Raw genomic sequence first — 57671 nt, 5'->3', positions numbered from 1 at the left:
CACCCATGGGCGCCGTCCAACTTCAAAAATAGCGGGATTGCCCCGCACACAGTTGCCGCTGTGGGTGCAGATCTCTTTGTTGTAATAAATATCGATCGCTTCGCCACGATACTTCCGATATCCTGCAGCAATCAACCCTGCTTCTGTTTCCTTGCCTAGTGGCTGTTCGTCCATGTTGAACACCCTCCTCTTATTGATTGTCAGAAGCAAACTGCCTGCCTCCTCTTTCATCATACGACTTCTCGAGAAAAAAATAAATCATTTGTTCAAAAATAACCTCTCAGTTGCCGATCATTAGCCAAAAGCTTGCGGCAGCACAATAAAGCGTCCCGTCAAAACATGCTGCTTTGACGGGACGCTGATTTTCATTCGTGAGGCTCTTTTGCAACAAAATGAAACCGCTGCGTGGCGTAATCCCCTGCTAAATGAGGATCGATATACAACCCGAGCTGCATCAATTCATCGCCACCGAAGGTCTCTCCCCCACTTTGATAGGTAAGGTCAGGATCTAAGCCAGCCAGTTTTAAAGTAACCAATGGTGCAGAGGCTTCGGCTAAGACTCGGAAGTAAAAGACGATCGCTTCTTTTTTATCTGGGGAAACATACAGCCAGGCGGTGTCATTGCCTTCATAAGGGCTGAGCAGTCGAACAAAGCGACCCAACTGCAGCAGGCGCCGATGTTTTTTATAAAAAGCGATTTGTTCTTTGATCTGCGCTTTTTCTTCTTGTGTCAGCTGTGTCAAGTCAAGCTCATAGCCCAGTAAGCCAGACATCGCAGCATTGCCACGAATCGCTAGATCCGTTGCCCGTTGGGTCTGATGGTTCGGGATCGCTGAGACATGGGCACCCATGGTGGATGGCGGATAGACCAGACTGGTTCCGTATTGGATCTTCAGGCGGGCGATGGCATCGGTGTTGTCGCTGGTCCAAATCTGCGGCATATAATACAAGAAGCCAGCATCAAAGCGCCCACCGCCACCAGAACAGCCTTCAAACAGGATCGTTGGATAGGCAGTGGTCAGTTTTTCCAGAAATTCATACAAGCCCAGCAGATAGCGATGTGCAACCTCCCCTTGCTGGGCAGGATCGAGGAGCAAGGAATAGACATCCGACAGACTGCGGTTCATGTCCCATTTGATATAGTCGATGGCAACCGTATCAAACAGTTGGGTTAACTGGTGATAGAGATGGTCTCTGACATCTTGCCGAGAAAAGTCCAACACATACTGACTACGGCTAAGCGCTGGCTTGCGATTGGGTACTTGTAACAGCCAATCAGGGTGCTGTCGGTTTAGTTCACTGTCACCAGAAATCATTTCTGGTTCCAGCCAAAGCCCGAATTGCAGCCCTTTGTCATGGACTTTTTGGGCAAATCCTGCCAAGCCAGAAGCCAGCTTGCCTTCGTTTTCAAACCAATCGCCTAATGAGGTTTGGTCATCTTCTCGCTGACCAAACCAGCCGTCATCCAAAACAAACAGTTCGATTCCCAGCTCCTTGGCTTCATCAACGAGGGCATCTAGCTTTTCTTCATTGAAATCAAAGTACGTTGCTTCCCAGTTATTGATCAGGATCGGCCGTTCTTGCTTTTTGTATTTGCCCCGAATCAAATGCTCGTCATAAAAATCATGATAGGTGGCTGACAGCTGATTCAAGCCAGCCTCACTATAAGCGATCACGGCTTCTGGGGCTTGAAAGCTTTCAGTTGGCGGCAATTGCCAGGCAAATTGATGGCTGTTGATCCCCATGATCACACGGGTCTGTTGGTAAGGATCTTTTTCGATGATGGTTTCATGATTGCCGCTATATAGCAAGCTAAAACCAAAACACTCCCCAGCAAACTCCGTAGCATTAGGTTCCAGCAAGACGGCAAAGGGATTTTGCTGATGGCTGCTGGAACCCCGCTTGCTGTCTAAACGCTTGATGCCGCGATGGATGGGTTCTCGGGTCACTTGACGTTCCTTCGCCCACGCCCCTGGCAAGTGGATCAAATCAAAGGGACGGTTAGGAAAATCCAGGGATTGACTCGCCAGCTGTTCGATGGTAACAGGCTGGTTTCCATGGTTGATTATTTTACTTGAGCGGACGATCACTGCCGCCTCCTCAAAAATCGTGTAAAACAGCTGCAGTTCGAGTCCCGCCACGTCATCTTTTAAGGACAGAATCAGTGTTTCGATGCCGTCGTCGACCCCATGGGTCTGAGGCAATCCTGCTAAGGCTGGTTTGCCTTGTTGAATCTGGTAATCACTAAAGACAAAATGGCTGACTCGGCTGCCGTCAGACTGGCGAATCGTATAGGCAGCTTCTCGAAAGTCCCCGAAGACATTACCAGGAAACTCCAGCATCAAGGTGTCTAATGAGAAAAGCCGATCGCTACTGTCTGGGGGATTAGGTGAAAAGGACCGATCAAGGCGTGGGTAGCGATAGCCACCAGAATAATGGGCGATTTTCTTCCCAAAATAAAGGTGCGCCACATTGCCCCCTTCCTCTATCTGTAAGAGATAGCTGATTTGATCGTTGCTTAAATGAAAGACGTTTAGTTGTTTGTCAAAAAGAATCATATCGTACCCTCTACTTTGTATTTGTTTGCTGATGTCCCGCTTATTTCACGGATCCCAGCATCCCTTGGACAAATTGTTTTTGTAAAACGAAGAAAATGATGGCCGTCGGCAGCGTGGCGATCACGATGCCGCACATCATCATGCCATAGTCAGGTGTATAAGAAGCACCCATTGCTGAAAGAACCAGTGGAACGGTCCGTTTGTCTGGTGATTGCAGGGCAACTAATGGCCATAAATAATTGTTCCAGCTGCCCATAAACGTAATGATCGCGGCAGCTGCGTAGGTATTTTTAGCCGTAGGCATGTAGACTCTAAAGAAAATACTCAGTTCATTCAAGCCATCGATCCGAGCAGCTTCGACTAATTCTCTAGGGAATGCCTTGATGTTTTGGCGGAAAAAGAAAATCAAAAAGGCGGTACAGACTGAGGGCAAAATCACAACAGCGAAGGTATTGATTCCGATCGGTGTGCCGCTAAGTTTGCTGAACATCCGATAGAGCGGGATCATTAGCGCGGCAAAAGGCACCATCATCGACAGCAGGAGAATATTAAAGATGCGGTCTTTGGTTTTCGTCCGATAGATCTCAAAGCCATACCCTGCCATGGAGGAGAACAACAGCGCAAAGACGGTCGTAATCACGGCAATCACTGCGGAATTGCCTAATGCCCGAGTAAAATTCAAATCAGAAGAAAAGAGATTTTGGAAGTTGATCACCAATTGATCGCCAATCATGATTTTTCCAGCAACGATATCAAAGGTTTGATTGGTCATCCCTAGGATCATCCAGACAAATGGAAAAATAGAGATGAAAGCCAAAATCGCCAGAAAGACGTATTTTAAAGTGAGTGAGATTGTTTTCAATTTTCTTTTCCTCCTATTTTCGTTTGGATGATCGATAAGATCACGATCGCAATCACGATAACAAAGGACACCGCAGCGGCATACCCAAAGTTTGGCGTGAATTTGTAACTCAAATTGTAGATATATTGTGACAAGGTCGTCGTGGCATTGGCTGGTCCACCGCCAGTGATATTTTGAACTTCATCGAATAATTGCAGCGTACCGATCGTTGAGGTGATCGTGGTAAATAAGATGATTGGACGCAAGTTGGGAATCGTGATTTTGAAGAATTGATCCCATTTCGTGGCACCATCGATCTCTGCCGCTTCGTAAATACTTGGATCGATATTTTGCATGCCTGAGATGAAAAAGATCATATTGTAGCCAGTCCAACGCCACGTGATGGCAAAAATGATCAATACTTTTGCCCAGAAGGGATCCGTCAACCATTGGATCGGTGCATCAATCAGATGTAGCTGCGTCAAAAAGTTATTGACTAACCCATTTGCCGAAAAGAGACTTTTCATAATCAAGGAATAAGAAACCAAGGATGTGATACAGGGTAAAAACAAGGCGGTGCGGAATAGCCCTTTAAATTTCAATTTTTTGTCATTCAATATGTTCGATACGATCAGCGCCAAAAAGAGCATGATCGGAACTTGGACTAATAAGTATAAAAACGTATTTCCAAAGGCTTTTTTAAAGGTTGAGTCGCTCAACATCCGCTGATAGTTGCCAAGACCGTTAAAGGTCATCGCTGTCGGTGGTCCTGATTGGAATGACGTGAACAATGCCGAGACCATCGGAATAAAGACCAGCATCGTGATCAAAATGACGGGTAAGGTAATAAAGGCATTGCCGTTTGCAAACCAATTTTTTGTTTTGTTTTTCATTGTAATTCCCCCTTAACACAGAAACTCGCGATCGCTCACGAGTTTCTGCAAAGTTGTTCGATTAGTTTGCAATTTGTGCTTCCACTTGTGATTGTGCTTCTTCTAATACTTTATCAATGTCTTCGCCGTTGATCACTCGTTGCAAGCTTTCAGTCAAGACAGATTCAATGGCATAGGTGTGATTGCCGTAGTTCACGGCTGGAATTTCTTGTGACCATTGAGAGAAATCTTGGAAGACTTTTTGACCGCCATAGAAATCAAGCCCCGACGTATATTCTTCCGTTTCTTCTGCAGCATTCATGGTTGAAACCAAACCGATCTCGGTAGCTAATGTACCCATCAATTCTTTATTTGAAGCAAAGGTATTGGCTAAAAAGTCTTTGGCATTTTCTTCGCCGTCAACCCCTTTGATCACGTACCAGCCTGCTCCGCCGATGCTAGAAGCATTGACTGAATTGCTGTTGCCAGCGATAGATGGGATTGGAGCGATCGCCCATTTGCCGCTTTGGTCTTCCGCGCCTTGAATCGTGCTGGAATACCACGCACCAGTTGGCGCAGAAGCGACATTCCCCGATTGAACGGCATTGACCCCGCCATCCCAATCAGAAACTTGTTCAACTAAGCCTTCATTCAACAATGTTGCTAAGACAGTTAGACCAGCTTTGAAGGATTCATTGTCTTTGATGGTTACGGTGGAGCCATCTTCACCGGTATACCATTCGCCTGCCGATTGCATAATGATTCGTGCCAAGCCAAGATCGCTTGGGTCTAACGACATCATAGCGTGACCCGTTTTTTCTTTGACGTCTTTGGCGATGCTGATAAAATCATCCCAAGTAATATCTTGGAGATCAGCTTGCTCATAGCCTGCATCGGTCAAATAATCTGTGCGGTAAAATAGTCCTGCGACGCCACTGTCAAATGGCACCCCATAAATGACATCGTCGACTTTATTGACCGCAAATTTATAGCTGGAGAAATCCTCCTCATTCACGATATCCGTTAGATCACTAAACGCATCTGGATAAGAAGAAAGGTATCCTTGGATGCGGTAGTCTTCGATCAAAACGATATTTGGTAGTCCGTCCGTATTTCCAGATGCCAGACTCGTATTTAATTTTTGAACGATATCATCTTGTGACATCGTCACGACTTCCACATCGACATCTTGATTTTCATATACTTTTTTGGCTTCATTGACTGCCTTGATGTTGAAGGTCTCATCCCATGCCCAGACCGTGACTTTGTTTGAGGACTCGCCAGAATCCCCAGAGCTTGTGTTGCTGTTTCCGCAAGCCGCCAAAGTCAGCACTGCAGCCGCCGTTACCATCGATGCAAGTAGTTTTTTCATTTTTATCCCTCTTTCCTTTTATTTACATGGCTAACTATACACTGATTTTGTAACCGTATTCAATGATTATGAAAGAGCTTACTAAATTTGTCCAAAAATAGAAAAAAGTTACAATACCTTTCTTTTTTGAAAGCGTTTATAATAAAGAAGAGATATAGGGGGGATACCATGACTATTTTACGCACGGTCTTAGTCGTTGATGATGAGGCAACGATCCGAGATGGATTGAAACATATGATACGTTGGGAGCAAGAAGGGTTTCGTCTCTTAGGCGATGCAGCGAACGGGCAAGAAGCTTTGGCGCTGATCCATGAACTGAATCCCGACATCGTGATCACGGATTTGAAAATGCCACAAATGGACGGTCTTCAACTCACAACGATCATTCAACAACAATATCCAGAAGTCCATTTTTTGGTCTTGAGCAGCTACGATGATTTCCAATACGTCAGTCAGTCTTTTAGAAATGGTGCCGTAGATTATCTTTTAAAACCGACACTGACACCGACACTCTTGTTGAAGACGCTGCACAACATCTCACAAAAGCTGTCACATACAAAAGGCTCCGTGACTGAGGAGACGCAGCTGCAAGAATCGTTGAATCGCTATTTAGCAGGGTATGAAGAACCGTTGGCTCCTTTGGCGGACTACCTTGCATTAGATCAGTCGCAACAGCAAGCCCAAATTTTGACCACCAATTTTAGCGGCTTTCGTGCCAATGATCAGCTACTGCATGCATTAACGGAATTTACTCAATCACAACCGCAGGTAAAGACGCTCTTTTTTCAAACCAGTAACAAAGATGCCGGCTTAGTGATCAGTTATCCAGAAGGAATGGATGTTTATTCCTCTTTGAAAGAAACGTTGGAACAATTGCGTTTTACCGAGCCAGACGCCTTCTTTACTCTCAGTGTGCCCTTTCAAAAGATTGAACAGTTGCGGGACCATTTTGTGACGCTAAAAGCCAAAAGCCAAGGACAATCGTTTTTTTATAAACGACAACGGTTGGTGCCAGAACAAGAACTCTTTTTGTACATCGAAAGTGATCGCTTTGATACGAAGAAGTTCTTACGGGCTTTGTTAGACAACAACTTTTTATTAGGAATCACCAGAATTGAGGAATATTTTAATGACATGATCTTATCCAATGTCGATCCGACATTCTTAAAACAGCAGGCCAGCAGTATTTTTTACACGTTACTGTCCCGCTTGGAAGAAGAATTTCCCACTGCTCCACGCTTTAGCCGCTTAAAAGCCGAATTTTTGCATGCCATCGGTCACGTGCAGTATTTGGAAGATTTTTCTGATTTGTTGTTGGCGACCATTGATGATATTCGTCAACAGCTGACGACCTTATCACCGCTGGATGAAGATGATCTACTCGTTGCGATCCAGCGCTTCATTCAAGACAACTACACCAAAAGTCTGTCTTTGTCTGAACTAGCTGAAACCTTTCATTTTAGTTACACCTATCTTTCGGCTTTTCTTTCTGCGAAACTGAAAATGAGCTTTTCTGAGTATGTAAAGAAAACCCGCTTGGATAAAGCCAAAGAACTACTGACACAATCTGATCTGAATCTATCTGAAATCAGTGAAGCGGTCGGGTATTCGGATATCAGCTATTTTTCTCGCATCTTTAAGAAAGAATGCCAAGTCACCCCATCGAAGTATCGGCGGTTGAATCAATTATGAAAATCAACCAATGGATTCAGAAAAATGAATTATTCAGTCGGATCTTCCTCTTTGTTGTCGTCGGGGTCATTAGTGTTTGTCTGCTAACCGTCGTCGTGATCTATGGTCGCTCAAAAGATGCCTATGTTGCTTCGTACCAGAGTTCCAATCAGCTGCTACTGGAAAAAATCCAAGAAGATTATGAGCGTCTGAACGAGAATATCCATCGGATTTTTGACATCGTCGATGAAAGCAAAGCCGTTGAAACATACTTAGAAGGCGACATGAATCAAGGCCGTACGATTTTAGAATTAAACGAGCAATTAAAAGACACCCGCTCTTTGTTTCAAGACATCCCCTCGAATTTAGTGTTGATTGGGGTCAACGGGGGCACTTTCTTTCAAAACGATGCGGTTCGCAATCAATCAGTAGATGATTTTCTCGCCAGTGCCTTTATCCAGCAGATCAATGACAATGACGCCATCAGTCAGTATTATTTCTTAGATCAAGGCTTGAGCACCTCCACCAGCGACTCCCCTGGCTTGATGTACGTGCGCAAATTAATGAAAGAAGAAACGATTTTCGGCTATGCCCTGATTTTCTTAAAAGAATCCGATTTTTCTTCGATCTATCGTCAACTCTTAGATACCAGTCTTCACTCGATCTATATCGTCAATGAGCAAAATCAAATACTCTCCACTTCTGATCCGAGCCTTTTAGGCAAGCCGTTTGAAAATCGTCTTGTCACGGTCAAAAGAGATACTAGCATCAATCAGCTGCCCCTTTATTCGTATCATTTTACTTTTTACGATGTTTTGGATGAATCGCATCTAGTACGCAATATGAATCTGATCAAGCCAGCTCTTTTAATTTCTGTCGTCAGTATTTTACTCTTTAGTCTGCTGGCATTTTGGATCATCCGCAACATCACCCAACCGATTTATCAGCTGATCGCCAAGCTGCCTGCGGTCACACAAGGCGATTTCAGCGACAAGGTTACCATCAACGGGACGTACGAAACGCGAGAATTGGGGCGTGCGTATAACTTGATGCTAGAGGACTTAGAATCTTATGTCGATCATTTAATGGTTACAGAAGCCGAAAAACGTAAGTTCGAGATCCGCTCGTTGCAAATGCAGATCCAACCGCATTTTGTCTACAACACATTGACTGCCATCAAGTTTTTGATCTGGCAAAACGAACAAGAAGCCGCCACCCAAGCGATTGAAAGCTTTGTCCAATTGTTGCGGCACACCTTTAACCGCAAAGAGATCGTCCCTTTAAAGGATGAGCTAGCGATCGTGGAAGAATACCTCGTGTTAATGAACGTACGTTACGGCAATCGCATCCAATCAACGATTTTTTCAGAAGATGGCTGCGAAGATATTCTCGTACCGAAGATGATTTTGCAACCGATTATCGAAAATGCCTACCTGCATGCCTTTCCCGAAGAGGATTCAGGTTTGATCCAGATTTTTTCTCGCGTCAGTAAGGAAGGCCTGAAAATTGAGATCATCGATACGGGCATCGGGTTCAATGAAGAGCAGCCAACCAGCACCGCTAACCACTTTGAACACTATTCGGGTATTGGCTTGGACAATATTGATCAGCGTATCAAGCTGCTCTATGGGGAGAAATATGGATTGACTGTAGAATCACGCCTCAACGAAGGAACCACCGTTCGCTTGCTGCTGCCGATCCAGCGGGAGGAACAAAACTGAGCCAAAGAACTAGGTCTGCACTTTGCCGTTAGTTCTTCAATGCTTCGTTCACTACAAAAAACCTACCGTCCTTGATAGATACCCATCAAGAACGGTAGGTTTTGTTTCCCTATTCAAAGACGGTCATTTCTTGTCCGTCCATAGTGATCAAGCTGCCAAATGGATGTCGTTGGGCATTTGCAAAGCTTCGATTGCGAAACAGCACCTGAACCTTTCCCAACCCTTCCATACAAATTCGATAACCGCTTCCTTCTGGTTCAATAGAAATTGTTCCAGCTAGCATGCCCTGCTGATCACAGACTTCAGCAGAAACTGCTTCCGTTATTTCAAAGGCATGAACGATCAGGTTTTTGGTGTAGTCATAGGCGGCGGTCTGTTCAACGCTTCCTTCAACGATCAGTGAATTCGGTCGTACCATCAACGGTAGATGGAAATAGTCATAGCGTTCTTCCCACCATTTTTGGCCTTCATAGCGTTTGTTGTCTAAATAATTTGTCCAAGTTCCAGCTGGCAGATAGAACGGAACCCTTCCTTGCTCATTAAAAATCGGCGCAACTAGTAAGCGATCCCCCAGCATATACTGCTTATCAATGGCATAAACCGTCTGATCCTCTGGGAACTCTAGCATCAATGGACGCATCAGGGGAATGCCCGTTTTTGCAGTGGCTGCTGCTTGACGATAAATATAAGGCATTAGGCGGTTTTTCAATTTTGAAAAAGATTGACTGACATTTGCTGCTTCTTCTCCAAAATTCCATGGTACCCGATATTCAACATTGCCATGGTAACGACTGTGGGTCGACAATAAACCAAATTGCGTCCAACGTTTATACAGGTCGGGGGGCGCTTGTTCTTCAAACCCGCCGATATCATGGCTCCAAAATCCAAAACCAGATAAGACAAAGGATAAGCCACCACGGAGAGACTCTGCCATCGAAGAATATTCAGATAAATTGTCGCCTCCCCAATGGACAGGAAATTTTTGGGAACCGACAGAAGCAGAACGGGCAAAAAGAACGGCTTGATTTTCCCGCATTTCCGCCAGCAGTTCAAAGACGGTTTCATTGTATAGATAGGCGTAATAATTGTGCATTTTTTTCGGATCTGATCCGTCATAATAGACGGCATCTTCAGGGATCCGCTCACCGAAGTCCGTCTTAAAGGAATCAACACCTAATTCAATCAATTCCTTTAAGCGATCTTTATACCATTGACGAGCCTCTGGATTGGTAAAATCAATGATCCCTTGTCCAGCTTGCCAAAGATCCCACTGCCAGACTTCACCTGCTTGGTTCTTAATAAAGTACCCTTTCTCTTTGCATTCTTGATATACAGAGGCTTTTTGCCCAATGTAAGGGTTGATCCATAAACTGACTTTTAATCCTTTCTCATGGATTTTCTTTAGTAATCCTTTCGGATCAGGAAACAATTCGTCATTCCATTCAAACCCACACCATTCAAATTCCTTCATCCAGAAACAATCAAAATGAAAGACATCAAAAGGAATATCACGAGCTTGCATTTCATCGATAAAGTGCATCACTGTTTCTTCACTATAATCAGTCGTAAATGAAGTGGATAGCCATAAGCCAAAAGACCATGCTGGCGGTAAGGCGGGTTTTCCTGTCATGTCGGTGTACTTTTCTAGAATGGCTTTCATATCTGGTCCATAGATGATGTAATAGTCCAGACGCTGCCCCTCGACACTGAATTGCGTGCGGGAAACGTTCTCAGAAGCCACTTCAAAGGAAACCGCTTCGGGATGATCAACAAAAATACCGTAGCCTTTATTCGTTAAATAAAACGGAATATTTTTGTATGCCTGCTCGCTACCCGTACCACCGTCTTGATTCCAAATATCAACGGTTTGACCGTTCTTGATAAAAGGAGTGAACCGTTCCCCTAATCCGTAAACAAGTTCATAAGGATCTAACGAAAGCTGTTCTCGCATATACTGCTTGCCATCATTTCCCGAAATTTTAGCCTGTGCTTTAGGCATGGAAGAAGTCAACAAGCTACCTTCTCCGAAAAAGTCGATTTTAAAAGCCGCTTGTTTAGGGACTTTCGCTTCCAATGATCCAGATTTGAAGATATACATGTCTTCGTTATCGGTATCGATCTTCACGTCTGCCGGTTGAGTATCTAGTGCAAACGACGGGGCCTGCATCGTCTGGTCATGATGCACTAAGCTGACTTTGATTACATCGTTTTGCGGAGTCGAAAACGTGAGTGTGGTTAAACCAAGGTTTAAGGTATCGCCACGCCGCTGAATCTCTTGATAGGGCAGATAAAGGGTCAATTGCTCCTTTTCTACCTTATGATCATAAGCAATTCGGGGATGCTCAAGTTGGACGCCTTCTTTTGCCAGCCAATAGCCATTTGTAAATTTCATCTTCTTTTCCTCCTACTTTACTGCACCATCTGAGATGCCTTTCACTACATGTTTTTGCAAGGCAATAAACAAGAGAATGATTGGCAGAACAACGATCACCAGAGCGGCTAGCGCTAAATGCCATTGCTTGTTAAATTCGCCGAAGAAATAAAACATCCGCAAGGGAATCGTATACATTCCGGCTTTATTAATACTTAATGAAGGCAATAAATAGTCATTCCAAAACCACAATGTATTCAAAACAATCACCGTTACCGTCGTTGGTTTCAACAAAGGCAATATTACTTTCCAATAAATCTGAAAGGTATTCGCCCCGTCAATGATCGCTGCTTCATCCAGCGATCGTGGAATGCCTCTTAACGCACCATAATACAAAAAAGTCGACATACTGACAGCCAATCCCAAGTACATTATCATTAGACCCGGCTGATTTAACAAATTCATTCGTCCAAAAAGAGAAATCAGTGGAATCATGATCCCTTGAAAAGGGATCAGCAAGCCGATGGCAACAACAAAATAGAGGACTGAACTTAAGCGGCTGGTATTTCTCGATAAAGCGTATGCTGCCATTGAAGAAACAAAAACCACCAAGATCAAAGAACCGACAGTAATCAACAATGAATTCATTAAACTTCTGATGAAATCCAGTTTTTCTAACGCCTCTTGATAATTCTCAAAAGACAATCCGCCAGGCAGCGACAACGTACTCTGAAAGATCTCTGCTTTTGTTTTAAATGAATTGATCACGATCAAGAAAAACGGATAAAACCATAAGCACGCAAGTAAAAGACCACTTACGATCAGCAGACTGTGCTGCAGCTTTTTTTTCTTCTGCCGTCTACTTTTTGTATTCCCCTTTTTAGTAGAGGAGTGACGAGTCTCGATCATGCGCTGATCTCCTTTCTGCGGGTAATTGAGATTTGAATAATGGAAATAATGACAATGATCACCAGAAATATCATCGCTTTTGACTGAGCAAAGCCCATTTTTCTCATTGAAAAAGCTTCATTGTAAATATTCATGGCTGCCATCTGAGTCGAATTGAACGGTCCGCCCTGTGTCAACGCCAAGTTTTGATCATAGATTTTAAAGGCATTTGACAGCGTCAAAAACAATGTTACGGTAAACGCGGGCATCAGCATGGGTAGTTTGATTCGGAAAAAGACTTGTAGCGGATTGGCGCCGTCCATATCTGCTGCTTCTAAAATTTCTTCTGGAATATTATTTAGAAACGAAATATAGATCAACATCATATACCCGCTCATCTGCCAGACGAACAAGATAACCAAACCCCAAAAGCCTGTTTCTGGTGTATTCAACCAGCCATTAAAAAAATTGATCCCAGTCAAATCGGCGATACTCTCGAATGCTTTGTTAAAAATAAATTGCCATATAAATCCTAGTATGATCCCACCAATTAAGTTCGGCATGAAAAAGACGGTCCGAAATAGAGTGGTCCAGCGTCCCAGTTTTTGCGTGACTAAAGTTGCTAACAACAGCGCGATGACATTGATCAAGATCACACTGTAAACAGAAAATTTCGCCGTGAACAACAAGCTGTTAATGAACGCCTGATCTTTAAAAGCGCGCAAGTAGTTTTCCAATCCGATAAAGTCGCTGATCGTATTGCCGTTCCAGTTGGTCAGTGAGTAATATCCCCCTGTAAATAAAGGAATAAACAGAACGACCAATAATGCGACGAATGCCGGTGCTAGCAGCAGCCAAAATGATTTTGAACGATTTGTTAACATACAGCTCCTCCTATGATTTCCTTGATTTTACCTATCCTGCGCGCATCACTGCAGGATAGGCATCACTTTGGTTATTGACGTTCTTGCACCCAGCTGCTTTTCAGCTGATCAGTAAACTCAGTCCATGAGATTTGATCGGCTGCATAAGCCTGGAACTGAACCCCAAAAATATTTTGTCCGTATCCATCTGGATAAGAGTTATGGACCCAAGGAACCGTTTGGCCATTCGTTAAATACGTATAAATGTCATTGGACAACGGATCAGAAATATCGTCACTGGAGAAGTTCGTATAAGCTGGAATAAACTCAAAATCATCGATGATCGCGGTCATCGCCTCTTCATCGGTATACATCCATGTCAAAAATTGTATGGAGGCATCGATCACTTCTTGTTCCTTATCTTTGTTGACACCCCAATACCAAGCTGGTCCGGCTACGATTTTGCTGCCGTCTCCCACTTGCATTGGGACGATCGCTAATTTTTCTTTTGCAAATGTATCATCCAAGCTATTTAATGTAGGAACGATCCAATTGCCTTTATGAATGATGGCAACCTTCTCACTGGCAAATAACTCTTCGACTGACGTGCTGTAATCCATTGATTCTAACGGTTGAGCATTGTATTGGATCGCCAGATCAGCGTAGTCTTTCAGTTGTGCCTCATAAGTTAAATGAAGCTCTTTGGCTTCCAGTGTTTCTTTCAAGCTATCATTAAATTCAGGTGCAAAAAAGTTCGAACTGAATTGACTGGAAACCCATGTTTCACCGCCGCTGAAGCCGAATACACCGTCTAATCCTAACTCTTCTTTCTTACTATCTAACGTTTCTACTGCCTCCTTAAAATCGGCAAATGTTTCAATCGCTTCACTATCGATTCCCACTTGCTGAAACAGCTCTTTATTGATCAGCCAACCGTAGCCTTCGATATTCATCGGCAAGCCGTAAACTGTCTCATTCAGTGTTGCCCCTTCCAACGTTCCCTCAATTGCTTTTTGAGCTAATTCTGTATCCCCAAGGTCATATAACTTGTGTTCCCATGTTTGCGTATCTGCTAGTCCCCCCAGCATAAAAATGTCCGGTTCATCACCAGATGAAAATTTTGATTGGAGAGCCGCTGTGGCGTCCGTTCCTCCACCTACAGTAGTCATATTGATTTTTATGTCCTCATGGCTTTCTTCAAAAGCCGCAACCAATCGATCCATCTGTTCTGCAGTCTCTGTCTTGATGTTAAAAACTTCTAGTGTTACACTACCATCATCTGAGGTACCGCTTCCAGAATTTCCGCAACCAGCAATTCCGATCACACTTAACATAGTAGCAGCCGTCAACAAAATTCTCTTTTTCATCATTGTTCCCTCCTCAATCAATTCGATCACAAATTGATTATATTGATATTTCGGCCCTTCTGTAATCGTTATCTTAACCGAAATACCTTGTAATATTGATGAAAATGGAGGAGACAGATGGTAACCCAACCCTATATTTTTACGCCAAACCCTAGTGAATATGATATTGATACTTCTTTAAAAGAGATCACAGAACATGGTGACAGCTTGTTTCCAGTCAGTGTTTATTTGACAAATCATCCTGCTGATCAAGCAAATATGATCCACACCCATTGGCATCGCGAGCTTGAGATCCTATATATTTTTCGAGGAAAGATGGAAATAAAGGTCGAAGGTGTTTCTTATATCGCTAAAGAAGGCGAGCTTGTATTTATCCCTGCCAATCAGCTACATGAGGCATTAAATTATCAGCAAACAGCTTGTACCTTCTTTGCTATCGTCTTTGACGCGACCTTTATTGAGAGCCGCGTCTCTGATTTGATCCAGCAGTCCTATCTGGACCCGTTGCTCCATTCCGCGGATCAGCAAGCGATTCACATCACAAGTGATTTCGTTTCTCATATGAACATTCAACAGGCATTGACTCATATTATAGATTTATTTGCATTAAAGGAACCATTGTATGAGCTGGCGATCAAAGCGGAACTCTTTTTATTTATTAAATATCTTTGTCAAAATAGCCAATACATTAATCGCAATAAGAAACCTATCGACAGTAAAAGCAAACTCAATACGTACAAATGCAAGAAAATCCTACTTTTTATTGAAGAAAATTATCAACGCCCAGTGACACTTGAGGAAATCAGTCAATATATTGGCTATAGCAAAGAACATTTCTGCCGTTTTTTTAAAAGAAATTTCCAGATGAGCTTTTTTACCTATCTAAATAAGTTCCGCATCAAAAAAGCGGAGTATCTCTTACTCCATACGGATTTAAAAATCATCGAAATCGCATTGGAAACTGGGTTTGATGATCCGAATTACTTTACGACACTTTTCAAAAGGGAGACCGCTTTGACCCCTTCCAACTATCGCAAACGACCGAGCAACACCACGAGTTTATAATTCTGAAAATCAATAAAACAAGGGTATCCGCTAGTTGAAAAAGCGGAACACCCTTGTTTACTTTTTATAAATGAACTAGCTTAAGCCAAATCTTCCCCATTTGAGGCAATCACTTTTTTGTACCAATAAAAGGATTGCTTTTTGCTGCGGGCTAATGTGCCATTGCCTTCATTGTCGCGATCGACATAGATATAGCCATAGCGTTTCTTCATTTCTCCGGTTCCTGCAGAAACCAAATCGATACAGCCCCATGAAGTATAGCCCAACAGTTCAACACCGTCTTGGTCAATGGCTTCTTTCATCGCAGCGATATGCGCACGTAAATAGTCGATGCGATACACATCATTGATTTTTCCATCTTCGTTTGGTGTATCCACCGCTCCTAGACCATTTTCGACGATGAAAAGCGGTTTTTGGTAACGATCATAAAGATCATTCATCGTGATCCGCAAACCAAGCGGATCAATCTGCCAGCCCCATTCCGACGCTTCTAAATACGGGTTTTTAATGGTCGGGAACAAGTTGCCTTCCGTTTTTTCAACACCGGAATCTTCTGAAGCAGCGACCCGAGAGGCATAGTAAGAAAAGGAAATAAAATCGACGGTATGGGCTTTTAATAAAGCCGTATCTTCGGCGGTTTGCTCCAAAGTGATTCCTTTTTCCGCTAGCATCTTCAAACCATAATTTGGATATTCTCCTCGCGATTGCACATCGATAAAGAAATAGTTGCCGCGATCGCTTTTTTTGCTTTCCCAGACATCTTTCGGATTGCAGCTGTAAGGATAATAACTAGCCGCTGCCAGCATACAGCCTACTTTGTTTTCTGGATCGATCTCGTGGGCGATTTTTGTTGCCAACGCACTAGCGACTAACTCATGATGAGCAGCTTGGTATTTGATTTGTTCTTCATTTTCGCCCTCAGCAAAGGTCAGCCCTGCACCGAGAAACGGGGCATGCAAGATCATATTGATTTCATTAAAGGTCAGCCAGTACTTCACCAATCCTTTGTAGCGAGTGAAGATCGCCCGACAAAGGTTTTCGTAAAAGGCAATCATCTTACGGTTGCGCCAACCGCCATATTCTTTGATCAGATGGATCGGACAGTCAAAATGCGTGATCGTCACCAAAGGTTCGATTTGGTATTTGCGACATTCTAAAAACAGTTCTTCATAAAAGCGCAAGCCTTCTTCATTAGGGGTTTCTTCGTCGCCCTTCGGAAAAATTCTTGACCAAGCAATCGATAAACGATAGGTTTTAAAGCCCATCTCCGCAAATAAGGCGATATCTTCTTTGAAATGATGGTACATATCAATCGCTTCTTTTGCTGGATAGAAATACCCTTCTTCAAAGGTAAGCATCTCACGCTTGCCGGTAATGACTGCTCGTCGGTCCTTGCCAGTCGGAATCACATCGACATTGGCAAGTCCACGCCCCCCTTGATCAAAACCGCCTTCACATTGATTGGCGGCTGTAGCGCCGCCCCATAAAAAGTTTTCTGGAAATCCCATGTCTTATTCTCCTTTTTTAGCCGATCACTTTGATGATTTGATCGCCAAACGTAATCGGACCACTGTTTGCCGTCAAAATGTCGCCCACTTCTGCACTGTTGGTGATAACGATCGGCGTGATCACTGGATAACCTTTTTCTTTGATAAACTCGATATCAAACGTAATCAAAGGATCGCCAACTGTCACTTTTTGTCCTTTTTCTACTTGATAGGCATAGCCTTCGCCATTCAATTGCACTGTATCGATCCCCACGTGAATCAGCAGCTCAATGCCTTCCTCACTGGTCAATCCAATGGCATGTTTGGAATCAAAGACTGCTGTGACAGTCCCGTTGACTGGTGCTAGCACTTCTCCAACGGTTGGCTCGATCGCTACCCCTTGTCCAAGAATTTCTTCTGAAAACATGCCGTCATTGACTGCTTGCAGGCTTTTTAGTTCCCCTTTTAAAGGTGCTTTGATCTCCGCGCCGCTGATTTGATGGGTTGGTTCTTGTTCTTTGTCAGCTGGTGTTGCTTCAGGTGCTTCTTCTGTGACAGGGTCTTTGTATAAGAATAATGTCGCAATAAATGTGACCACGATACTGATTGCCGCACCGATACAGGCATTGGTCAAATGACGTAAGGTGTCATCGCCGATATAGCTTGGCAAAGTCAATAGACCTGGGGAGCCGCCTGAGAAATTACGGACACGCATGATTCCCATAAACAGACCCCCAAATCCGCCACCGATCATTGCTGCATACAAAGGTGTTTTAAACCGTAAGTTGACCCCATACAACGCTGGTTCAGTGATGCCGAATAGACCTGTCAGACCTGCAGAAAATGCCAATTGTTTGATCGTAGAATCTTTTGATTTGAAACCAACGCCGATAGCTGCAGCTCCCTGACTGACGTTTGAAGCCAGCATGCCAGGATAGATCACTGTATCATAACCTGTGGTCATTCGGTTGTTGATACCGATAGGAACCAATCCATAGTGGGTACCCGTTGCCACGAACAATGGGGTGAAGGCACCGATCAATAACGGAACGATCCATGGGCTGACCGTTTCTAAGGCTTGGATCCCTGCGGAAATCGCTTCACTGATCATATAGCCTAGAGGACCTAAAACAACTAATGCTACCGTCCCTACGACGAAGATCGTCAGCAACGGTTTGCTAAAGAATTTGATTGCTTTTGGTGAGACCTTATCAGCAATCGGTTCAACGTAAGACATGAACCAGACACTTAAGATGATGGGGATCACCGATGATGAATAGGTGACTGGTGAAATCGGCAAACCGAACAAATGGATACCGCCACCTGACTCATTGACTGCTGTCACCATACCGATGAAGTTGGGATGCAGTAAAATTCCACCCACCATCATCGCCAGATACATGTTGGCTTTGAACTTTTGCGCAGAAGAAGCAGCCAGTAGAATCGGTAAGAAGTAGAACGCAGCATCTGCCATAAAGTTTAGGATTTGGTAACTTTGACTTTCTGCCGTCAAGACATTGAAGACCACCAGCAACGAAAGGACCGCTTTTAACATCCCAGCTGCCGTGATGGCTGGCAAGATCGGGGTGAAGATCCCAGTGATCGTATCGATAATTTTCGCCACACGTCCCCGATCGTCTTCTTCTGTTTCTTGATCACTAGTCAAATTGGTTTGGGCAGTGATTTCGTTGTAGACATTGCCAACATCACTGCCGATGATCACTTGGTACTGTCCGCCTTTGTTGACCACACCCATGATGCCTGGTGTATGTTTTAAGGTACTTTCTTGTGGTTTGCTGTCATCTTTCAAGTTGAAGCGCAAGCGGGTCGCACAATGGGTCAAGCTTTGGATATTTTCTTCCCCACCAACATTGGTGATGATCGTTTTTGCTAACTCTTTGTAATTCATGTCGTTCCTCCTATTTTGGTCCTTCGTTTGCTTTTCGTGTGTCAAAACATAAAAAAATACCTAAACGAACCCCTTGGAGTTCATTTAGGTATAGCCTGCCAATCCAGTAACAATCCTAAGCACTTGTTATTCGTTTGATGTGTATAGTTAAATAGATCAATTCGTCTTCTTCTAACGGTCTACCGAACTCTTTGTTGATGTAGTCGCTGATTTTCAGCGCACACGCATATTCCTTCATATAGCGGTCTTTCAACATAAAAATAAAACTGCCGGTTCCTGCATCATCGAGCTTTGTTCCGCTGAATAAGCGCTGGACAAAAAATTTCAAATGGGTCACAAAGCGTTCGTAGTTCAATGAATACTCATCAAGCTCCATTGAAAAATGATATTTGACGATGTTTAGGATATGCTGAATGATCTTCGCCATTTCCGATACTTGACTGACCTGCGCCATATCCAACTCCGCATTGACGATGTGCAATGCAATGAAGCCGGCTTCATCTTCTGGCAGCTCGATCGCCAAGCGATTTTTGATAATCGATAACGCTTCTTTGCCAATGAGGTATTCATGGTTATAAAACCGCTTGATTTCCCATAGCAAGGCATTTTTGATTTCCATGCCATTTTGATAGCGCTCGATAGCATAATTGATATGATCGGTCAGCGTCAGAAACAATTTTTCGCTCAATTTTTTCCCAAGGGAAACTTTTGCAAAACTGATGATCTCATTCGCTGCTTGAATATGTTCGATAGGGATAGAAGAAAGTAATTGGGTTAGTTTTGTGACATTCCACTCTTGTGTACTGAGATAGACTTTTTCAATCTTGGTATCGTCGATCACATCGCCTGGCTTTTTCTTAAAGCCTAAGCCTTTGCCCATGACGACCAATTCTTGTTTTTCCTCATTCTCAGAAATCACAATGTTGTTATTGATCACTTTTGTTACGTTCATTTTAACGACCCTATTCTTCTTTAGATTTCTTCACACAAAAAAATAGGTATAGCCCGCCTAAAGCGGTAACAATCCTCAGAGCCAGTGTAGCATGAGAAAAATCACTCGTCAATGGGGATTTTTAACCGCTTGTTTAAAAGCAGAAAACAGCGCTGCTGCCATTTGAGTCTTTGGCAGAACGCTGTTCAATGGTTTATGGATCACTAACTCTCTTTGTGAGAGGTGAATTAGATACGATTTTCGTGGTCAGCAGTTTTGACTAAGTTTGCACCCACCATACCACCGATTGACGTAAGAACGAGTCCTAGGACCATTGCCACAAAGCCCCAAATGGATGCTTTGGCTGTTGCATCACTTGCTTCTTCCGCTTTTTGACGAGCGTCTTCCACTGCTTGGTCAATGTCTTGTTTGGCTTGTTCAAGATTTTGTTGTGCATTTTCGATTTGTTTTTGCGCTTCATCAGAAGCATCTTGCAAACCAGTGACAATGTTATTGGTTGCTTCTTCTGCTTCTTGTTGGTTTAAATCAGTATTTTGAGCGACCGCATTTGAAATTGCTTCTTCATCCACTGAATCACCGATCGTTGTAGCACGATCTTGTAATTTGCTTGCTAAATCATCAATGATTTTATCAGCATCATTTGGATTGGTTGCAATGTCTTTGCCGGCATCTTTGATGTCGTTTGTCGCATCAGACAATTGATTTTGCAAGTAGTCTGGTTGCAATTCAGGAACATCGGTATCTTGTAAAACATCATTGACGTTCGCTTGTAATTCATCTGTATTGACGTCTTCCATGTTTCCTGTTATTTCATCGAAGGCTTTTGAAGCGACATCGCCAGCACCAGAGGCCACTGTTTCAACACCACTGCCGACAGCAGAAGCAACGTTTCCTAAAAGTGAACCGACTACAGAAAAAGCACCGATCGTTAAGTAAGAGAGCATAACCATCATCACGATCATACTTGTTGCCCATGTTAAGAAACCATGAACCAATCCGACACGTCGAGCAGCAACACCAGAAACAAAACCAGCACCGAATAATGCCAAGACGAAGGTAATCACTGTCCAAATCAATAATCCTGTCCCGACACCATCTAATGGGTTATTAGAGGTTGGTTCCACCATACCAAAACCGATTGCTGAGCCAATCATTGACAGTGTCATGAACAATGCGATAAATGTTACAACTCCTGCAAAGATAGACCCCCAAGACAAATTATAGCCTGCCTCCCGCTCATCTGAACCTAAATAATTTCTAAATCCTCTTTTCATCATTACATCCCCTTTTTGTTTTTTTAACCTGAATTAAGTCTAACAACTGATTGTTTTTTTATCAATCAACTCGACTTGTGCTATCTTTTTGTAAGAAAAATGAATGATTCTGAATTGTTTGACTATTTATTAAAATAATGCCTCTCAAGGCAATTGTTTTTTATCTGGGGAAAGCTATTTCATCCCCTGCGTTAAGCCTTCCCCAACCTTTTGGAGAAGTAGCCAAGCTGGTTATTGCTACTTATAGTTTCAAAGAACCGGTCATGCCTTTCACAAAGCCTTTTTGCATAAACAAAAACAATACCAACGTTGGGATCGTTGCAATCACGATCGCCAGCATTTGAACGCCATAATTTGGTACGTAACTGGCTGACGATAAATTGGAAATTAGCAATGTCATGGTTTGACGACTTTCCGTTTGCAAAAAGACCAAGGGTAGCAAATAACTGTTCCATGCGTTCATAAAGGCGTAGATGGCAGCGGCAGCATATGTCGAGCGCATCATAGGAAAAACGATTCGGAAAAATATCGTGTACTCTGTTGCCCCCTCGATGCGACTCGCATCTAAAATACCGTCAGGGAAAGACTTGAAGTTCTGGCGAAAAAAGAAAATCAGAAACAGGTTATTGACCAATGGCAAAATGACCGCCACGTGCTGATTGACTAGCTGCATTCCTGCCATCATCTTAAACAAAGGGATCACCAAAGTTGCCAGCGGCACCATCATACATAACAGAAAAACCGCATAAATCCCTTCGCTCGCCCGCGTTCGAAACTTCTCAAATCCAAAGGCAGCCAAAGAAGTGACCAGTAGACTGACGAGGACGGTGATCAATGAAATCTTGATGGAATTCCACATGATCAATGGGATGTCGTAATTGCTGAACAGCACCTGAAAATTGCTTGCTAGCTGATTCCCAAAAGTCAGCTTCCCTTCGGCAACTTGATTGGCGGTATTGGTAGAGCCCACCATCATCCAGTAAAACGGAAAAATCGAAAAAAACGAGACGATCAGTAAAAATCCATATTTTATGCATCCACTTAAAGTAACTTTCATAGCTGCTCCTTTCTATCGCTTTTATTGATTCGTTTTCGCGAGTTTCAACTGGATCACAGATAAAAGAGCGATGATGATCACTAAGACCCACGACAGCGTAGCCGAATACCCAAAATTTGACGTATAGACAAAGGAGTGATTATAGATCAGTTGAGCGACAGTCAACGTCTCATTGGAGGGGCCACCACCTATTAGATTCACCACTTCATCAAAGAGTTGGATCGTCCCAATGGTGGAGGTGATGGTTGTGAAAACGATCACCGGCTTCAGTTGCGGGATCACTACGAAAAAGAACTTTTGAAACCCATTCGCCCCATCGATCGCAGCAGCTTCTAAAGTGTCATCCGAGATATTTTGCAATCCTGCCAAATAAAAAATCATGTTATAGCCTGTCCAACGCCAGCACAGGGCAATAATAACGGTCAGTTTTGCTAGAAGCGGATTATTTAGCCAATCTAGCGGTTGCGTGATCAAGCCAATGTTCAGCAGCCCTTGATTAACGATCCCGCCAATTTGAAACATCATTTTAAATAAAACTGCATAGGAAACCAGCGAGGTTACACAGGGTAGAAACAACGCTAATTTAAAGAAGGAGCGTCCTACAAGCTTCGGCGTGTTCAAAACAAACGCTAGCAGAAGACCCAACAACACCATGATCGGTACTTGAAAGATCAGAAAGATAAAATTATTGAGTAAAGCTTTTTGAAAAATCGTATCCTGCAGCATGCGCAGGTAATTTCCGAAGCCGACAAAAACCGATTGCAGTCCCTGCATCCGATGCAGGGAAAGGTATAAGGAATAGACGATGGGATACAGCAAAAAGACACTACTGAATACTAAAGAAAGGCCAATAAATCCCCAGACTTGTTGGTTTTTGGGGCGCTTTTTTCTGATCGTATTTTGCATATTCATCACTCCTTAAGCAACACAAGTCGGCTATTCGCCGACTTGCATCTTGTAGGTGTTTTCTGCTTCCGTCAACATATCCTCTAAGGACATGGCACCATCAAAATAGCTTTGCATTCCCCCACGCAAGGCATCCACTGCCGCTTGGGTATTTACCCCGTAATCAACGGCGGGGATGTCCGCCATCCAACTAGAGAAATCTTTATAGATTGGGGCGTCATTAAAGAAAGGATCTTCATATTGAAAAGCTTCTCCTTCTTGTGAGGGTAGGTAAGTCCCCACTGCCCCATTTTCTACTAAAATCTCTTGATAGAATTCATCATTCCCAGCAAATTCTTGTTTAAGAAAATCAATGGCCAACGCTTTATTTGGTGAGTCATTGAGCACCAACCAGCTAGAACCACCCAAGTTCGAGTAAGGTGTCGCTCCAGACACTGTCTCTAATTGAGGAAGATTCGTATAGCCCCATTTTCCTTTTTGATCTTCTGCGGAGCGGATCGTCGCTGAAAACCAGATGGCTGAATTGACTGCTGCCACTTCTCCACTCGTCACTGCACCGATCCCTTCTGGCGCAAAATAATCTACTGGTTTTGCCAACTCTTTTTCTTCGATCGTCTTCAGGATCGGCAGCATTTCACGAATAGCAGGATTGTCTTTCAAGAATATGTTTCCGTCTTCATCAAAATACCATAATCCGGCTGACTGCATCGCCATCTGGATATAATGAGTGCCGCGATTTGGAATAAACGCGACGAACCATTTCCCCGTTTTTTCTTTGACTGTCTCACCAATCTCCACAAATTTGGACCAGGTTAGATTGGTGAGTTCACTTTCATCGATCCCCGCTTCACTTAAATAATCTTTGCGGTAGTAGAGTCCAGCAGAACCTGAATCAAAAGGAACCGCATAAACGCCTTCTTGATAGGTCGCATTCGTTACTTTGTAAGGAGCAAATTGGTCAAAGTCAATGTCTTCCGATAATTCTGCAAATTTTCCTTCGTAGTTCAGCAAATAGTTCTGCACGTCATAGTCATCCATCAAAACGATGTCAGGCAAACCTTCGGAGACCCCTGAAGTAAAGGATGAAACCATTTTTTGCTTGGTATCCTCGTTGGACATCTCGACAACATTAAGGTCGATTGCGTCATTGTCCGCATTGTAATATTCCCCGGCTTTTTCCATAATTGGAATATTAAAATTTGTGTCCCAAGCCCAAACAGTTAGCGTATTCTCATCTGTACTGGCAAAATCTTGTGAATCTGCTGGTTCTTGATTTCCTCCACAACCAGCGAACAACACCCCTGTGACAATTACTAGCAAGAACAAGCTACTTTTTTTCATTTTTCTCCTCCAATATGATTCTCTCCTCATCCCCGATAGCATAAAAATAAAGTAAGCGCTTACCATTACACCAATTATAAAGAATGATGGTCATAATTGAAAATAATTGGATCGTTCCTCTCGTTTTACCAAAAAACCACCTTCGCCCAAGGCAAAGGTGGTTGTCTGCTTATTTTTCTTCATTTAGGCGATCTGGCATCATGTTTTCCATAAAACCCCAAACGCCGTTTTGTAATACGAGTTCCTCACGTTCGTAAGGAGAAACCGTGGTGCGGATCAATTCATCTTGACCGTCTAAGACTTTTTGTCCCCAATGAGGATCGATCAACAATGCCCGGCCCACTGCTACAAAGTCTGCATGTTCTAGCAATCCCGCGGCATCTTTCGATGTTCGGACATCCCCTACACCAATCAAAGGAACCCGCTGAGCGATTTTTTCATAGACATACGCCAACATCGATTTTGCTTGGTACGCTTTTGAAATCGATTTGCGGGTATAATCCGCAAGGGAGATGTGCAGATAGTCTAATCCTTTTTCTGCCAGTTGGTCCACTAAGAACAACGTATCTTCAAAGCGAATCCCTGGTTCTTCGAATTCTTCCGGTGAAAAACGATAACCGATGATAAACTCCTTCACACCTGATTGGTCCACTGTTTCCAATACTTCATCGACGAGCTTCTCAATAAAACGATAACGGTTCTCTAGTGAGCCACCCCATTCATCGGCTCGACGATTTGAGTGCGGAGAAAAGAATTGTTGGATCAAATACGTATTGGCTCCGTGGAGTTCTACGCCATCAAACCCCGCCTTGATCGCCCGTTCGGTAGCTTTTTTAAAGTTTTCAATAATCGTTAAAATCTCATCTACTGTGACTTCTCGGGGAACCTGGGCATTTGGTCGTTCGGCAGCAACTGCGCTAGCAGAAATCGGTTGTGTTCCTCGTAGGACCGAGTCATCCGTCATCCGACCGGCATGAAAAATCTGTAAAATAGCTTTGGTCCCATTGGTTTTGATGGTGCTGGCTAATTTACTTAATCCAGGTAAAAAGGCATCGTCGTAAGCGCCTAATTCCCCTTCCCAGCCCTTGCCATCTTCTTGGACATTGGCTGCCGCTGTGATGACTGCTCCGACTTCCCCAGAGCGTAAGCCATAGTAAGCCAACTCATCTTTCGTAATCACCCCATCAAAGAAGGACATCTTGGTCGTCATTGGTGCCATAATGATTCGATTTTTCAACTGCAATCCGCGCTTAAATGTTGCTTTGTCTGTTACATTTCGCATGGGTTTCCCACCTTTTCCATTGGATTCATTTCGCTTTGTGGATCTGACTGGCTTAGTTTTTCAAGGAGATCCTTAAAGCAAATCGGTGCATCTTTTTTCCCTTTATCAAAATATACATGCACATGCATCTATATTACAAAAGAATCAAGGAGAAAACAAGTGAAAAACATCATTAGTCCAGCATTTCCTCCAAGACTTTTTCAAAAACGACTTTTGAACGCTGCAGTTTCTTTTCCCCAGATTGGGTCAAATCAATATAGATCCCCCGCTTATCATCTTGACAAGAATGCCGTTCGATCACACCGCACAGCTTGTCTTCCATGCGCATGATCATACGTGACATCGCACTTTGACTCAGATCAAAATGGGCGATCAAATCATTGAGGCGCATGCTATGATTGGGGGTCTTTTCTAAGTAATAAAGCACGTAATACTCATTCAAAGACAGATTGCTTTCTGCTTTGAGGGCTTGCTCCAAACGAGCTTCGATCGCTTGATGCTGATTCGTAAAGGCTAACCATTGCCCCATCCGTTCTTTTTCCATCCTCTTCACCACCCATTCTTCTATACCAAGGTATTTTAATCTAGATCCCTGCGTTACGCAAGTCGCCAGAAAAGGCTAACACTTTATTATGCAAAATTAGCCAGCTACTGCGGGCGTTCATGAATGTTTTATGATAGAATTGACGAAAAATTCAGCAAAATCTTCCTATTCTTTTTCAGTGTTCTGGACTACAATATCTTTAACACCAAAGAATATTTAAACACTATATCAACATAATTGTGCATTTTCACACAATAATTTGTTTTTTTTAGATGTTTTAGTATTCGTAGGAAAGGATGAAACAAACGATGAAAAAAACAATTTCTTTGATTGGGACACTGACGCTGGTCAGTGTGGGGCTTTTGACAGGCTGTGACAACGAAAAAGATACCGCGCAATCAACCAGCGAGCTAAGCCAAAGTCTTGTATCTACTGAAAGCAAGCAAAGCACGACGATGCAAACGACTGAAAGCAGCTCCTTAGCGTCAACCTCTACTTCAGAAACTTCAACCTCAAGCCAGCAATCGACGGACCACTCTGACGCAACGCAAACGACAGCAAGCTCAGTATCCACCAACGAGTTTCCATATGCCGTTGATCTTTCCCAATATGGCCCTTCACTGACTTTTTATTTCCATGGCGTCAATGTACCAGATGCTGTCACGATTCAAAATACGAGCCCATTGATCATTTCGATCGACGACAGCGCAAGCTATGAAGCACAAGTCGATACGATCGCAACAAAAGAGATTCGCATCTTTTCAGCAAATGACAATGGGATTCGCACCGTAAAAGTGAACACTCAATTGACCTTTGCAAAAGGGATCACTTCCAATGGAAATCCTGATTTTAGCCACAACCTGTACCTATTTACAAATAAGGAGGGTGGTCTATCTTTGATCACGCCGAACTATGCGGGGAATGTCAGCGATGACCAACGAGATGTGATGTTAGAAGTACTTCAATAAACGAAAAACAGGGAAACGAAGCGTGCTTCGTTTCCCTGTTTCGTTACCCGATCATCACGGTTTCATCTGGATATTTGTAGCCAGCTTCTTGTTTGTTGGCTTTTTTCATCAATGAAAAAGCAACGGTCATGATGCCGACTCGACCAATGAACATCAAAAAAATGATCAAAAGTTTGCCAAAAACTGACAAGTAAGGCGTCAACCCCATGGTCAACCCCACCGTTCCAAAAGCGGAAAAAACTTCAAAGGCAATGGTTGGCAACCCAAAGTTTGGGGTTTGCGGCATACTCTCAGTGATCGACAATAAGAAAATGGCTACGAAGCATAACGTCAAGGTAAGGAAGAACAACGTAAAGGCACGCGATACAGCAGATTCTTTGATCGTGCGACCAAAAACTTCCGCTCGACTGCGCCCTTTCAATAAGCTGCGGATCTTGATGATCAAGACCGCAAATGTCGTTGTCTTCAATCCCCCAGCAGTTGATCCAGAGGTGCCGCCGATATACATTAAAATCATCGTCAGCATCAAGCCTGCTTGACTCATTTGTCCGTAATCAATACTGAAAAATCCCGCGGTTCTTGGGGTGACCGCTAAGAAGAGGTATTGGAAAAAACGTTCGATGACCGAATCACCCGTGATCAACTGTGAATTGGCTTCGGTCAAAAAGAACCCTGCCGTTCCAAAAACCACCAAAACGATCATAGCGATCCATGCCAAGCGACTATGCAAGGACCGTTTTTTGGACGCCGTATGCAGGAGATCGAACCAAACGAGAAATCCCAGACCACCTGCGATGATCAAGAAACTGACGACCCCCAGAACAAATGGGTCGTTTTGAAACCCTACCATACTGTTGCCGAACAAATCAAACCCAGCATTACAAAAGGCCGAGATCGCATGAAAAACACTGTACCAAAGGCCTTGCTCCCAACCAAAACGGGGCACGAATGCAAAAGCCAGCAAGATGATCCCACTGACTTGGATCAAAAAGGCGATCCGAATCAGGTACCATGCCAAATGGATTTCTCCAGACATTCGGTCCAGATTCAATGATTCTCGCAAAATCATCCGAGTACTAAGATGGACTCTTTTTCTCGCCAAGATGTAAAAGAAGACGGGAATCGACATGAAGCCGATCCCACCGATCTCAATCAGCATCAGCAAGATCCCTTGGCCCCACAGGTTGTAATGATCGGCTACGGTCAAGGTCGAAAGACCCGTCACGCAAACAGCCGATGTGGCAGTAAACAGCGCATCTAAAAAGTTGGTGCCTTCACCACTTTGGGTGACAGCCGGCAGCATTAGCAAGCCAGTTCCTGCCAATATCAGCAAAACGAAGACCAGTGTGACGATCTGCGGAATCAAAAAGCGTTGCGATGCCAGCTTTTTTTTCAAACGATTTCTTTTTTTCATTTTCATTTCCTTTGACCTTTTGCAAAAACCAATGTCTTAGTAATCCAAGTTTATTGCATTTGTTTTTTCTCTTATCATACCATTTTATTTTGATTTATTCTTCACTTTGATCATTCTTGTTACGTTTGCTCGTTCATTTTCTTCCAGCCGCATTTTGATTCCATAAATGGCTTCTTCCAGCTCGGGAATCGTCAAATATTCTAGGGCATTGACGCGTCGGCGCGTCCGTTCGATTTCCCCTGCCATCAATTGACAGGTCTTTTCGATTTCCGTTAGCTCCAACAGCTTCGGCATAACGTCGGTAAAACGGGCGACAGCATTATCTAACGGAACATTGGAATTCAAAAAGCCGTACTCGATCGGCGCTTGCATCACCGTATCGTCGTAATCAAAATGCATCACTGGCACTTCCACACTCATAATGTTTTTCGTGGATAATTCAAGGGAGACTTCAGTTGCTGGTAAAATAAACATTTCTTCAATGTATTTTTCATTGATCGTAGCATTGGCTAAGCGAAATGCCTTCATGGCACGCTGCAATTGTTCTTCGACTTCTTTACGCAAGCGGTCATTCTTTTTGATCAATTCAATAAATTGACGCATGAGTTCGTCTTGTTTGTCTTTTAATAATTTGTGTCCGCGTTTGGCTGTCGCCAATTGTTTGCTGAGGCGCGACAGCTCCATGCGGGTTGGATTAACGGTTTTTTGCGCCATTGTTCTCCTCTCCCGGTAAGTATTCCGCCAGTAGGGCATCGCTGATCCGCTTCAGCTCGACTTTTGGCAGCATCGCCAATAATTCCCACCCTAATTCCAAAGTTTCGATAATCGAACGGTTGGTGCGATACCCTTGGTTCAAGTATTCATTTTCGAAGCGTTCCGCAAATTTGGCATAGGTTTTATCTACTTCCGACAATGCCGATTCTCCTAAAACGACTGCCAATTCCTTGGCTTGCTTTCCTTGAGCATAGGCAGAAAACAACTGGTTCATCGTTGCGGCATGGTCTTTACGGGTTTTTCCTTCACCGGTCCCTTTATCTTTTAACCGTGACAATGACGGCAAGACATCGATGGGCGGCTGGATGCCGTTTTTATACAAATCACGAGACAAGATGATTTGTCCTTCGGTGATATAGCCGGTCAAATCGGGAATCGGATGTGTTTTGTCATCTTCTGGCATGGTCAAAATCGGCAGCTGGGTCACTGAACCTTTCAAGCCGCGAATCCGTCCCGCACGTTCATATAACGTGGATAGATTGGTATAAAGATACCCAGGATAACCCCGACGTCCTGGCACTTCACGACGAGCAGAGGAGATCTCCCGCAAAGCTTCACAGTAGTTGGTCATATCCGTCATGATCACCAAGACATGCATGCCCTTTTCATAAGCCAAGTATTCGGCTGCCGTCAGTGCCATTCGGGGAGTAGCGATCCGCTCGATCGCTGGGTCATTGGCTAGATTCATAAAGACGACAGAATGGTCGATGGCGCCAGTTTGACGAAAATCTTCCATGAAATATTCTGCTTCTTCAAAGGTGATCCCGATGCCAGCAAACACAACAGCGAAATCGTCTTCCGAGTTCAACACTTGTGCTTGACGCGCAATTTGCGAAGCCAATTCTTTATGAGGCAGACCAGAACCAGAAAAAATCGGCAGTTTTTGTCCCCGAACGAGCGTATTCAAGTGGTCGATCGATGAGATCCCCGTTTGAATAAACTCATCAGGATAATCCCGCGCTGCTGGATTGATCACTTCGCCGTTGATGTCCATAAATTTTTCTGGGACGATCTCTACTCCGCCATCTTTAACCCGACCTAAACCGTCAAAGACTCGCCCGATCATTTGCTCGGAAACGCCTAATTCCAAAGGATGTCCTAAGAAACGCACCGCAGATTCCCGCAAATTGATCCCGCCGGTTCCTTCAAAAATTTGGACCAACGCTTTGTCTTCTTGGATCTCCAGTACTTGTCCTTGCCGCGTTTCGCCGTTTTGCATGCGGACTTCGATCAACTCTTCGTATTTGACACCGGAGACGCGATCGACGGCCATCAATGGTCCGACGACTTCTCCAATCGTTTTATATTCCTTGATCATCGGTGCGGTCTCCTTTCTGTAAAATTTCTTTCATCGTTGCTTTGATCTCTTGATGTAAAGCAGGAATTTTTGCTAATTCCGTTTCAGGCAAGTACTTCATACGTGCCACTTTGTCTCGCAATTCTTCGGTTCCTGCATAGATTTCTGAAAGATACGCACCTAGTGTCAACGCATCTTCCGCTTCTTTGTGGAGCAGCAAGATCGTTTCCAGCATTTTGAACTGCTTTTCACGAGAGGTAAACGTATCGACGTCGTCAAAAGCGTTTTGCTGCAAGAAATCTTCTCTCAATGATTTGGTGGTTTCCAGCAATAACTGATCTTTTTCGGACAAAGCGTCGATGCCGACAAGTCGAACGATCTCTGACAACTCAGATTCTTTTTGCAGCATCCGCATGGCTTCTGTTACTTGTTTGGACCAATCTACTTGCATTTGTTGGTCCAAAAAGGCACCCAATTCGTTTTCGTATAATGAATAGCTCTTCAACCAATCGATCGATGGAAAATGACGCTTTTGCGCTAAAGTGGCATCTAAGCCCCAAAAGACTTTTACGACCCGCAACGTATTTTGGGTAACTGGTTCTGAAATATCGCCGCCTGATGGTGAAACGGCGCTGATGGCAGTGATACTGCCTTCTTGATCAGAACCTAAGCAAATCGCTTTTCCAGAACGCTCATAATACTCTGCCAAGCGGCTGCCTAAGTAAGCTGGATACCCTTCATCCCCAGGCATTTCTTCCAGACGACCAGACATTTCTCGCAGTGCTTCTGCCCAACGTGAGGTGGAATCCGCCATGATCGCCACTGAATACCCCATGTCTCGGAAGTATTCCGCAATCGTGATCCCAGTATAAATCGACGCTTCCCGAGCGGCTACCGGCATATTGGAGGTGTTAGCGATCAACACGGTTCTCGCCATTAAAGATTCACCACTACGAGGGTCGATCAACTCTGGAAACTCGTTCATTACATCGGTCATTTCATTGCCGCGTTCGCCGCAGCCGACATAGACGACCAGATCGACATCCGCCCATTTGGCGATTTGGTGCTGAACAACAGTTTTCCCTGCACCAAAAGGTCCTGGAACGGCTGACGCCCCGCCTTTAGCGATTGGAAAGAAGGTGTCGATCACTCGCTGACCAGTAATCATTGGTTCGACTGGATTCAGTTTTTGCTTTACTGGACGGCTATGACGAACGGGCCATTTTTGCAGCATCGTGAAAGACCGTTCTCCTTTGGGTGTATCTAAAACATAAATCGTTTCATCGATGGTAAATTCCCCCGCATAAACAGCCTTGACTGTTCCTGAAACGCCATGAGGAACCATGATCTTGTGATTGATCAAGGGTGTTTCTTGCACGGTGCCGATGACCATCCCGGTACTGACTACTTCGCCGACTTCGACTGTCGGTACAAAGGGCCACTTTTTCTCATGATCCAACGCAGGCAATTGCACCCCACGCGTCAAGAAGTTGCTTTGGGTGACAGACATGAAGGTTTCTAAGGGACGTTGGATGCCATCAAACATTTGTGACATGATCCCAGGCGCCAATTCGACGGATAGCGGTTCACCGGTGGTTTCGACTGGTTCACCAGGTCCGATCCCAGACGTTTCTTCATAGACTTGGATCGAAGCGACGTCGCCGCGCATTTCGATGATCTCACCGACCACGCCTAAATCTCCTACATAACAGATATCTTCTAAACTTGCATGGCCCATATTTTTGGCTAGCACCAATGGACCAGATACTTTAATAATTGTTCCTTTTTCCACAACATCGGCTCCTCTCTATAGTATGTTTTGTCCAACTGCTTTTTCGACATTTTCTTGAATCATTCGCTTGCCGATTCCTCGGGAACCATCATAATCAGGAATCAAGATGACTGCAGGTGTCATTTTTTGTTGGACTTTTGCTAATTCATCGGGAATCAGCTCGGCACATTTTTCAGTCAGGTAGATGATCGTACTGTTCTTCATTAATTTTGCCAGCGCCTGCTTCACTTCTTTTTCTTCCGAGGCATAGCAAACCTGAAAGCCAAATAATTGAAAAGGAATGACGGATTCTTTCTCGCCGATTACGCCGATTTTATGAGTCATAGTGCCGCATCCTTTCTCTGAGTTGTTCTTCCGTAAAGCCACTGCGTTTGCCTACTAGCAAGATACGCAGATTTTGCAGTTCCAAAACCTTAGCATTCAAAAATGCGAGTAAAGGCAGTGGTCCTAAAGCATCTGTTTGGGCTTGGCCATAGCTTTCTGTGATCAAATTGTCTTGCAAAAGTGCCAAGCCAGCAAAGTCGATCACCTGTTCATGAATCAAAGGCCGCAACACTTCCTGATAATCACTTTCTAATAAGAAGGCTAAAAAGTCACTATAGGACGCATCCGCAAACGCTAAAAATTCTTCTTTCGGGATACTGCCGACACTCACTAAGACTGCCTCCATAAAACTACGCGATCGTTTTTGAAGTACACAACGAGCGGCAATCGTTATATTGGTCAGATCGATCATCTTGATGACAGCTTCTTGTAGCTCAGGGATCTTGATTTCATCTGCCAGTCGCCGTTGTTCATGTAAATACCGGCGATCGTAAATGATATCGATGCCTTGCAGCACGGCGCCGCCTTCTAAGTACTCCCGCACTTCTTGGATCGTAGTCACGATTTTCTCAGGCAATACCTCTGAGGTTCCCGTTTTGATGGCGGTCCGACACTCATCGATCGTGTAAAAACCATCTTCGATCAGTAGATGATCATAATCTTTTCCAGTGACTGACTCTTTGGTCAAGACTTTTAGATTATGGAAAGTAAAAGGCATCATATACAGTCGGAGGATCTCTTGATCAGGAACCAGCTCGGCCAATTCTTTGATCGTCTTTAACAATTCTTCATCGAGATAGGTTTCGAATCGTTCATGAAAATCTGGCTTCAAATAGCGTTGATAATGGGTCTGCTGCAAGACAGCTTCGACTTCAGCAAACCCTTCTGCCGCAATCATTTGTTCGACTTCTTGCGGCTTTAGCAACGTCATCTCTTTCAGCCGAATGATTGGATTCAATTGATGATAGTTCCTCATGGATCAACCTCCTTGTTGTATGATCTGCAACCACCGTTCCCGGGTTTCTTTCTTGTATTCATCAAGCAAAACCTGATAGGTAAAATTGTATTGAATGCCGTTGTCATCCACCAAAAAGCCTGCTTCTGTCAATGGTGCGCCTGCTTTGATTTGATACGGTAGTTTTGATTGACAAGACGTAAGCCAAGCGGCATCTAGATGGTCTGCTTGCTCAGGACCAGCGTGGAAGGTCACCGTCCCGCTGATCGGCAGCTGTTGCAGCACATTTTCAGCAAATGACTGCAGCTCTTCTGGCGTCCAGGCAACCATTTGTTGATACGCTTGCTCAAAAAGTTGTGTCAGGTATTCGTTTTGTTTCACCATTTGCTGCTGCTTAGCGGCACTTGCTTGGCGATTTTGCGCTTGCTGATATTTTTTTTCGGCTTGCTTTTTTGCTTGCTGGGCACGAAGCTGCAAGTCCGACTCTTTTTTCGCCCAGTCACGTGCCATCGTTTCACTGATCCTAGCACGTTCAGCGGCAGCCAAACGTTCCCGTTTTGTCTGCGCTTCTTGGTCTAGTTCAGCAATCATTTTGTCGATTGCATCCATACCTTCGCCCCCTTTAAATCGTTCCTAAAAGTAAGAAAGAAATAACAAAGCCTAAGATGGCATACATCTCAACCATTACTGAGAACATGACCCCTTTAAAGAAATGCTCTGGTTTCTTCGCTAAAATTTGAATCCCAGCTGCAGCGACCTTCCCTTGGGCCATTCCTGAGAATAAGCCAGTAAAGGCAACTGGCAGTGAGGCCATCAAGTACGCCATACCAGTCACTGTCGACATTTCACCACTTAAGCTACCATAGATCATAAACGCAATAACGAATCCGTAAAGTCCTTGCGTTCCGGGAAGCAATTGTAAAATCAAGGCTTGTCCAAACTTCTCCGGCTGATTCGTCGTTAAGGCTGCCGCTGCTTCACCAGTTTGGCCCACCCCTTTGGCTGAACCGATCCCAGAAAAGATCGTAGCGATCCCCATTCCGATAATTGCAAACACCATACCACCATTATTATTAATTAAGTAATCAATCATTTATTGTCTCCTCCATTTTCTTTATCAAAATCAACGTATTTCTCACTTGGCTTAAAGGTTTCAAATTGGCGCCCCCCACCAGTGAAAAATTTTCCGAAAAACTCTACATATTGTAAACGAGCGGCATGCACATACGCACTCAGTAACGATAAAAAGATGTTTAAAGCTTGTAGGACAACCAATAAGAGAATGCCTACAGAAAAACGAGCGGCTGGCGGCAAATAGCCCACCAATAAGTTGAAGGCTGCTGCGATACTCCCACCAGAGATCCCTAATGCCATCAAGCGGCTATAGCTGACAAAGTCGCCGATGTAACTGGTCACACCGTACAAGTCATACAAGCCTAAAAAGAAGCCGCCCACTTTGGTTTTCCCTTTCAGAATCGGTACCACGATGATCAATAAGGCACTAAAGCCTGCTAAAATCAAGCCGACGGTTGTTAGTGCTGGGACATCGATCAAAAGATTGCCTGCGGCTGCCACTAAAAGACCACTCAAAAGTCCTAGCCACGCAAAGCCTTCGTTGACTGCACCTAAAAGATCCTTTTTGCGGATATTTTCTTTGGCTGCTAAATAAAGGCCTGTAAACAGTTGGATCCCACCAAAAATCATGGATAGACCAAAGATCGCCATAAAATCTTCGGAGGGCGATAAAAGTTGGAAGGGCAATGTAGCACCAAAGAAGGAGCCGTAGATTGCGCCCCAAATCATAGTTGGCACAGACAAAATCTGGAACAATTTCAGAAACCGTTTGGTCCCTTTGGGCAAACGCAAGGCGTGTAGCCCAATCGTGGTCGCGACAGCCATTAATGCACCATAACCTAAGTCAGCCACCATCATACCAAAGAAAACATAGTAAAAAGGCGTCATCCATGGGGTTGGATCGATCTCATCGTATTTTGGCAAGCTGTACATTTCCGTCAACATTTCAAAGGGTTGAATAAACGAGGCGTTTTTTAGTTTCGTTGGCACTTGATTGGCAGCGATCTCCTCTGCAGTGGGTTCTTCAAATGAATAGTAAATCTCGTTGGCAAAGGATTCTTGGACCATTTCCGCCACTAACGGCTGATCCTTTTCTGCGATCCAGCCGCGCAAGAGGGCAAAGGTCTGACCAGCTGCTAAGCGCTGTTGCATCATTGCCCGATTCTCACGAGTCAAAAACAGTTCTTCCGCTTGCTGCATCAGGAACAGCCGTTGTTTGTGCTGACTGATTTCTGTAATCAGTTCTTTGCGCTGCTGCGTCAAGGAAGTCAAGGCTTGTTTCGTATTTTGCAAAACCACTTTTGGTGATTCGGATGTCAGGCCAGTTTCTTTCTTCACCCCATATCGGTGAAACAATTGGAACACTTGCTCTTCGATCGCTGTTAAAAACAGGCAGCTGAAATTGACTTTTTTGGGTTCAGAATAGATCACTTCGATATGAACCTCTTCCAATTGACGCAAGGCTTCAGCTAGATCTTCCCAGCGTGGACCTTCGACACTCCCAGCAAAAAAACTTGTATGTGCAGGCGCTTCGATCTCCAAGGGGACGTCAAGATTTTGCCATTGTGTCGCCCATTCTTCCGACTGCGTCGCTGCTTCGATCGCTTCGATCGTCTCTACCCAGCGCTCCTGCAAATTCTCGACTTCAACCAGCTCCGTTAATGCTGCTGCTTCATCGAAGCTTGTTTCAAAGTCCGACAGCCGCAAGGCATCTCGTTGCCATTCCGTGCCTTTTTTCGCATCACCATTTTGACGAATAAAGCGGATCGCTTCTTGCAGTCGACGAATCATTGGTTGATGAGAAGCACCTTCTGGGGTGGCTCCTGCAAAAAATTCCCGCAGCCAAGTTTCGTTCGCTTCCTGCTCAAATACGTTCTCGATTTCAACAAACTGCATCGTTTGCAGCTTCGTCAATAACCTTTCTTGGTAGTGCTTCGGGGTGATCAACGTTAGTTTATTTAGTTTGGTTACTGCCATAAGTCCCGATCACTCCTTCAACGATCTGTTGAACCGCTTGCTCTTGGAAGCTTTGCATATTTTTTTGGTAACGATCTAACACTTGCTGGTTCTCTTTTGCCAGCTGCTGCTTTTGTGCTGCTAGTGACTGTTGCAACTGCTCTTCGATTGTTGCTTGTTCTTGAGCAAGCGCCTCTTCCAAAGCGGCTGATCGCTCTTGCAATGCTTGTTGCTGCTGCGCTTCTTCCGACTGCAATTCTTTTTTCAAAGCGCGCAATTGCTGTTCATTGGCTTCTTCTGCTTCTCGTAAACGAGTCAAAGCTTCTCTCATCGATTCCCCTCCTATAATGATTTGTATTCTCAACTGAAAAATAAACAAAAAAAGCATACCTCGCGAAGAAGTATGCTGATATGAAAAAAGGCCAGCATTCCTCCAAGAATGTTTGCCTCACCCCTTGGCAAACCTGATCCTTGAAGCATAAAAAATGCTCAACCTTTGTCTATTTTATTTTTCAATTCCTGAACTATTATAGCAAAAAACGGCGTTCTATTCAAGTGAAATCATCTTTTGTGAGAAAAAACCGTTTTTCACCTATTACTGATTCACTTACTACCTGCCCAACTTTCCACCTAACATTTGCCAGGGATCGGATTGTTCTTACTAAATTGAAATCGGTCAAAATCAATTTAAGACTTAGAATGGTATGAATGAAGAACGTTGAGATTTTTTGAAAATGCTAGACATCATTTGATTGGTACCCAAAAGGAGATAACAGTTCCAACAACCCATTCGATCCCTGACAAATCTTAAGTGAGAAGTTCGCTTATTTCGCTTCTCTTTTTATCGGTGGCAGCGGTTGGCCCTTTTCTTCACAAATGAAATAACCGCCTCGATAAAGGCATGTGTAAATTTTACCTGGTTCCATTGTTAAAGGAAGCCCATTTTTTAAATACATCGGTTTTCTTTCCATTGTGCTCACCTTGTCTTTCGTGGGAAAATCAGTCAAAATAAAAAACAACAGCTATTTCTAATCTTATCTTCAAGATTACCAAAAAATAAATCATTTTTCTAGTTTTTTAATCAAAATATCGCAACTCTATCGATTATTTTATATAAAGATGGAGATTTAACGAAGTGTGTATGTAAAGAATGAACAGGAGGAAAAAAGGATGTCAGATGAACGTTGGTTTCAAATTAGAAGAAAGCGAAACATCGAATTGGTTCTTTGTTTGCTTGTCGTCCTGCCGATGGTCTATGGCTTATGGTTTCAGCTCGTTTTTTTGATCCACTACATGTCGTTTTTGTTTCTGGTAGCTGTCTTCACTGCAATCTACGAAGGAAGTCGTTGGATCTGGGCTTTCATTAGAAAAAAACGAGCGTGAAAAAGCTTGGCTCTGCTATAATAAATGAAACGAGCTGAGAGGAGTGCTTCTATGAAACGAATCATTATGGCTTGTGACTTACAACATGCCCCCAAAACTTTACAAGAATCCGCCCTTTCTTTTGAGCCTTTTCTCCCGAATTCTCGAAATGTCGCAGAGCTTTTTTATTCCGCCTATCATGAAACGACAGATGACGAAGGGGAATCGCTTGCTGACTGGCAAAGAGAGCTGAGAGAGACCGCTGACGGAAAATACGGTCCCTTGATTCCAGGGCTTTCTTTTCAGTTACAAAAGGATGATCATCCTATCGGTGCCGTAGTAACCAGCACGTTTCAAGAGCTTCCCCTGCTATTATTTGTCGTTATGGGCGCAGCCTTTAAAGGCAACGGCTTATCCAAGTTGCTGATGAAGGAAGTGATCCAACGAGCAAAAGGCATGGGACTCACTCACCTTTACCTGGTAGTAACGGTTGAAAACCAGCCAGCCTACAAGCTGTATGAAGCATGCGGTTTTTCTTTTGCGGGTGAAAGCTGGGCAGATCTTTCCCCTTAGCTATGCTTGCAAGTTATCTAAGTCATTTTCTACTATTTGAAAAGGAGCTTCCAACCAATGAATGAACGACTAGCTGCTGCGATCCAACTTCGGGCTGAAAAAAAACTGCAACAATCAAATGAACAATTGATTCAATTAGCTGCCGAAAATCCCCAAGATGCCTTTGTGCAGTACCAAACGGCTTGGAGTTATGATCTTTTAGGGGAAGAACAACAGGCAATTCCTTATTATGAACAAGCAATCGCGTTAGGGTTATCAGAAAACGACTTGCCAGATGCCTACCTAGGTCTAGGCAGCACCTATCGTGCCCTCGGCAATTATCAAAAAGCCGAAGACGTGTTTTTACAAGCGATGAAGCTATTTCCAAAAAATCATGCTTTGCAAACCTTCTATGCCATGACACTGTTTAATCTCGCCGAGTATGAGCAAGCCACTAAACGATTATTGATCCTGCTTGCCGAAACCTCTAGCGATCCAGACATCCAGTCTTACCGACAGGCACTTTTGTTTTATGCGGATAAACTCAATGAGACATGGGCATAAATATACCCCATGAAGCAGCTCCTCCGCTCCCTTTTCTCGTAAAAGGGAATCTTTCTTTTGGATATCTCGCGATCATCCTTTGCTACCACCGACTGTCCTTTGAACCTTTTCCTCCAAGCAACGCTACCCATCATTATCGAATTTTTCGATAAAAAACCAGTTGACGGCTCTCAATAAATCTGTTAGTTTATCTATGTTTTTTTAATAACAGATTGGAGGAATGACTATGCCCTTTATTGTCTATTTTTTCCTATCCTTATTGATCATTTATATTCCGACACCAACCCTTTTGCTGTTTTTTCAAAAACTCGCCTCGCAGCATGACAATCTGACGGCTTTCAGTAAACTTTTTCTATTATTGATGATCTTGCTGGATTATTACTTAAGCTATTATTGGTTAAAAAACTGCAAAGTCAAAAAAGCGCACTACCTTTATTTAGTCTTTGTCAATGTCTTCGAATGGCTGATCCACTTCTATCTTTATTCACGATTTGAAACGATCAATCTACTAGTCATTTTGTTGTTCCAGACTGTGCTTTTGTGCTGCATGGTTTTCTTCCCTCTGTCGGAGAAGTTCCGCTCATTCCTTTTTACCTAAAAAAGAGCATCTTTGGTTTCCACATATGAAAAATTCCAGCTTCTCAATCATTTCTTTCTAAGAACCAATTTACACGATAGCTCACCTTTGTTACGATTGATAAAAAGGATGTGTTGTGATGTCATTGATCGTCTTGATTGGCGCACAAGCCGCAGGGAAAATGACTGTGGGCAAAGAACTGGAAAAACGATTGGATGCAAAGCTTTTATTCAATCACCAGACCATTGATCTTTTTGCGAACTTTCTTGGCTATAGTCCCGCAGCATTCGCTTTGTCTAATCAAACACGGATCGAACTCTTCAAAGCCTTTGTTCAAAATGAAGCCAATAATACGACAAAATCAATCATTTTTACGGTCTTGATTGATTTCGATCAAGCGGGAGATTTAGCTTTTTTACAAGAGATCGCCCAACTATTTACCGATGCCCAGCAAAAGGTCTATTTTATCGAGCTAGTGGCTGATATTGAGGAACGCTTAAAGCGCAATTGCCATGAGGACCGTTTAGCCGCAAAGCCGTCAAAAAGAGCGCTGGATTTTTCTAGAAACGAGCTTTTGTCTTCGTTTGAAAACTATCGCTTAGAAAGTCTGCCACAGGAATTAGCTACCCTTTTTCCAACGATTCCTTCGCTGAAAATCAACAATACCCACTTATCACCTGATGAAGTGAGTCAAACAATTATTGCCCATTTTTCCTTGACTTAAGTGCCAAAGAAACGCCATTCTCAAGCTTTGCTTCAATACGAAAATTTCTATTGACTTTGACGCTGCGTCAAGCGGTATCCTCTAATTAAGAGGAGGTGTCAAAATGAAAGTATATGTTATGCCAATGTTTTATCAATTGAAGACAAAAGATATTGAACAATCATCAAAATGGTTTGCAAAAATCTTGGGTTTCCAGTCATTGTATCAGTTTCGCAATCAAGAAAATCAAGTGACGATGGACCATCTGCGTCTTGCTGACTACCAAGATTTGATGCTGATTGCCGCAGACTCGTTCACTGTTGGCGATGGGGCAATTTTGAATGTAGCGATGATTGATCTTCAGAATATCGCTCAGAAAATTCCCGAAAAGTGGATCGTAGAACCTTTGATGGAAAAGCCGTGGAATGCCCTTGAAATAACCATCAAAGACCCCAACGGTTATTTGTTTACCCTAACAGAGGCGATAAGAAAAAACGAATCAGACTTTCAAACCTTGATGGACCAAACCAAGGATTACTTACAATAAAAAGGAACCGAGTAAGAAGGATGGCTTTCTTACTCGGTTCCTTTTTTATAAAACTTGATTCTGGCAACAATGACAAAAACGAACGCTCCCTAAATTTTACTAGGAAGCCTTTTCCCCATCAGATATACCAATATACCTTTTTAGTATATTTTTAAATATTGAAGGTAATTATTAACACACTCAACTCAGAACATGCTACACTATTTAAAAAGGAGGAGTTCCTATGGAGAAGAAATCGCAGCTTCCGTGGTACAAGCGCAAAAAGTTCTACCTTCCAGTTGCCGTCGTCCTCGGCGTGATTGGGGTTCTTCCCAGTCTCGTCTCTCTTTTCGGGGTCTCGATCGATGATGAATTCAATCCTGATTACTATTCTGATCCGAATGAACCAATGTTCAAGAAAAAACAAAACTGACTGTTGGGATGCCGTATGCAGGTTTTTTGACCAACAAAAAAAGAGCAATCACTCGCTGTTGTGTTTGCTCCTTTTTTAAAAGGGATTCGGCAGACCTACGCACCTTGACAGGGTAAGCTGTTTGGGGAGAGGGCGTTTGAATGCGCGAATGAACAGTAACTTATTACGTGAAACCACTTATACTTTTTTCCTGTTAAAAAATCAATTGCTAACCAATCACAAAGGATCGATTATTTGAAGAAAGAAAAAACGTTAGCCATTAGTTCTACAACTTCCCAGGGAAAACTAAAAAAATCAAACATCCATTTCTCCTCCTTTAATTGACTTTCTTCAAGTTTACCCGCAAAATAAAGCTGTAACATATTTGGACTATTTTTCCGTCCACTTTTTTTAGGAGGGATTTTTTGAAGGCCAATGACTTGTTAAAAGAGTTACGAACGGAACGAAATATCTCACAGCGAAAATTGGTTGAGAACATTTCAGAACGCAGTACACTGGCAACCTTTGAACAAAAAGGGCACCGCATCGCCTTTGATATTTTGCACCAGTATTTGGACCGCTTAAATGTCACTTTGGAGGAATTTGAGTATCGCTTGGATGACAATCAAGTCAGCGAGAAAAAGCAGCTATCCAAACAGTTGACCACCGCTTACTATGAAAGCAAGTATTCTGAAGTCCTCTCTTTGATTAACAAAGCCCAAGCGCTGTATAAAACCACGAAGGATTTCTTCTATTATGTCCTGTATAGTCAATTCTTTTTGATTTTAGAGAAAAAAGGCGTGGTTACCGACGAGGAAGAACGGTGCATCATCGAAGCGACCATCAAGAAATACTTGGAACGCATCGACACGTGGGGAAAATTTGAAATCTCCTTATTTACCAATCTGCTCTTCCTCTTTTCTGACGAGTACATCTTGTATCAAATGAAACACCTGAATAAAAAAATTTTTTACAGCAATGCGTTAAGTATTAATTATCAAATCTACACAAAATTGCTGACGAATGCGGCTTTCTTGTTTATCGATCGCAAAAAACCTGCCGAGTTGGCGCATGTGCTGACGTATCTAGCCGATCACCTGCCGCCGGACAATGATCGTATCCGCTTGATGATTCGTTATTTCGAAGGCATCTACGCCTTGTTTCAAGGAGATCGTATGCTGGGAATGGCCACGATTGAAAAAGCACTGGATTATCTGCGTTTTATTGGGCAAGAAGCCTTTGCCAAAGAATTAGAGGCACTGGCTCAGAGTATCTAAAAAAAACCTGCTGCTTCCTCTCAGTAAGAGAACGACTCTCTTACACGGAGGAAACAGCAGGTTTATTTTTTTCTTAAAGTAAATGCAATGCTTCTTTCCAGAGCAAGACCCGTTTGACGGAAGCATTCAAATCAGCTTCTAAATAGCGGCCATCTTCAACCGCTTGTACCACAAAAGGAATCTGTTCTTGATAGGTAGAGGAGATCACTAGATCATTTCCCGCCTGCAACGCCTGTAATGCGGCTTCTTTTTGCGGAATGAACTCAGAAAGTCCTGCCATATCCAAGTCATCCGTCATGATGACCCCTTTAAAATGCAATTCATTTCGCAGCAGCTCATGCACGGGTTTTGAAATAGAGGCGGGTACGGTCTTATCGATACTATTGACGATCGTATGGGCGACCAAAATACTGTCGGCACCAGCTTTGATCCCTGCGGCAAAAGGCAGAAAATCCGTTTCCCGCAGTGCAGATAGCGGGCGGTCATCGGTGACGATTTCGACATGCGAGTCACGATTGTTGCCATAGCCAGGAAAATGCTTCAAGGTAGACCCAACGTGGTGTTTCTGTAAAACATGAACCACACGTTCTACAAACGCACTCGTGCCCTGCGCATCCATGCCAATGGTTCGGTCGTAGATAAAGGACTGCGGATCAGTGGAAACATCGGCAACGGGAAACAGCCCAGCATTGATGCCATAAGCTTTTAAAATTTCCGCTTTCTTTGCTGTATCTTCTTCGATCGCTGACCATCCACCTTGGGCATACAGCTGTTGTGGTGAGAGAAAACGCTGATCCGTAAGGTTCGGATTGCGGCTGATGCGAGTCACTGTGCCCCCTTCTTCATCCATACCGATCAACAGCGGAATGGCGCTGGCTGCTTGGTAATCTGAAATTTTCTGTTTCAAGCTCGCCGCCGTCTCATTTTCGGTATCACGGCCGAATAACAGATAGCCACCAAAGTGATACTTTTGAAGCTCTTCGATTTGATTGCTTTCTGGTACACGCACAAAAAACAATTGCCCGACCTTTTCCTCCAAACTCATCGTGGCGATTTTTTCTGCTATTGCCTCTTCTGGCTGTTCTTGCGTGGAAGTTGAAACAGAAGCTGACGTGGAAACTGAGGTGGGTTCCTGACTTTCCCTGCTTTCTTCCTGTGTTTCGTCCCTCAAGCTGCTTTGCTGGATCATGGCTGGCTCTTCGGTTTGCTGTTTTTGCTGTTCTATCATCCACTTCATCCCTCCCATTGCTGCTAAGACCAAGAAAAGAAACAGTCCCATAGCGAGTCCTTTTTTATTCATAGGTTCCCCTTCCCCTCTAAACAAGTTATTGAGAATGATTAAGCCAATCCTTAGAAAGAAAAAAGTGAACCACTGACGAAATATTCGCAGATGATTCACTTCAATGGATGTTATCGTTCTTTTTTACTCGTTAAACGAACCGTCGGATCAGCCGTTTGTATGGTACCGCACGCCCTACGATGTAAATCAACGCAGTTTGTATCGGGAACATGATGACTGCTTTTAGCAAGCGGACCGACCAGATCGCCCAGCTTGTCAAAGGAATATTCAGCATCATAGCTAACCAGATCGGTGTTAAGATCAAGGTTATTAAAAGTGTATTTAACAAGACGACCATCGCCGCTCGTTTTAATGTGACTTCTTTCCGATAAAAGAAGTAGCCATAAATCAGTCCACCAACGAAGGCATTGATGGTAAAGCCGAAAAAGTAGGCTGATTTTGGAAAAATCACCATTCCTGCGATATCGGCTAATGAGGAGCCAACTGCTGTCCAAAACGGACCAAACAGCATACCCATGATCAGCTGTGGTACAAAGGAAAATGTGATTTTGATATAGGAGGTTTCAAACCCCAAGATTTGCGACAAGACGACCATTAAGGCAATCAAAAGTCCCATGACCGCAATCATGTGTGCATCGACTTTTCTTTTCATAGCGAGCATCTCCTTTTAGAGTTGCTACAAATTCATGCAGCGAATGCGAAAATAAAACCGCGAACGAATGATCGTTCTTCGTCCGAAAGGCAACATCCCATCCTTTCAGCACTTAACGCTTTATTTCCTACTCTGATTTTTTTTAGGTATTGCTACCCAGACACACTATAGCATACAAGCGCGGACTGCTACAATTTTTCTTGCTTATTTTCTTGTACAAAATCTGCCAATGTTCGCTTTTCTTTTTTTGTGCATCAAAAAAACGCTTTTCTCATGTGAATCTTTCTACCACCAGTAGGTGAGCAGGAAACATTCTCAAAAAAAAGCGTTCATTCCTGTTTCTTGTTTCCTTTCAAGCCTTATGACAATTTACCCAATCAGATTGTCATTGATCAATACCGATTTGATGTCGCGTAATTGATGATCGATAGCAAGCTGTTCATGGGTCATTGTTGCGGTGACCTCTTTCATGGCATGCATTTCTTCATTCAATTCGTTGATATTCGTTACTAATTTGTTCAATGCTTCAATAATCAATTGATTGTTATCCATGGTGAAACACTCCTTTTTGTAATGGTTGAGGTTAGTCTTCTTCGTTGATTGGCTGCTTCATCGTACCAACGGCGGCAACTGCGCGTTTCGTTTTATAAAACAATTTGTATAAAACAAGAACGACGACTGGGATCAGTCCGCATAAGATGTAGATTTGCGAATAATCAAACAGACCGTGTAAGCTTCCTAGTGCATAGGGACCTACGCCTAAGCCGAGATCCAGCCCGATGAAATAAGTGGAGAGCGCTACACCGACACGGTGAGGATTGACTTCTTTCAGACAGACGGCTTGGCCATTGGACATGAAGGTGCCATAGCCCAAGCCGACAAAGCAACCCGCAAGCAACAACATCCAGCTGTTGCCAGTAATACTCAATAAGAAAAGACCCAGGGTCAAGAATAGAAAGCTGGGATACATGACTGCATCTGCGCCATGGCGGTCAAACAGTTTGCCCGTCATTGGCCGTGTGAAGGTCACAGAAAGTGCATAGACGATGAAGAAAAAGGCACCGGCCGTTTCCAACCCAAGGTCACTGGCGTAGATCGACAAGAAGCCGAGAACGCTGGAATAAGCCAACCCGATCAAAAAGGCAATCCCAGAAATGAAAAAAACTTTTGGTTCGACAAAACTTTTGACGGACCATTTTTGCAGCTGTGCTTTGTGTTCTTCCGTCAATGGGATGTTTTTGACTGGGAACCAGAAACAAGCGATGGCTGTTGCGATCGATAAAATAGTTGCTAACCAAATAATGAAATCAAAGCCGACCGTCGGTAGTAATAGCATACCAATAAAAGGTCCGACCGCCGCTGCTAAACTAGTACTTAATCCATAGTAATTGATCCCTTCGCCATGTTTGGAAGCTGGGATATAAGCGGTGACGATCGCATTAGCCGCAGTCGAGACGGCACCATAAGCAAAGCCATTGAAAAAGCGCACCGCATCTAAAATATAAATGTTGACTGAGACCAAATAAGCAGCGGTGGTAATAACATAAAACACTATCCCCCAGCGCAAAACGGCTTTACGACCAACTAATTCTAAAATTTTCCCAACATACAAGCGAGCGATCAAGGTCCCGATAATGTAGATCCCCGCTGCCAAGCCAGCTTGTGCAGTGGATGCCCCTAACTCCTGCGTGGCAAATTTCGCGGTGATGACGACAAAACAATAATACACGAGAAAGACGATAAAATTGATCAAGGTAATCGTGATAAACCCTTTGTTCCATAGTTTTTCATTTTTAGTTGACGGCAACGAGCTGACGACTCCTTCTTGATTGGTTTCCCTATCTGACATGTTTCTTCCATTCCTCCTGTTTGTGCTGTGATGCGTTTTACTATACCGAAACTTCCTCTGCTTGAAATGCGCTTTTGCTGTTAAAAAAAAGCATTAACAAGAAACATTAACATTTGTTATTGCTTTTTCACCAGAAATGTCTTTTAATGAAGCATGAATAGAGGAAATTTCAGATTTTTTTCAGAAAATGTTGGGTTGGCATGAAGTGAAGGAGTAACGTGGGTGGAGAAACAGATATTACGTGATTATTTAGAAAAACAAGCAATACCGGTCGTTATCCGTAAGAAAAAGAGTTACTTGACATATGAAGGCATCCCGGATCGCTACGTCTATATTTTAAAAAAAGGCATCATCAAAACTAGCGTAGTGACCCATGAAGGGCGCGAATTCAACTTGCGCTATTTGACGGATTTTGAGATCGTCTCTTTGTTTAAAGACGAATCCTCTCAAGAAGTCGAAGCCCCTTTTAATGTGCGGGTTGAATCAGAAGAAGCCGAATTATACAAAATCGTGCGGGATCAATTTTGGGCAGATGTCAATCGTGATCGCCTGCTGCAGGATTATGTCAAAGAGTATTATCGAAGAAACTTGATGGATACGATGAAAAAGATGCAGCAAATGCTGATGAACGGCAAATTTGGTGCTGTCTGTACCCAAATCAATGAGCTGTATGAAACGTTCGGAATCCAGACAACAGATGGTGTCTTGATTGACTTTGAAGTCACCAATGAGGAGATCGCTCGCTTTTGCGGCATTACCTCTGCCAGCAGTGTCAATCGAATGATGCAAAAATTACGAGAATCTGGCGCCCTAAAAAGTGTCGATCGCAAACTATTAGTGACAGATATCGACTTTATTCGGGAGAATATTATTTATTGATCAAAAAAAAAGACTTTGTACGCCTATTGGTTTCAGGCACACAAAGTCTTTTTCGATTAAATAAACGTCACTGTTTCCGTCACTTCGATCGCTGGATCTAATGATTGGATCACGGGGCAATTTGGTGAAACGAGTTTTAGGCAACGGGTCGCTTTGTCATGGTCGGCTTCAGCGATTTTCGCATAAAACTGAATGTGGATAGCACTGACTGGTTGGGCTTTTTTGTTGTCGTCTCGGTCATAGCTGACTTCGATCTTTTCGATTTCTGCTGTGATTTTTGAATTCTCTAGGACGGATGCGTATACATAGCCGCCGCAAGCAGCGACCGCACTCACCAGCATTTGGACTGGCGAATAGCCTTTTTCCCGTGCTAACACCCAATTGCCAGTTGGGGTCGTCATTTCAAGTTTGTCGCTTCCTTGATGGATCGTCAATGTTTCTACTGTCATCGTTTTTCTCTCCTCACAAAATGATCTGGTTCAACTTCGACCCATTCATACAATGGTGTCAAAGTAATCGTGCTTTGAATTTCCGTTTGTTCCATCGCACCTCTTGCTAACACAGGATCAGCGATCGGCGCTGCTGCTAATAATTTCTTCGTGTAAGGATGCAGCGGATTGTCAAACAAACGGTCGGTGGGTGCCAATTCAACTAATTTCCCTTGATACATGACGGCTGTTCGGTCACTGATATGACGAATCACGGACAAGTCATGGGAAATGAACAAATAAGACAATGAAAACTCTTTTTGCAGACGCAGCAGCAATTGGATGATCTGAGCCTGAATGGAGACATCTAATGCCGAAGTCGGTTCATCACACAAGACGAACGCCGGGCGATTGACCACCGCACGAGCGATGCCGATCCGTTGCCGTTGTCCGCCGCTGAAACTGCGGGGCAGTTTATGGACATCATCACCCGTGATCCCGACGATCGCTAAGATTTCTTTGGCTTTCGCTCGGGCAGCATCTTTCGTTTCATGATACAACGGCTCCATCACCAGTTCAAGTGCCGTCATGCGGGGATTCAATGATGAATACGGATCTTGGAAAATGATCTGCATTTGCTGATACGCTGCTTTGCGATCTTCTGCCGTCAATGCTGCTAGCTCTTTGCCTTCAAAGAAAATCTCCCCGCTTGTTAAGGTCTCTAAATTTAAAATACTGCGTCCTAAAGTGGTTTTCCCACTCCCAGATTCCCCTACTAGCCCCAATGTCTCGCCCCGATGGATCGTTAGGCTGACATCTTCGACCGCTCGGACTTCACTGACAGTACCGCGCCAGTTTTTGCTGCGAAAGGTTTTCGTCGCATGTTCTACGCGAATCAGTTCTTTCATTATTCTGTCACCTCCTGATTGCGCCAAACGCGATGGGTCTTAGATAACTGCGTTTCTTGCAACTCATCTGCCAATGTCTCATGATAGTCAAAGACTTTTAATTCGGCATGCTTGTCGCCTAAATGGGCCGCCTGCAATAATTGTTTCGTATAAGGATGCGCAGGTTGATAAAAGATTTCTTCTGTGGTGCCTTCTTCCACGACTCGACCTTGATACATCACTTTAATAAAGTCGCACATTCCTGCAACGACCCCAAAGTCATGGGTCACAAGGACGACGGAAAGCTGGTTCTCTCTTTGCAGGTTTTTGATCAAGGCCAAAATCTGTGCTTGGATCGTCACATCTAAAGCCGTCGTCGGTTCATCTGCGATCAGCAATTTCGGTTGCGCCAATAAAGCCATGGCGATCATCACCCGCTGACGCATTCCCCCTGATAGCTCGTGGGGATATTGTTTCATACGTTGTGCTGGAAAAGGTATGCCGACTTTTTCTAACTCTTTGACGGCGATTTCTTGTGCTGCTTTTTTCGATACGTTTTGTGAGCGGCGAATCACTTCGATCAAATGATAGCCAATCGTACGCAAAGGATTTAGCGAAGTCATCGGGTCTTGAAAAATCATGGCGATCGGTAATGTTCGACGATCGGTCACTGCTGCTCCTTCAAATGTATAACTGGCATAGTGATCGGTCACCTTATCAGGCAAAAGATCCATGACACTTTTCATGGTCATACTTTTGCCACTACCAGATTCGCCGACGATCCCAACCACTTTGCCTTTTGGAATCACTAGATCCAGCTTTTTGACTAACGGTTTCGGACCGGTTTTGCTGTGAAACGTCACATTCAACGCTTCGATCGCTAATAATTCTGTCTTCATCGGTCACACCTCCCTTTGTAAGACATGTTTGATCATGTCGCCGATGTTGTTGAAGGAATAGATCGTGAAAATAACAAAGAGCCCTGGAAGGATCGCCATGTATGGTGCCCGCTGCAAGCTGTTTTGCGCATTTTGCAACAGACTACCCCACGAAGCCATCGGCTGCTGAATGCCTAATCCGAGGAAGCTCAACGCTGATTCGGTCATGATCGCTCCAGAAATACTTGCGGATGCCGCAACGATCAAGGTTGGCAGTACTGCTGGGAAAACATGCTTCACGATAATACTGAATGAAGAACGACCGATAAATTTCCCGTAAGCAACATACTCCCGTTCTTTCGCTGCTAACGTTTCACCACGAATCAAACGAGCGATGTTCATCCATGAAAACCCGCCGATCACAATAATGATCGTGGTTAGTCCAGGACGTAAAAAGACGCTCAAAACGATCACTAACACCAGCCAAGGAATTGATGACAACACATCGACGAGCCGCATCAGCAAGTTATCGATCCATCCGCCAAAGTAGCCAGAAACAAGACCGACAAGGGTCCCGATAAACGTCGCAGTGATCATTGCCAACACACCTACAAACAAGGACACCCGACCGCCGTAGACGACCCGAATAAAGTAATCCCGCCCCACTTCATCAGTCCCAAACAAATGAGCCCAGCTCGGTGGCTGTGACATGTTGCTGACATCCGTTGCATTGGGATCGATCGGGATCAAAGGCGCAACGAGCGATAGCACGATCAATAGGGTCAAGAAAACGACAGAAAAAGTATAGATGGGCGAAGCAAGCATGACTTCACTGATTTTTTTGAAACGTTTCATTACTTGCTCCCTCCTTTGCGGATACGTGGATCAACAACGGAATATAATACATCCGCTAACAAATTCCCTAAGATGACCAGTGTTGCTGACAGCAGCATGATCGCCATGATCACAGGATAATCGAGGCTTTTCGTTGCACTCATCAAGTAAGGTCCGACGCCCGGCCAGCCGTAGATCGTTTCTGTGATAATCGCTCCTGTGACCAACATCGGTAACGCCAAGCCGATTTGGGTGACAACGGGAATCAAAATATTGCGACTGATGTGACGACTGAAGATCTGCCATTTGCTGGCGTGGAATGCCCGTTGCACCATCACGTAGTCTTCTGATACTTGCTGAGTCGCTGATGCCCGAATATACCTTGTCAAATCTGGGAAGAAGGCGACAGTCAATGTGATATAAGGCAAAATAAAGTGCTGCAGAAAATCGCCAAAATCCCCTTCTTTGCCGACTGTATACATGCCAATGATCGGGAACATATTCAATAAGTAACCAAATACATAAATCAAGATCATCGCAAACCAGAAGGTCGGCACGGCGATCCCTAGAGATGCTACAGCGTCAATGATCCGATCCCAAATCTTTCCTTTGTTGGCAGCGGCTAACAGACCTAAAATGATCGCCAGCAATAAAGCCGTCAAATATGCAGGGATCACTAGCCGCATCGTATTCGGGATCCGAGTCGCAAGTTCTTGTGAAATGCTGCTTTGAGAAACCAACGAAAAGCCAAGATTACCAGTAAGAACATTTCTGATCCAAAGAAAATATTGAACCAAAAAGGGTTGATCCAAGCCATAGCGCTGCCGCAACAGATCGATTTGCTCTTGTGACATATTCGGTGTCGTGATGGAATCGATCACATCATACGGGGCGATATGTATAAGTGAAAATACGATAAAAGAGATCACAAATAGCAAAGGGATTGCTTGCAATACTCGTTTTGCAATATATCGAAACATAATTGACCTTCTTTCTTTTTCATAGAAAAAAGCTGTGATAAAAAAGATTCCTCTTTATCACAGCCAATGGATTTACTTGATTGTCAATTTAGACATATCTTCGAATGTATAGATTGGGATCAAGCCTGCATCTTCTACATTACCAATTCGGTTATTGACCGCTAAGATTTTCTTGTTGTCAACGATTGGGTAAATGATCGCTTCGTCAGCAATGGCTTTTTGCAGATCATCGTACAATGCTTCACGCTTGTCTGTGTCCAATTCAACTGCTGCTTGCGCAAACAAATTGTCAATGGTTTCGCTATTGCTTTGGAAGTAGTTGGCACTGCCGCCAGTTTCGAATAAACTGCCGTATAAGTCAGGGTCATTCCCCATGATATACCCGCCAAGGAACAGGTTGTATTTCGTTGAATCAGGTTTTTTCAACTCAGTGAAGATCGCAGTACCATCGCCCCCTTCAAGGGTAACTGTAATGCCTGCTTGTTGCAATTGTTGTTGGATCAACGTAGCTTGGATCGTTTGAGCTGGGTCAGTTGAGTTGAACGCCAAGTTCAATGACAAATCAGTGACACCTGCTTCTTGTAAAAGCTCTTTTGCTTTTTCAGCATTTGTTTCATATTTCTCGACATCTTCGGTGACGTATGGATTGTTCGGTGGTAAGAATGAATACGGTGTTGCATAATAGTCTTCATCTAAATACGCTGCTTGATTTAATTCATCTTTGTTCAAAGCATACAAGACTGCTTGACGAACCTTCACATCTTGTAATGCATCTGAATGAGTATTTAAGCCTAAGTATCCGATGCGGTTTTCTGTATAGGGATAAACAGAAATTTGCGTATCATCTAAGTCTTCAATATCTGAAGGCAAAACAACGGCTGCGTCAACTTCCCCTTTTTGCAAAGCAACTTTGGCCGTATCAGTACTTTCAATGATCCGCAAGGTCACGTTTTGAATCGAAGGCTTGCCGCCATAATAGTTTTCATTGGCTTCAAAAGTAAAGTACTCACCACGTTTGTATTCTTTCAATTGATATGGACCCGTACCAACTGGTTTTTCAGGCAGTTCACTGACCGAAAAGTCGCTAACATCTTTAAAGATGTGCTCTGGAATGATGTATGTTTCGGTTGCGATATTGCTGATTGCTGCTGCACTCGGTGTTGGCAACACAAATTTCACGGTGTATTCATCCACTTTTTCGATCGCGATCGGCTGGTCGTCGACCCAAAGCGAATCGGCATTGCCGTTTTCTTTTTTGACTTTTTGTTCATACGTGAAAACAACGTCATCGGCGGTAAAATCTTCGCCATCTGACCATTTGACATCTTGTTTCAAATGCACGGTCAATGAAAGGCCGTCTTCCGCCGGTTCCACTGATTCCGCTAACGCATTTTTCGTCGTTCCATCTGCTTCCACTGTAACGAGTGGAGAATAGATCATGTTTGTCACTGTCAAGCCCCAGCGATCACTGGTGTTGATCGGGTTGGTGGACGATGGGTCCCCGCTGATGGCATAAGTGAATGTTGCATCATCGCCAGCACCAGCTGCACTACTGGTTGCCGTTTCCTCTGTATTTGATCCACCGCAGGCTGCTAGAACGAATCCTAGTCCGACGACGGCAACACTTGCTAAACCTTTTTTCCAATTGATCATTTTTCCATCCTACTTCCTGTTCCTATATAATTATAGTAGATTTTTTGCTTTTTATTCCCAAACAGGGATACTTGATTTTTTGGTAACTTCGTCAATAATTGCTTTTACTTCATCGGTCTGATAATACGCTACGACCGTTTGGTACACATCATTTTCTGCTTCGTCTGCTCGCGCAGCAATGACATTATAATAGGGCGTGGAGGAGTCAGCCACAGGTTCTAAGAAAATCGCATCTTCTGTAGGAACCAAGCCAGCATCGACTGCCATGCCGTTGTTGATCAAAGAGATGTCGACATCGGTCATTGCCCGAGCCGTTTGATTGGAATCAAGCAGCTCAAATTTCAAGGCTTTGGGATTCTCAGTGACATCACTGGTTGTTGGCAGTAACCCTTTTGATTCATCCAAAGTGATCAAACCGGCCGTTTGTAAGAGTAATAGTGCGCGGCTTTCATTTGACACATCATTGGGTAAAGCCACCGTAGCACCATCTGCCAATTCGCTGACATCAGTGATTTTATCGGAATAAATACCAAGTGGGTTTAATGTCGTATACGCAATCGTCGTGTTGGAATAACCACTTTCTTCGTTGACATTATCCATAAAAATTTCCGTCAATGCTGCGTGAAGATCGATTGACCCATCCTCTAGTGCGACGATTGGTTGGCGATAATCGGTGAACTTCACCAGTTGCAAGTCGATATTTTCGTTTTCCTTCAATTCTTCTTGCACATGTTCCCAGGCTTCATTTTGTTCGCCAACGACACCTAATTTGACGACGGTCGTTTCTTCATCCGCTTGGTTGGTGCCACAGGCAGCCAAGCTAAACAAGGCAAGCAGCCCAATCACTCCTGTCGTCAACACATTTACTACATTTCTTTTCATCCCTTTTTTCCCCTTTTGTTCCCTCCTCAGATCAATCGTCCTATTTCCTTGTCGAATGGCCCAACTAGACCAATTTCCCCTCTGTTTCTCAAAACAACCTACTTTTTCAAAAGAGAAATGGTTAATCCCTGTTGCCGTCAACCGAAAACATCGGACTCACTATTCATATGTAGTGTAACTTTATCCTATACAACTAAAACTGTCAATAAAATTACTCTACAAAAGTAAGTTTTTCACTAGCTGATCTGTGGTTGGGTTATTTGAATATCTTCAGTGCATTTTCTAAGTCATCAATCAAATCTTTACTACTTTCGATCCCAATGGAGATCCGTAAAAGATCCGGCGTCAATCCATAAGATTCTCGTACCTCTTGAGGAATATCTGCGTGGGTCTGTGTCGTTGGATACGTGATGAGACTTTCCACACCACCCAGGCTTTCCGCAAAGGTAAAGACCTTTAATGCCGCTAAGAAGTCGCTGATTTTGGTTTCATCAAGCACCCGAATACTGATCATCGCCCCTGCATTTGGGTACAGCACCTCTTTGATCGCCGGATGGGCTCGTAAAAAGCGGCCAACTTCCTTGGCGTTGGCTTCTTGCCGTTCGAAGCGCAACGGCAGCGTCTTTAAACTTCGGATGAATAACCACGTATCAAAGCTGCTCAAGGTCGGGCCTGAAGTATTGGCTAAATAATTCAAGCGCTCCCCTACTTGCGCATCTTTGGCGATGACGACGCCAGCCAAAATATCATTGTGACCTGATAAGAACTTGGTGCCTGAATGGATCACTAGATCCGCGCCTTCTTCTAAGGGCAACTGCCGTAACGGCGTCAAAAAGGTGTTATCTACGATCAGTAGCGCCCCATGGTCGTGAGCAAGCTTGGCGGTTTCAGCAATATCCGTCACGGTCATCAAAGGATTCGTTGGGGTCTCTAAAAAGACAGCCGTTACCTCGTCAGTTAGTTTTTCACTTAATTCTGTTACAGTGCTGAAGGTATCGAAGAATGCCCGTTGGCTTTTTTCCAATTCCGCAAAATAGCGAAAGCTACCGCCATACAAATCACGAGAAACCAAAAAGCGACTCCCGCTGGTAAATAAGTCAAAAATCAAAGCGATCGCACTCATGCCAGAGCTGGTCACTACTGCCCGAGCTCCTTTTTCTAATTCAGCAAGACCTGCTTCTAAGATATCACGGGTCGGGTTTTTGGTACGGGTATAATCATAGCCAGTACTTTGCCCTAACGCAGGATGAGCAAAGGTCGTGGAAAGATAGATCGGTGGGCTGATCGCCCCAGTTTGCTGATCCGAATGATTGCCTAATTGTGCCAGAAAAGTTGCTGTATCAATCGTCATGTCGTTCCTCCTTTTTGATTGCCTCGATCATGCGATCAAGGGCTTCTTGAATGATCGTCGGTGTTGTCGCAAGATTCAGACGAATCAAGCCCTGACCGTCTTGTGAAAACCATTCCCCATAGTCGACTGCCAGACCGGCAGCATCTTGGATCACGTGCTTGGTTCGTTCTTTGGCAATGACTTGCCGCAGATCGACCCAGAGAAGATAGGTTCCTTCTAATGGCAGGAGCTCAATTTTGGGAAATGCTGCTTGCAGTTGCTGGCGGACCATTTGTTCATTGGCAGCAATCACCAAAAGCAGGTCCGCTAGCCATTGATCCCCCGATTCATACGCGGCTTTCGCAGCAGTTAGACCGAAACAATTAACTTCCGTCTGCTTGTATTGCCGACACCACGCTTGATAGGTTGTGCGCATCTCTAAATCTGGAATCCAAACGTGAGACAGCAATAACCCTGCTAAGTTGAAAGTTTTTGAGGGCGAATCCAGGACGATCAATTTTTCAATGCCTAAACGCTGCGCCACTGTTATTGCTGAAACAAATTGCTGCTCACCGAGTATCAGCTCACGATGGATCTCATCGGCGATCACGACAACCTCATGTTTTTGGCAAATGGCCAATAACTGATGCAATTCTTTCTCTTGCCAGACCCGCCCTACTGGATTGTGGGGGGAGCAGAGAATAAATAGTTTCACTTTTTCTTCAATGATTTTGGCTTCAAAAGCAACAAAATCGATTTGATAAGAATTCCCCACCTTTTGCAAGGGTGCTTCTATCAAGCGCCTTTTCGTCTCTTTGATGCTGTCAAAAAAGGGATAATAGACGGGCGGCTGGATCAAGATGCCATCGTCTGGTTCTGTGAAACAATGAAGCAAATCAACCAAAGATTGGACGACCCCTGTGGAAAACGAGAGCCATTTTTCTTCGAATTTCGTCCCCCAGTGGCGATCTTGCCAAGCTTGATAGGCTAAAAAATAGCCTGAGGGGGGAATCGCATAGCCAAAGGTTCCTTGAGCAACCAGTTGCTGCAAGGCTTCTTCCACTGCCTTTGGTGCAGCAAAATCCATATCAGCTACCCATAAAGGCAAAAGCTTTTCTCCTTGGAACCGTTGATCCACAAGATCCCATTTTAAAGAATCAGTGCCTTTTCGCTGTCTAGCATAGTGGGAGAGAAAATGCTCAATCGTCATTGATACTCACCCGACCTTCTGGCTCACTGCCAATTCGGTAACCTTCTTTCGTCGGCGTGACGGACAGGTCATACGGCGTTCGCAAATAGGTTTCATTGATCCAATTGCTGAAAAACAAAGAGGCATGTCCCCGCCAACGGTTGGTAATTTTACCGCCTAAACGGTCATAGGCAAAGTAATTTTTGGGCAATGCGGTAGCTAAGCCCCGTTCCATGTCTCGCAAGTACTCTTCATTCAAGGTCGTTGTGTGGTATTCAAAATGTCCTAGCAAGAAGGCATTTTTATGATCTTCTGATACGAAGATGGAAGGCCCTGTTTCAACACCCGCTGCCAAGATTTCTAAAGGCGCTTGGGTGAGCTGACCTTCATCGATGCCAGTATAGCGCGAATGGGGCGTATAAAAGACGTCGTCAAAACCGCGAACGAGCGGATGAAAATGCGTGACTGCTTGTTCGAAGACACCGAACAACTTGCTTGGGTACAACACTTTGTCGATACCATAATGGTAATAAAGACCTGCTTGTGCCCCCCAACAAATATGCAGGACTGAAGTGCAATTCGTCTGGCTCCAATCCATGATCTCTTGCAGTTCTTGCCAATAATCAATGGCTTCAAAGGCCATTTTTTCAACAGGGGCACCAGTGATGATCAAGCCGTCGAATCGTTGGGACTGGATCACTGAGAATTCTTGATAGAACTTTTCCATGTGATCGACAGATGTGTTTTTACTTTCGTGGTACTTCATTTTCAGTAAAGTTACTTCAATTTGCAGCGGACTTTGGGAAAGCAGGCGCAGCAATTGATTTTCTGTGGCGATTTTTTTCGGCATTAGATTGACGATTGCGATCTTCAAGGGACGAATCTCTTGTTTCGCCGCTTTATGCTGCAGTAAGGCAAAGACATTTTCTTTTTGCAGGACCGCTGCAGCGGGTAGTTCTTTGGGAATAATGATCGGCATTGCTTCAACTCCTTACAGTTAAATTTCTTGTTGAAGAGAAGGCGAATAGTTTCAGCTGTGAAAAACAAAAAAAGCCGCCCTTT

General features: G+C 43.8%; 54 protein-coding genes, 1 pseudogene, 1 riboswitch and 1 other annotated feature (1 of these 57 only partly in view). Of the genes and pseudogenes, 13 read left to right on the top strand and 42 right to left on the bottom strand.

What is annotated here, in order from left to right; translation table 11 throughout:
* The 5 genes and pseudogenes from IGI72_RS06215 to IGI72_RS06195 form a co-directional block, all read right to left on the bottom strand.
* Positions 1-174: the 5' portion of a (4Fe-4S)-binding protein gene (locus IGI72_RS06215; protein WP_015509363.1), read on the bottom strand. The gene continues 105 nt to the left of window position 1, outside the view; only the first 174 of its 279 coding nucleotides appear in the window; it begins with the start codon at positions 172-174; its stop codon lies off the left edge, out of view.
* 191 nt (positions 175-365) lie between these two features.
* Positions 366-2558, bottom strand: coding sequence for an alpha-galactosidase (locus tag IGI72_RS06210; protein ID WP_438753462.1), 2193 nt, complete (start codon positions 2556-2558; stop codon positions 366-368).
* A 40-nt stretch (positions 2559-2598) separates the two neighbouring features.
* Positions 2599-3414: pseudogene (locus IGI72_RS06205) on the bottom strand (carbohydrate ABC transporter permease); the annotation flags it as partial.
* A gap of 2 nt (positions 3415-3416) precedes the next feature.
* The gene (locus tag IGI72_RS06200; protein WP_010747841.1) at positions 3417-4292 is read right to left on the bottom strand and encodes a carbohydrate ABC transporter permease; all 876 of its coding nucleotides are present in this window, start codon (positions 4290-4292) and stop codon (positions 3417-3419) included.
* Between the two features lie 61 nt (positions 4293-4353).
* Positions 4354-5643 carry an ABC transporter substrate-binding protein gene (locus IGI72_RS06195; protein ID WP_016608159.1) on the bottom strand — a complete coding sequence of 430 codons (1290 nt, stop codon included), beginning with the start codon at positions 5641-5643 and terminating at the stop codon, positions 4354-4356.
* Positions 5644-5811: 168 nt separating this feature from the next.
* Between IGI72_RS06195 and IGI72_RS06190 the strand changes: the two genes are divergently transcribed.
* Both IGI72_RS06190 and IGI72_RS06185 read left to right on the top strand, forming a co-directional pair.
* Entirely contained in the window at positions 5812-7335 is a 1524-nt protein-coding gene (locus IGI72_RS06190) for a response regulator transcription factor (protein WP_087627201.1), read from the top strand.
* Positions 7332-9035 (top strand): sensor histidine kinase, encoded by a 1704-nt coding sequence (locus IGI72_RS06185; RefSeq protein WP_213355123.1) that lies wholly within the window; start codon positions 7332-7334, stop codon positions 9033-9035. Before IGI72_RS06190 ends, IGI72_RS06185 begins: the two co-directional genes overlap by 4 nt.
* 109 nt (positions 9036-9144) lie before the next feature.
* Here the strand turns inward: IGI72_RS06185 and yicI are convergent, their stop codons facing one another.
* From yicI to IGI72_RS06165, 4 genes are all read right to left on the bottom strand, one after another.
* Complete coding sequence (gene yicI, locus IGI72_RS06180) at positions 9145-11427, bottom strand: alpha-xylosidase (protein WP_438753459.1); 2283 nt, start codon at positions 11425-11427, stop codon at positions 9145-9147.
* 12 nt (positions 11428-11439) lie between these two features.
* Positions 11440-12315 (bottom strand): carbohydrate ABC transporter permease, encoded by an 876-nt coding sequence (locus IGI72_RS06175; protein ID WP_008378845.1) that lies wholly within the window; start codon positions 12313-12315, stop codon positions 11440-11442.
* Positions 12312-13178 carry a carbohydrate ABC transporter permease gene (locus IGI72_RS06170; protein ID WP_008378847.1) on the bottom strand — a complete coding sequence of 289 codons (867 nt, stop codon included), beginning with the start codon at positions 13176-13178 and terminating at the stop codon, positions 12312-12314. Before IGI72_RS06170 ends, IGI72_RS06175 begins: the two co-directional genes overlap by 4 nt.
* Before the next feature lie 71 nt (positions 13179-13249).
* Positions 13250-14524, bottom strand: coding sequence for an ABC transporter substrate-binding protein (locus IGI72_RS06165; protein ID WP_438753455.1), 1275 nt, complete (start codon positions 14522-14524; stop codon positions 13250-13252).
* A 117-nt stretch (positions 14525-14641) separates the two neighbouring features.
* On the opposite strand from IGI72_RS06165, the gene IGI72_RS06160 reads away from it, so the two are divergent.
* Complete coding sequence (locus IGI72_RS06160) at positions 14642-15589, top strand: AraC family transcriptional regulator (RefSeq protein ID WP_016608166.1); 948 nt, start codon at positions 14642-14644, stop codon at positions 15587-15589.
* A gap of 80 nt (positions 15590-15669) precedes the next feature.
* On the opposite strand, the gene IGI72_RS06155 is transcribed toward IGI72_RS06160, so the two are convergent.
* The 9 genes from IGI72_RS06155 to IGI72_RS06115 form a co-directional block, all read right to left on the bottom strand.
* A complete protein-coding gene (locus IGI72_RS06155) occupies positions 15670-17097 on the bottom strand; it encodes a 6-phospho-beta-glucosidase (RefSeq protein WP_438753452.1) in 1428 nt (475 codons plus the stop codon).
* A 16-nt stretch (positions 17098-17113) separates the two neighbouring features.
* The gene (locus IGI72_RS06150; protein WP_332282773.1) at positions 17114-18985 is read right to left on the bottom strand and encodes a beta-glucoside-specific PTS transporter subunit IIABC; all 1872 of its coding nucleotides are present in this window, start codon (positions 18983-18985) and stop codon (positions 17114-17116) included.
* A gap of 115 nt (positions 18986-19100) precedes the next feature.
* Positions 19101-19937: a BglG family transcription antiterminator LicT gene (gene licT / locus IGI72_RS06145; protein ID WP_010747835.1), complete on the bottom strand. Its 837-nt coding sequence runs from the start codon at positions 19935-19937 to the stop codon at positions 19101-19103.
* Positions 19938-20164: 227 nt separating this feature from the next.
* Entirely contained in the window at positions 20165-21211 is a 1047-nt protein-coding gene (locus IGI72_RS06140; RefSeq protein WP_175496474.1) for a hypothetical protein, read from the bottom strand.
* Positions 21212-21452: 241 nt separating this feature from the next.
* Positions 21453-22268 (bottom strand): carbohydrate ABC transporter permease, encoded by an 816-nt coding sequence (locus IGI72_RS06135; protein ID WP_015509354.1) that lies wholly within the window; start codon positions 22266-22268, stop codon positions 21453-21455.
* Positions 22269-22289: 21 nt separating this feature from the next.
* The gene (locus IGI72_RS06130; RefSeq protein ID WP_438753448.1) at positions 22290-23174 is read right to left on the bottom strand and encodes a carbohydrate ABC transporter permease; all 885 of its coding nucleotides are present in this window, start codon (positions 23172-23174) and stop codon (positions 22290-22292) included.
* Positions 23175-23204: 30 nt separating this feature from the next.
* Positions 23205-24515 carry an ABC transporter substrate-binding protein gene (locus tag IGI72_RS06125; protein ID WP_438753445.1) on the bottom strand — a complete coding sequence of 437 codons (1311 nt, stop codon included), beginning with the start codon at positions 24513-24515 and terminating at the stop codon, positions 23205-23207.
* A 169-nt stretch (positions 24516-24684) separates the two neighbouring features.
* The gene (locus tag IGI72_RS06120; protein WP_438753442.1) at positions 24685-25797 is read right to left on the bottom strand and encodes an NADH-dependent flavin oxidoreductase; all 1113 of its coding nucleotides are present in this window, start codon (positions 25795-25797) and stop codon (positions 24685-24687) included.
* A gap of 172 nt (positions 25798-25969) precedes the next feature.
* Complete coding sequence (locus IGI72_RS06115) at positions 25970-26341, bottom strand: MarR family winged helix-turn-helix transcriptional regulator (protein WP_010747832.1); 372 nt, start codon at positions 26339-26341, stop codon at positions 25970-25972.
* A gap of 308 nt (positions 26342-26649) precedes the next feature.
* On the opposite strand from IGI72_RS06115, the gene IGI72_RS06110 reads away from it, so the two are divergent.
* Positions 26650-27309 (top strand): hypothetical protein, encoded by a 660-nt coding sequence (locus tag IGI72_RS06110; protein WP_438753440.1) that lies wholly within the window; start codon positions 26650-26652, stop codon positions 27307-27309.
* Between the two features lie 43 nt (positions 27310-27352).
* On the opposite strand, the gene IGI72_RS06105 is transcribed toward IGI72_RS06110, so the two are convergent.
* The 10 genes from IGI72_RS06105 to IGI72_RS06060 form a co-directional block, all read right to left on the bottom strand.
* Positions 27353-28729, bottom strand: coding sequence for a TrkH family potassium uptake protein (locus IGI72_RS06105; protein ID WP_034868417.1), 1377 nt, complete (start codon positions 28727-28729; stop codon positions 27353-27355).
* 78 nt (positions 28730-28807) lie between these two features.
* On the bottom strand, positions 28808-29437 hold the full coding sequence (locus IGI72_RS06100; RefSeq protein ID WP_010747829.1) for a V-type ATP synthase subunit D: 630 nt from the start codon (positions 29435-29437) through the stop codon (positions 28808-28810).
* Positions 29418-30815 carry a V-type ATP synthase subunit B gene (locus IGI72_RS06095; protein WP_010747828.1) on the bottom strand — a complete coding sequence of 466 codons (1398 nt, stop codon included), beginning with the start codon at positions 30813-30815 and terminating at the stop codon, positions 29418-29420. The genes IGI72_RS06100 and IGI72_RS06095 overlap by 20 nt, the downstream gene beginning before the upstream one ends.
* Positions 30799-32586, bottom strand: a complete 1788-nt coding sequence (locus IGI72_RS06090) for a V-type ATP synthase subunit A (protein ID WP_086292067.1) — start codon at positions 32584-32586, stop codon at positions 30799-30801. The genes IGI72_RS06095 and IGI72_RS06090 overlap by 17 nt, the downstream gene beginning before the upstream one ends.
* Before the next feature lie 15 nt (positions 32587-32601).
* Positions 32602-32910 carry a V-type ATP synthase subunit F gene (locus IGI72_RS06085; protein WP_005225570.1) on the bottom strand — a complete coding sequence of 103 codons (309 nt, stop codon included), beginning with the start codon at positions 32908-32910 and terminating at the stop codon, positions 32602-32604.
* Positions 32900-33886: a V-type ATPase subunit gene (locus IGI72_RS06080; RefSeq protein WP_074535045.1), complete on the bottom strand. Its 987-nt coding sequence runs from the start codon at positions 33884-33886 to the stop codon at positions 32900-32902. The genes IGI72_RS06085 and IGI72_RS06080 overlap by 11 nt, the downstream gene beginning before the upstream one ends.
* Positions 33887-33889: 3 nt before the next feature.
* Positions 33890-34474, bottom strand: a complete 585-nt coding sequence (locus tag IGI72_RS06075; protein ID WP_438753437.1) for a hypothetical protein — start codon at positions 34472-34474, stop codon at positions 33890-33892.
* Positions 34475-34487: 13 nt separating this feature from the next.
* Positions 34488-34958: a V-type ATP synthase subunit K gene (locus IGI72_RS06070; RefSeq protein WP_005225567.1), complete on the bottom strand. Its 471-nt coding sequence runs from the start codon at positions 34956-34958 to the stop codon at positions 34488-34490.
* On the bottom strand, positions 34955-36916 hold the full coding sequence (locus IGI72_RS06065) for a V-type ATP synthase subunit I (RefSeq protein WP_438753435.1): 1962 nt from the start codon (positions 36914-36916) through the stop codon (positions 34955-34957). Before IGI72_RS06065 ends, IGI72_RS06070 begins: the two co-directional genes overlap by 4 nt.
* On the bottom strand, positions 36894-37226 hold the full coding sequence (locus tag IGI72_RS06060; protein ID WP_015509344.1) for a hypothetical protein: 333 nt from the start codon (positions 37224-37226) through the stop codon (positions 36894-36896). Before IGI72_RS06060 ends, IGI72_RS06065 begins: the two co-directional genes overlap by 23 nt.
* A gap of 110 nt (positions 37227-37336) precedes the next feature.
* Positions 37337-37390, bottom strand: a sequence feature (sodium ion sensor (DUF1646 type); this cis-regulatory element may regulate processes involved in with the transportation of sodium ions).
* A 675-nt stretch (positions 37391-38065) separates the two neighbouring features.
* Between IGI72_RS06060 and IGI72_RS06055 the strand changes: the two genes are divergently transcribed.
* The 8 genes from IGI72_RS06055 (at position 38066) to IGI72_RS06020 (ending at position 42868) form a co-directional block, all read left to right on the top strand.
* Positions 38066-38278 (top strand): hypothetical protein, encoded by a 213-nt coding sequence (locus tag IGI72_RS06055; RefSeq protein ID WP_438753432.1) that lies wholly within the window; start codon positions 38066-38068, stop codon positions 38276-38278.
* A gap of 24 nt (positions 38279-38302) precedes the next feature.
* The gene (locus tag IGI72_RS06050) at positions 38303-38830 is read left to right on the top strand and encodes a GNAT family N-acetyltransferase (protein WP_422700431.1); all 528 of its coding nucleotides are present in this window, start codon (positions 38303-38305) and stop codon (positions 38828-38830) included.
* Positions 38831-38887: 57 nt separating this feature from the next.
* Positions 38888-39373, top strand: a complete 486-nt coding sequence (locus IGI72_RS06045; RefSeq protein WP_438753428.1) for a tetratricopeptide repeat protein — start codon at positions 38888-38890, stop codon at positions 39371-39373.
* A 226-nt stretch (positions 39374-39599) separates the two neighbouring features.
* Complete coding sequence (locus IGI72_RS06040) at positions 39600-39971, top strand: hypothetical protein (RefSeq protein WP_015509341.1); 372 nt, start codon at positions 39600-39602, stop codon at positions 39969-39971.
* 118 nt (positions 39972-40089) lie between these two features.
* Entirely contained in the window at positions 40090-40674 is a 585-nt protein-coding gene (locus IGI72_RS06035; protein WP_087627182.1) for an AAA family ATPase, read from the top strand.
* 103 nt (positions 40675-40777) lie between these two features.
* A complete protein-coding gene (locus IGI72_RS06030; RefSeq protein ID WP_159160333.1) occupies positions 40778-41200 on the top strand; it encodes a VOC family protein in 423 nt (140 codons plus the stop codon).
* Between the two features lie 223 nt (positions 41201-41423).
* Positions 41424-41612, top strand: coding sequence for a hypothetical protein (locus tag IGI72_RS06025; RefSeq protein WP_005225554.1), 189 nt, complete (start codon positions 41424-41426; stop codon positions 41610-41612).
* A 404-nt stretch (positions 41613-42016) separates the two neighbouring features.
* Positions 42017-42868: an Rgg/GadR/MutR family transcriptional regulator gene (locus IGI72_RS06020; RefSeq protein ID WP_015509338.1), complete on the top strand. Its 852-nt coding sequence runs from the start codon at positions 42017-42019 to the stop codon at positions 42866-42868.
* A 73-nt stretch (positions 42869-42941) separates the two neighbouring features.
* Here IGI72_RS06020 and IGI72_RS06015 read toward each other — a convergent pair whose 3' ends face one another.
* The 4 genes from IGI72_RS06015 to IGI72_RS06000 form a co-directional block, all read right to left on the bottom strand.
* Entirely contained in the window at positions 42942-44168 is a 1227-nt protein-coding gene (locus IGI72_RS06015; RefSeq protein WP_438753423.1) for a glycoside hydrolase family 3 protein, read from the bottom strand.
* 130 nt (positions 44169-44298) lie between these two features.
* Entirely contained in the window at positions 44299-44829 is a 531-nt protein-coding gene (locus IGI72_RS06010; protein WP_005225551.1) for a folate family ECF transporter S component, read from the bottom strand.
* Between the two features lie 26 nt (positions 44830-44855).
* Positions 44856-44957, bottom strand: a riboswitch (THF riboswitch).
* Between the two features lie 232 nt (positions 44958-45189).
* On the bottom strand, positions 45190-45372 hold the full coding sequence (locus IGI72_RS06005) for a hypothetical protein (RefSeq protein WP_005225550.1): 183 nt from the start codon (positions 45370-45372) through the stop codon (positions 45190-45192).
* A gap of 31 nt (positions 45373-45403) precedes the next feature.
* Positions 45404-46669: an MFS transporter gene (locus IGI72_RS06000; RefSeq protein ID WP_413152798.1), complete on the bottom strand. Its 1266-nt coding sequence runs from the start codon at positions 46667-46669 to the stop codon at positions 45404-45406.
* A gap of 222 nt (positions 46670-46891) precedes the next feature.
* Here IGI72_RS06000 and IGI72_RS05995 point away from each other — a divergent pair, with 222 nt between their 5' ends.
* Positions 46892-47548, top strand: coding sequence for a Crp/Fnr family transcriptional regulator (locus IGI72_RS05995; RefSeq protein ID WP_008378905.1), 657 nt, complete (start codon positions 46892-46894; stop codon positions 47546-47548).
* Between the two features lie 56 nt (positions 47549-47604).
* On the opposite strand, the gene IGI72_RS05990 is transcribed toward IGI72_RS05995, so the two are convergent.
* The 10 genes from IGI72_RS05990 to IGI72_RS05945 form a co-directional block, all read right to left on the bottom strand.
* Positions 47605-47997 (bottom strand): OsmC family protein, encoded by a 393-nt coding sequence (locus IGI72_RS05990; RefSeq protein ID WP_002307605.1) that lies wholly within the window; start codon positions 47995-47997, stop codon positions 47605-47607.
* Entirely contained in the window at positions 47994-48884 is an 891-nt protein-coding gene (locus IGI72_RS05985) for an ATP-binding cassette domain-containing protein (RefSeq protein WP_428209444.1), read from the bottom strand. The genes IGI72_RS05990 and IGI72_RS05985 overlap by 4 nt, the downstream gene beginning before the upstream one ends.
* Positions 48884-49762 carry an ABC transporter ATP-binding protein gene (locus IGI72_RS05980; protein WP_060791841.1) on the bottom strand — a complete coding sequence of 293 codons (879 nt, stop codon included), beginning with the start codon at positions 49760-49762 and terminating at the stop codon, positions 48884-48886. The genes IGI72_RS05985 and IGI72_RS05980 overlap by 1 nt, the downstream gene beginning before the upstream one ends.
* Positions 49763-49765: 3 nt before the next feature.
* Positions 49766-50596, bottom strand: a complete 831-nt coding sequence (locus IGI72_RS05975) for an ABC transporter permease (protein WP_010747808.1) — start codon at positions 50594-50596, stop codon at positions 49766-49768.
* Entirely contained in the window at positions 50596-51555 is a 960-nt protein-coding gene (locus IGI72_RS05970) for an ABC transporter permease (RefSeq protein WP_002307597.1), read from the bottom strand. Before IGI72_RS05970 ends, IGI72_RS05975 begins: the two co-directional genes overlap by 1 nt.
* A gap of 72 nt (positions 51556-51627) precedes the next feature.
* Entirely contained in the window at positions 51628-53208 is a 1581-nt protein-coding gene (locus IGI72_RS05965) for an ABC transporter substrate-binding protein (protein WP_368263984.1), read from the bottom strand.
* A 51-nt stretch (positions 53209-53259) separates the two neighbouring features.
* On the bottom strand, positions 53260-54090 hold the full coding sequence (locus IGI72_RS05960) for a MetQ/NlpA family ABC transporter substrate-binding protein (RefSeq protein WP_002307592.1): 831 nt from the start codon (positions 54088-54090) through the stop codon (positions 53260-53262).
* Positions 54091-54346: 256 nt separating this feature from the next.
* Complete coding sequence (locus tag IGI72_RS05955) at positions 54347-55441, bottom strand: aminotransferase class I/II-fold pyridoxal phosphate-dependent enzyme (protein WP_413152796.1); 1095 nt, start codon at positions 55439-55441, stop codon at positions 54347-54349.
* Positions 55431-56630, bottom strand: a complete 1200-nt coding sequence (locus IGI72_RS05950) for a MalY/PatB family protein (RefSeq protein WP_413152795.1) — start codon at positions 56628-56630, stop codon at positions 55431-55433. The genes IGI72_RS05955 and IGI72_RS05950 overlap by 11 nt, the downstream gene beginning before the upstream one ends.
* Entirely contained in the window at positions 56620-57588 is a 969-nt protein-coding gene (locus IGI72_RS05945) for a homoserine O-succinyltransferase (RefSeq protein WP_413152794.1), read from the bottom strand. The genes IGI72_RS05950 and IGI72_RS05945 overlap by 11 nt, the downstream gene beginning before the upstream one ends.
* Positions 57589-57671: the final 83 nt, after the last annotated feature.

The sequence above is a fragment of the Enterococcus sp. DIV1059_2 genome (assembly GCF_051713685.1).
Taxonomy (GTDB): domain Bacteria; phylum Bacillota; class Bacilli; order Lactobacillales; family Enterococcaceae; genus Enterococcus_D; species Enterococcus_D casseliflavus.
The sequence above is the reverse complement of the archived record's forward strand: the minus strand, read 5'-3'. Positions and strand labels throughout refer to the sequence as shown.

Coding starts and splice junctions, on each gene's coding strand:
- IGI72_RS06210 (WP_438753462.1), bottom strand. CDS start 2,558: ATGATTCTTTTTGACAAACAACTAAACGTCTTTCATTTAAGCAACGAT.
- IGI72_RS06200 (WP_010747841.1), bottom strand. CDS start 4,292: ATGAAAAACAAAACAAAAAATTGGTTTGCAAACGGCAATGCCTTTATT.
- IGI72_RS06195 (WP_016608159.1), bottom strand. CDS start 5,643: ATGAAAAAACTACTTGCATCGATGGTAACGGCGGCTGCAGTGCTGACT.
- IGI72_RS06190 (WP_087627201.1), top strand. CDS start 5,812: ATGACTATTTTACGCACGGTCTTAGTCGTTGATGATGAGGCAACGATC.
- IGI72_RS06185 (WP_213355123.1), top strand. CDS start 7,332: ATGAAAATCAACCAATGGATTCAGAAAAATGAATTATTCAGTCGGATC.
- yicI (WP_438753459.1), bottom strand. CDS start 11,427: ATGAAATTTACAAATGGCTATTGGCTGGCAAAAGAAGGCGTCCAACTT.
- IGI72_RS06175 (WP_008378845.1), bottom strand. CDS start 12,315: ATGATCGAGACTCGTCACTCCTCTACTAAAAAGGGGAATACAAAAAGT.
- IGI72_RS06170 (WP_008378847.1), bottom strand. CDS start 13,178: ATGTTAACAAATCGTTCAAAATCATTTTGGCTGCTGCTAGCACCGGCA.
- IGI72_RS06165 (WP_438753455.1), bottom strand. CDS start 14,524: ATGAAAAAGAGAATTTTGTTGACGGCTGCTACTATGTTAAGTGTGATC.
- IGI72_RS06160 (WP_016608166.1), top strand. CDS start 14,642: ATGGTAACCCAACCCTATATTTTTACGCCAAACCCTAGTGAATATGAT.
- IGI72_RS06155 (WP_438753452.1), bottom strand. CDS start 17,097: ATGGGATTTCCAGAAAACTTTTTATGGGGCGGCGCTACAGCCGCCAAT.
- IGI72_RS06150 (WP_332282773.1), bottom strand. CDS start 18,985: ATGAATTACAAAGAGTTAGCAAAAACGATCATCACCAATGTTGGTGGG.
- licT (WP_010747835.1), bottom strand. CDS start 19,937: ATGAACGTAACAAAAGTGATCAATAACAACATTGTGATTTCTGAGAAT.
- IGI72_RS06140 (WP_175496474.1), bottom strand. CDS start 21,211: ATGAAAAGAGGATTTAGAAATTATTTAGGTTCAGATGAGCGGGAGGCA.
- IGI72_RS06135 (WP_015509354.1), bottom strand. CDS start 22,268: ATGAAAGTTACTTTAAGTGGATGCATAAAATATGGATTTTTACTGATC.
- IGI72_RS06130 (WP_438753448.1), bottom strand. CDS start 23,174: ATGCAAAATACGATCAGAAAAAAGCGCCCCAAAAACCAACAAGTCTGG.
- IGI72_RS06125 (WP_438753445.1), bottom strand. CDS start 24,515: ATGAAAAAAAGTAGCTTGTTCTTGCTAGTAATTGTCACAGGGGTGTTG.
- IGI72_RS06120 (WP_438753442.1), bottom strand. CDS start 25,797: ATGCGAAATGTAACAGACAAAGCAACATTTAAGCGCGGATTGCAGTTG.
- IGI72_RS06115 (WP_010747832.1), bottom strand. CDS start 26,341: ATGGAAAAAGAACGGATGGGGCAATGGTTAGCCTTTACGAATCAGCAT.
- IGI72_RS06110 (WP_438753440.1), top strand. CDS start 26,650: ATGAAAAAAACAATTTCTTTGATTGGGACACTGACGCTGGTCAGTGTG.
- IGI72_RS06105 (WP_034868417.1), bottom strand. CDS start 28,729: ATGAAAATGAAAAAAAGAAATCGTTTGAAAAAAAAGCTGGCATCGCAA.
- IGI72_RS06100 (WP_010747829.1), bottom strand. CDS start 29,437: ATGGCGCAAAAAACCGTTAATCCAACCCGCATGGAGCTGTCGCGCCTC.
- IGI72_RS06095 (WP_010747828.1), bottom strand. CDS start 30,815: ATGATCAAGGAATATAAAACGATTGGAGAAGTCGTCGGACCATTGATG.
- IGI72_RS06085 (WP_005225570.1), bottom strand. CDS start 32,910: ATGACTCATAAAATCGGCGTAATCGGCGAGAAAGAATCCGTCATTCCT.
- IGI72_RS06080 (WP_074535045.1), bottom strand. CDS start 33,886: ATGAGGAACTATCATCAATTGAATCCAATCATTCGGCTGAAAGAGATG.
- IGI72_RS06075 (WP_438753437.1), bottom strand. CDS start 34,474: ATGGATGCAATCGACAAAATGATTGCTGAACTAGACCAAGAAGCGCAG.
- IGI72_RS06070 (WP_005225567.1), bottom strand. CDS start 34,958: ATGATTGATTACTTAATTAATAATAATGGTGGTATGGTGTTTGCAATT.
- IGI72_RS06065 (WP_438753435.1), bottom strand. CDS start 36,916: ATGGCAGTAACCAAACTAAATAAACTAACGTTGATCACCCCGAAGCAC.
- IGI72_RS06060 (WP_015509344.1), bottom strand. CDS start 37,226: ATGAGAGAAGCTTTGACTCGTTTACGAGAAGCAGAAGAAGCCAATGAA.
- IGI72_RS06055 (WP_438753432.1), top strand. CDS start 38,066: ATGTCAGATGAACGTTGGTTTCAAATTAGAAGAAAGCGAAACATCGAA.
- IGI72_RS06050 (WP_422700431.1), top strand. CDS start 38,303: ATGAAACGAGCTGAGAGGAGTGCTTCTATGAAACGAATCATTATGGCT.
- IGI72_RS06045 (WP_438753428.1), top strand. CDS start 38,888: ATGAATGAACGACTAGCTGCTGCGATCCAACTTCGGGCTGAAAAAAAA.
- IGI72_RS06040 (WP_015509341.1), top strand. CDS start 39,600: ATGCCCTTTATTGTCTATTTTTTCCTATCCTTATTGATCATTTATATT.
- IGI72_RS06035 (WP_087627182.1), top strand. CDS start 40,090: ATGTCATTGATCGTCTTGATTGGCGCACAAGCCGCAGGGAAAATGACT.
- IGI72_RS06030 (WP_159160333.1), top strand. CDS start 40,778: ATGAAAGTATATGTTATGCCAATGTTTTATCAATTGAAGACAAAAGAT.
- IGI72_RS06025 (WP_005225554.1), top strand. CDS start 41,424: ATGGAGAAGAAATCGCAGCTTCCGTGGTACAAGCGCAAAAAGTTCTAC.
- IGI72_RS06015 (WP_438753423.1), bottom strand. CDS start 44,168: ATGAATAAAAAAGGACTCGCTATGGGACTGTTTCTTTTCTTGGTCTTA.
- IGI72_RS06010 (WP_005225551.1), bottom strand. CDS start 44,829: ATGCTCGCTATGAAAAGAAAAGTCGATGCACACATGATTGCGGTCATG.
- IGI72_RS06005 (WP_005225550.1), bottom strand. CDS start 45,372: ATGGATAACAATCAATTGATTATTGAAGCATTGAACAAATTAGTAACG.
- IGI72_RS06000 (WP_413152798.1), bottom strand. CDS start 46,669: ATGTCAGATAGGGAAACCAATCAAGAAGGAGTCGTCAGCTCGTTGCCG.
- IGI72_RS05990 (WP_002307605.1), bottom strand. CDS start 47,997: ATGACAGTAGAAACATTGACGATCCATCAAGGAAGCGACAAACTTGAA.
- IGI72_RS05985 (WP_428209444.1), bottom strand. CDS start 48,884: ATGAAAGAACTGATTCGCGTAGAACATGCGACGAAAACCTTTCGCAGC.
- IGI72_RS05980 (WP_060791841.1), bottom strand. CDS start 49,762: ATGAAGACAGAATTATTAGCGATCGAAGCGTTGAATGTGACGTTTCAC.
- IGI72_RS05975 (WP_010747808.1), bottom strand. CDS start 50,596: ATGAAACGTTTCAAAAAAATCAGTGAAGTCATGCTTGCTTCGCCCATC.
- IGI72_RS05970 (WP_002307597.1), bottom strand. CDS start 51,555: ATGTTTCGATATATTGCAAAACGAGTATTGCAAGCAATCCCTTTGCTA.
- IGI72_RS05965 (WP_368263984.1), bottom strand. CDS start 53,208: ATGATCAATTGGAAAAAAGGTTTAGCAAGTGTTGCCGTCGTCGGACTA.
- IGI72_RS05960 (WP_002307592.1), bottom strand. CDS start 54,090: ATGAAAAGAAATGTAGTAAATGTGTTGACGACAGGAGTGATTGGGCTG.
- IGI72_RS05955 (WP_413152796.1), bottom strand. CDS start 55,441: ATGACGATTGATACAGCAACTTTTCTGGCACAATTAGGCAATCATTCG.
- IGI72_RS05950 (WP_413152795.1), bottom strand. CDS start 56,630: ATGACGATTGAGCATTTTCTCTCCCACTATGCTAGACAGCGAAAAGGC.
- IGI72_RS05945 (WP_413152794.1), bottom strand. CDS start 57,588: ATGCCGATCATTATTCCCAAAGAACTACCCGCTGCAGCGGTCCTGCAA.